The following is a 56340-nucleotide window of genomic DNA, read 5'->3' as shown; positions in this document are numbered from 1 at the left end:
AGCGCTTCCACGGCGCCGCCGAGTTTCTGCCCGTGCTGCAAGGTGCAGGGGCAATGGAAGGCCAGGCGCTGCGAGGCGTGGATCCCGAGTTTTTCCAGCGGCTCGTCGCGCAACACTTCCACCAGGTCCCGGGCCAGTTCGCTGACCTTTTTCGCCTTGTCGGCATAGGCCCGGTCGCTGGCGAGCAGATGGCCGTAATCCTTGATGAAGGCGCCGCAACCGCTGGCGGTCTGCACAATCGCCTCGGCGCCTTTTTCGATGCCCGGCCACCACGCGTCGATGTTGCGCCGGGCGCGATCGAGGCCGGCGGCCTGGGCGTCCAGGTGGTAGTCCACGGCACCGCAGCAACCGGCTTCGCGGGTCGCGATGACGCTGATCCCCAACCGGTCCAGCACCCGCGCCGCCGCGGCATTGGTGTTAGGGGACAGGGCGGGCTGCACGCAGCCTTCGAGCATCAGCACCTGACGCTCGCGCAGGGTCATGGGGCGCGGCTTGGCCGGTGGTGCATGGCGCGGCAATTTGCTTTGCAGCGTGCCCGGCAGCAGTGCGCGGAACACCTGGCCGCCATTGACCAGACTCTTGAACAGGTCCGGATGCGGCACGGTCTGGCGCAACCCTTCGCGCAACAGGCGCTGGCCGAGCGGACGCGGCACCGCCGCATCGACCACCGCGCGACCGATGTCCAGCAGGTTGTGGTAGTCGACGCCCGACGGGCAGGTGGTTTCGCAGTTGCGGCACGACAGGCAGCGATCCAGGTGTTGCTGGGTCTTTTGCGTGACGTCGTTGCCCTCCAGCACCTGCTTGATCAGGTAGATGCGACCCCGCGGTCCGTCCAGTTCATCGCCGAGCAATTGATAGGTCGGACAGGTCGCATTGCAGAAGCCGCAGTGCACGCAGGTGCGCAGGATGCTTTCGGCTTCTGCGGCGCGGGGCAGATGGCGGGCGCTTTCACTCAGGGTCGTCTGCATGGTTCAAAGCTCCGCGTACAGGCGTCCGGGGTTGAAGATGCCCCGTGGGTCGAGTTGTTGTTTGAGGTTGCGGTGATAGCGCATCAGGGCCGGGGGCAGGGGCTGGAACGGGGTGTCGGTGAGGCCGTGGCTGAAGCAGGTGACATGGCCGCCGACTTCGTCGACGACCTGGCGGATGAACGCCGCCTCGGCATCGGATTTCAACCAGCGCTGGGCGCCGCCCCAGTCGATCAACTGGCGCCCCGGCAGCGACAGGCGCGGTGTGTTGTGCGGCAGTGACAGGCGCCAAAGCGGCTGGTCTTCATCGAAGAAGCTCAAGCGCTGTTCGTTGAGATCTTCCCAGTACGAAGCGTCCAGCCGTTCGCCACCGAGGCGCTCGTGGGCCGCCGCCACCGAGCCTTCGCCGCCCTCGAGCCGCAGGTGCAGGTGTGTGCCGTCGTGACAGGCCGCACTGATCGGCAACGGTTGCTGGCCCCATTCCGCCAGGCGCAGCAAGGCGCGTTCAGGGTCAATTTTCAGGCTGATGCTCAGGACTTTTCGGGGTTTTGGCAGCACTTTGAGCGAGACTTCGGTGATCAGCCCGAGGCAGCCGTAACTGCCGGTCATCAGGCGTGACAGGTCGTAGCCGGCGACGTTTTTCATCACCTCACCACCGAAGCGCAACAGCTTGCCTTGCCCGGTGATGACCCGCGTGCCGAGGACGAAATCGCGCACCGAGCCGGACCACGGGCGCCGTGGTCCGGACAGTCCGCAGGCGATCATGCCGCCGACCGTGGCGCCCTCGCCAAAGGACGGCGGCTCGCAGGGCAGCATCTGTTGCGCGGCATCCAGTGCCTGGGCCAGCTCCGACAGCGGCGTGCCGCAACGGGCGGTGATCACCAGTTCGGTCGGGTCGTAACTGACGATCCCCCGGTGCGCACGGGTATCGAGAATTTCCCCGGCCGTGGTGCGGCCGAGAAAACCTTTGCTGTTGGAACCCTGGATGCGCAACGGCGTAGCGTTTTCCAGTGCCTGATTGACCTGTTCCAGGAGCAGTTGGCTGTCATCGAAATCTGCAGGGCCGTGCATCAGAAACGCTCCAGCTCGGGGAAGGGCAATTGACCGCGATGTATGTGCATGGCACCGAATTCGGCGCAGCGGTGCAGGGTCGGAATGTTCTTGCCGGGGTTGAGCAGGCCGCTCGGGTCGAAGGCGGCTTTGATGGCATGGAACAGGGTCAGTTCATCGCTGTTGAATTGCGCGCACATCTGGTTGATTTTCTCGCGACCCACGCCGTGCTCACCGGTAATGCTGCCGCCGACCTTCACGCACAGCTCCAGAATCTTGCCGCCCAGGTTTTCCGCGCGCTCCAGTTCCCCGGGTTGATTGGCGTCGAACAGGATCAACGGATGCATGTTGCCGTCGCCGGCGTGGAATACGTTGGCCACCCGCAGGCCGTATTCGTTTGAGAGTTCGGCGATGGCGTGCAGCACGCCGGGCAGTTCGCGACGGGGGATGGTGCCGTCCATGCAGTAATAATCCGGCGAGAGGCGACCCACCGCCGGGAAGGCGTTCTTGCGCCCGGCCCAGAAACGTACGCGCTCGGCTTCGTCTTTGGCCTGGCGCACCTCGGTCGCACCGGCCTGTTGCAGGACCTGGCGCACCCGGTCGCAGTCATCCGAGACATCGGCTTCAACACCATCGAGCTCGCACAGCAGAATGGCCTGGGCCTCCACCGGATAACCGGCGTGGATAAAGTCCTCGGCGGCGCGGATGGCCAGGTTGTCCATCATTTCCAGGCCTCCGGGGATGATCCCGGCGGCAATGATGTCGCCGACGGCGCGCCCGGCTTTTTCCACGGAGTCGAACGCCGCCAGCAATACCTTGGCTGTCTGCGGTTTGGGTAGCAGCTTGACCGTGACCTCGGTGATCACCCCGAGCAGGCCTTCGGAGCCGGTGAACAGAGCCAGCAGATCGAAACCGGGGGCGTCTAGGGCGTTTGAGCCCAGGCTCAAATGCTCGCCGTCGACCGTGAGGATGTCGACCTTGAGCACGTTGTGCACGGTCAGGCCGTACTTCAGGCAATGCACGCCACCGGCATTTTCCGCGACGTTGCCGCCGATCGAACAGGCAATTTGCGAGGACGGATCCGGCGCGTAATACAGGCCGAACGGTGCCGCCGCCTGGGAAATCGCCAGGTTGCGCACACCCGGCTGGACCCGTGCGGTACGGGCGGCGGGGTCGATACCCAGGATGTTGTTGAAACGCGCCATCACCAGCAGCACGCCTTTCTCAAGGGGCAGCGCACCGCCGGACAAACCGGTGCCGGCGCCACGGGCGACGACCGGGACGTGCAGCTCATGACAGACGCGCAGCACCCCTTGCACTTCGTCGATGTGCCGGGGCAGCACCACCAGCATCGGCGTGGTGCGATAGGCCGACAGTCCGTCGCATTCGTAGGGCTTGAGTTCCTCCTGCTGATGCAGGATTTCCAGGCCCGGCAAGCGGCTCTGCAGGGCCTGCAACAGTGCCTGTCTGTCGACGTCGGGCAAGGCGCCGTCAACGCGTTCATCGTAGAGAATGTTCATGGGATCACGATTCTCGCTGGAGACCACTGACCTTCATCATTGGCCTGAGACGGCCGGCTGTCCATGGGATGTTTGTCCGCACGACGGACCATTCATTCAAAAAAAACACCGTCCCCTGTGGGAGCGAGCAAGCCCGCTCCCACAGGGATGAGGCTTAAGCAGAACTGCCTGGTATTGGATTCAATGCCCGCCCACCACCATATGGCTGAACGGCGCGACGTAGGCCTGCAAGGTCACCAGCCCGCCGACCAGAATCGCCAGCACAATCGAGTGGAAGAACACGTAGCGCAGGATTTCCCCTTCATGGCCGTACCAGCGGGTGGCGGTGGAGGCGACCACGATCGACTGGGCGTCAACCATCTTGCCCATCACCCCGCCGGAACTGTTGGCGGCGGCCATCAACACCGGGCTGATGCCCAGTTGCTCGGACGTCACCCGTTGCAGGCCGCCGAACAGCACGTTGGACGCGGTGTCCGAGCCGGTCAGCGCCACGCCGAGCCAGCCGAGCAGGGTGCCGAACATCGGGTAGAAAATGCCCGTCGCGGCGAAGGCCAGGCCCATGGTCGCATCCAGGCCGGAGTAGCGTGTGAGAAAGCCCAGCGCGAGCATCGCGGCAATGGTGATCAGCGAGTAACGCACCACCCACAGGGTGCGCAGGTACTGGCGAATCAATTGCGGGATCGAATAACCCATCAGCAAACCGCCGACAATCGCCGCCAGCAGAATGCCGCTGCCGGTGGCGGTGAACCAGGTGAACTTGTACACCGCCTCTTCGGTTTTCGGCGCCGGCACCACGGGCGGGACTTTTTCGACTTGCAAGTGCAGGGTGGTGAAGGTCACGACCGGCGCGAACACCGGGTTCGCCTCGCGCATCGGCTTGCCCTGCGGATCGAGCTTGGCCGAGCTGGTTTGCGGGTCGATGGCAGGGCGGGTGTCGAAGGTGTTCTTGAAGCCTTGCGTACCCCAGATGAACACGAAGATGGTCAGGATGATCCACGGCATCCACGCCCGCATCACCGCCGGTTTCGCCTCGTTGGCGAAGGTGGCGGTCGGTACGGGTTTTTCGTCGTGCTCGGCGTCGATCTTCGAGTTGTCGACCCGGCCGGACAGGGCGGCAGAGGTGTGCACGGTGGCCGGTTTCCAGACCTTGAGGAAACCGGTCAGGCAGGCCATGGAAATCAGCGCGGCGATCACATCCACCAGCATGGGCCCGTGATAGTTCGACACGAGGAACTGCGGAACGGCAAAACTGACCCCGGCCACCAGGATCGCCGGCCAGATCTCCAGCATCTTGCGCCAGCCGGCGAAGGCCCAGATCAGCCAGAACGGCACCAGCACCGAAAAGAAGGGCAACTGCCGGCCGACCATCATCGACAGCTCCATCTCATCCAGCCCGGTGACCTTGGCCAGGGTGATGATCGGCGTGCCAAGGGCGCCGAATGCCACCGGCGCGGTGTTGGCGATCAGCGCCAGCCCCGAGGCGGCAAGCGGCGAAAAGCCGAGCCCGATGAGAATCGCCCCGGTCACTGCCACCGGCGTACCGAAACCGGCCGCGCCTTCGAAAAACGCACCGAAGCAGAAGGCGATCAGGAGCAATTGCAGGCGCCGGTCATCGGTGATGCGCGCCAGGGAATCTTGCAGCACCTTGAACGAACCGTTCTCGGTGGTCAGGCGGTGCAGGAAGATGATGTTCAACACGATCCAGCCAATCGGCAGCAAACCGTTGGCTGCACCGAACAGCGCTGCGGAACCGGCCATGTTCGCCGGCATGCCGAAGGCGAAGATCGCGATCAGCAAGGCCGAGGCCAGGGCAAGCAGCGCCGCCAGGTGCGCCTTGACATGGAAAAACGCGAGGGACGCCAGCATCACCACCACCGGCACAGCCGCCATGAGCGTTGAAAGCACCGGGTTACCGAACGGATCGTAGACTTGCTGCCAGACCATGTTCCACCTCTGCTTTTTATTGTTGGACGTGCAGATCCCCTGGGGGGAGGTGGCCTTGAGTATAGGTGGCATTGCGCCGCTGTCAGGCCAGGCCCTCCGGTCCAGCGGGGCGGCGCAGTTCCGGGGCCTGAGCTAGCATGGCCAGTAGGGTTTGAATCCAGTCAGGGGAGCAATGCAGTCATGACCGAGCGCCACATTGAGCACAAAGAGACGCTATCGAACGGATGCAAAATCAAAGTCACCGCCGAGATATTGAAAGACGGTTCGTTGGGCATGTTTATCGGTGTCTACAAGCCGGACGGCTCGGTCATCGACGAAAACCACGACCCACGGCCGCACATGCTGGACATGGAGGCGGCGATGGATTGGGGAATCGATATTGCGAGGGGCACTGGCAATAGTCAGCGTACATTGTGAGCGGTTCGCGTCCGTGCCCGGTTGACCGGTGGTCGCCGTCAGAATCCGAAGGCGCGGGCCGAGCTTTTTGCCAGCTCGACATCCAATAGATGCTCGGCCAGCACGTCATTCAAAAAGCGGAACTGATCATTGAGCCCGACCACTTCGTTACTGAAGTGATGATCGGCTGAAGGGATCAGCAATGCTTCGAACTTCTCGTCGAACAGCAGAGTCAACTCTTTACGTGATTCGAATTTCTGCGCGTAGAAATTGCTGCCGAACAGCGGAAAACGCACGGCGAGGGAGACGGTGTGCATCATGATGTTTGCTCCTCGCTCAGGACGTACCAGGCAAACACACTCAATGTGAACGCCGTCAGGGCCAGGCAGGTCAGCAGATGGATCAGCATGAGGTTTCCCTCCGATTCGGGATTTCGTGTTGGCTTGGGATCGATCCTACGCTGACGGTGTGCAAGCGGAAGGCAATCGCGGCGATGGTGAATATCGACGCCAGTGATGGTGGTTTTTGTGCCGTCTGCTCTGGCCCCTTCGCGGGCAAGCCCGCTCCCACACTGTTTTGTGCTTGCCACATGATCCGGGCACGACACGCAACCTGTGGGAGCGGGCTTGCCCGCGAAGAGGGCACTCAAAAGTGCCGCCGACCGTCGGCCAGGCACATGCCGCGACCTATACTTGAATCATGGTTTTCGAGTGCTGGACATCCCGCCCGGTGCACACTTCTGGAAGCCGCCATCTTGAACCTGCGTTCGCTGATCATTGCCGTGCTGGTGGTGTTGGCAGGGTGCGCCACGCCGCCCCGTGCGCCGGTGGAAGTGGCCCCGGTCATCGTTCCCGCCAGTACCTGGCAACAGGTGGACCGGGAGATCGTCGCCGCGTCGCAGTCGGCCACCGAACAGACCCGAATCTACGCCCGTGGCGCCATGGAATACTGGCGCACGCGGGTCTATGAACTGACCGAAGAAAATTTCATTCCGTGGTTCAGCAGCTACTGGACCCAGGAATGGCTGTCGATGAAGGTCAGCTGGTACACCATCAGTGCCAAGGGTGAGCAGGATGCCTCGGCCAAACGCCTGGCGGCGTACCTGCTCGAGGCCTATCAGGAGAAGGTCCTGGCCCCGGTGGCGGCGGAAATCGATCCCGATGCGATTCTTGGCCTGGCAGCGGCATTCTACGTCGACATCCTCAAGGAAGAACTACAGAAAATCTCCACCCGCCACGGCGTGCCGATGGCCCAGCTCAACGGGCGCATCCAGAAAATCCCGGCCATTGCCCTCGGGCCACCGCCGGCGCGGGACGCCTCGTTGTACCAGGTCGTGCACACTGAATCATTGACCACATTGCCGGCCTACGCCGCGTTGCTCGACAAAATCCACAAGGCCGGCGGTGACCGGGGCGTGGGGTCGACCGACACCGCGATGGCGCCGGTGGCCAAGCGTGCCAGCCAGCGCATGGAAGCCGAGATGGCCCCGCGCGGGGCCGCCAGTGCCGTGGCCGCCGCTGCCGGGAAACTCGCTGGCGGATTGATCACCGTCGGTGTGGCGGGCATTCGCGCGATCATTCAGGCCAATGACAGGCCCGACAGCGAGGCACTGATCCGCAGCAGCCTGGGCAACACCTTCGACAAGGCCTGGATCAAGCTGGTGCAGAATCCGACCACCGGTGTCATGGCCGGCACGCTTTACATGGCGGGGCAGATCGAAGGGAGTCTGGGCGGCGGCGCACAACCGCCGGTCGGTTTGAGTGCCGGCACTGTCGATTTGACGCCGGTGCAACCGACTACCCAGCAGAACACCCCATGACCCAAGGAGAATCACTCATGTCTTATGTCGATGGTTTTATCGCTGCCGTACCCACCGCCCACCGTGGGCAATACCTTAAACACGCGGAAATCGCCGCCTCGGTCTTCAAGGAAAACGGTGCCTTGAGCGTGGTCGAATGCTGGGGCGAGGACGTGCCGGAAGGCAAGGTCACCTCGTTCCCGATGTCGGTGAAGCTCAAGGAGGGCGAAACCGTTGCCTTCGGCTGGATCATCTGGCCGGACAAGGCCACCCGCAATGCCGGGATGGACAAGATGATGCAGGATCCGCGCATGAAGCCGGACGTCAATCCGATGCCCTTCGATGGCCAACGCATGGTGTACGGCGGGTTTGAAGTACTTCTCACGGCTTGATGCCGGACGCGGGATCACTCCGGCGTCGGGGTGGTCCTGCAACTCTTGCGCTGGCGGATCTCGTCATCCGTCGGCCGCTCGTGGATGAATTCGAAGCGCGGCTCACCTTCGCTGTAATGCACCAGCCAGCCCCACTCCAGCTGGAGTTCATCCTGACCTGGCGCGGGCGGTCTGGCCCACCATGGCTCTTTGCTGATGATCTGTCGCATGGTCCCCCTCCGGTCTGCAGGTTGCCAAAACTATAACGCGCCTGGCGGACGTTGCCAGAAATCCGCTGGCCGGCAGGCGGCTGTTGAGTACACTCAGACAGTCTTCCCACAAGGAGTGCGGCATGAACGACGAAACCCGCGAGCCGATCAAGCGACTGTTCTTTGCGCTGGACTGCGCCCCGGCCCAGCGTCGGGAGATCGCCCAGTGGCGCAGCGCGCTGCAGCTGCGCAACGGACGACCGGTGCCGGCGGACAACTTTCACCTGACGCTGAAATTTTTGGGCGCGGTGGGTGTGGCGCAGATCGCCGAGCTCTGCACCGCTGCGGCGTCCATCCGCATGCCGGGCGAGCGCTTGACGGTGGTGCTTGACCGGCTGGACGTATGGCGCAGGGCAGGGGCGTTGGTGCTCGCGCCGCAGCAGGCGCCCCCGGCATTGCTGCGTCTGGTGTATGCCCTGGAACAGGCGATGTTGCCGTTCGGGCTGGAGGAGGCCCCAAAGGAATATCGACCGCACCTGACCCTGGCGCGGGACTATCGGGCGCCGGTGCCGGAGTCGCCGACCGCGCCGCAATTCTTCCTGCGTGCCGCGCGCTTCACCCTGTTCGAATCCCACAAGGGCCGCTATCGGGCGCTGGCCGAATGGCCGTTGCTTGATCCCCCATAAAAAAAGGCGCCCGAGGGCGCCAAATTCACCTGAACCGAGGGAGCCAGGTGAGGCCGTTCTACTTGCAGGAGAGGCAGCGGTGGTAAGGCGCTGCGTGAACGGAAAAGGTTTGAACATCCAACACATCAATCGGTGTAGGAGCTGCCGCAGGCTGCGATCTTTTGATCTTGCTCTTCAAAATCAAGATCAAAAGATCGCAGCCTGCGGCAGCTCCTACAAAAGCGGGTGGATTACTGGCCGAGTTTCACCTTGGTCCAGCCACGGGTCATGATTCGCTGGATGGCGATCGGCTGGTCCGGTACGGCATAGAGCGTGGCCATCACCGCTTCCGACGGGTAGGAACCCGGATCGTTGCGGATCGCTTCATCGACCAGTGGCGTGGCCGCCGCGTTGGCGTTGCTGTAGCCGATGTTGTTGGTGATGTCGGCGATCACGTCGGGGCGCATCAGGAAGTTCATGAACAGGTACGCGTTCTCGACGTTGGCGGCATCGCGCGGGATCGCGAGCATGTCGTAGAAACTGGCGGCGCCTTCTTTCGGGATGCTGTAGTCGATCTTCACCTTGTCCCCGGCTTCCTGGGCGCGGGCCTTGGCCTGCAGCACGTCGCCGGAGTAACCGACGGCCACGCAGATGTTGCCGTTGGCCAGGTCCGAGATGTATTTCGACGAATGGAAGTACGCCACGTTCGGGCGAATCTTCATGAACAGCGCCTCGGCTTGGGCGATGTGCTGTTTGTCCTGATCGTTCACCGGGTAGCCCAGGTAGTGCAGGGCGGTCGGGATCATTTCGGTCGGCGAGTCGAGGAAGCTGATGCCGCAGGCCTTGAGCTTCTCGGCGTTTTCCGGTTTGAACAGCAGGTCCCAGGAGTTGGTCGGGGCGTTGGCGCCGAGCACTTCCTTGACCTTGGCCGGGTTGAAACCGATGCCGATCGAGCCCCACATGTACGGGATGGCGTGAGCGTTGTCGGGATCGCTCGCGGAGGCGTTTTTCAGCAGCACCGCATTGAGGTTGTTCCAGTTCGGCAGCTTCGACTTGTCCAGCGTCTGGTAGACGCCGGCCTTGATCTGCTTGGCCAGGAAACTGTTGGACGGCACGACGATGTCGTAGCCGGATTTGCCCGCCAGCAGGCGCGCCTCGAGGGTTTCGTTGCTGTCGAACACATCGTAGGTCACCTGGATGCCGGTCTCGTCTTCGAACTTCTTGACGGTGTCCGGGCCAATGTAATCCGACCAGTTGTAGACGCGCAGAACCTTGTCATTGGCCTGGGCGCCAGTGGCGATCGCGCCCAATAAGGACAGTGTCAGCAGAGTCCTGCCAAACATTTTCATCGGTACAACTCCATTTCTTTTTTATTCAAAAACACAAAACAAAATCACAGTGAATCTGTGGCGAGGGGGCTTGCCCCCGTTCGGCTGCGCAGCAGTCGTAAAACCAGCGAGTGCGGTGAAACTGAAACACCGCGGTTTCCGGTTTTGGGGCCGCTTCGCGACCCAACGGGGGCAAGCCCCCTCGCCACAGTTAATTCAGCAGCGGCTTAGGCGGTGGCCGCCGCCATCTGCTTTTTCGGTTGTTGCCAGGATTCGCTGGCGGTCTGGTCCATGGCTTCCTGGATCGCGCGTTTGCGGGTGGCTTCGGCACGGCGGCTGAAGTACCAGACCATGAAGGTCACGATCGACACCGCCAACAGGATCAGGCTGGCCACGGCGTTGATCTCGGGCTTGACCCCCAGACGTACCGCCGAGAACACTTCCATCGGCAGGGTCGTGGAACCCGGGCCGGAGACGAAGCTCGCCAGCACCAGGTCATCCAGCGACAGGGCGAACGACATCATGCCGCCGGCCGCCAGTGATGGCGCGATCATCGGGATGGTGATCAGGAAAAACACCTTGAACGGTTTCGCCCCCAGGTCCATGGCCGCTTCCTCGATGGACAGGTCCAGCTCGCGAAGGCGGGCGGAGACTACCACCGCAACATAAGCGGCACAAAACGTGGTGTGGGCGATCCAGATGGTGACGATGCCGCGTTCCTGCGGCCAGCCGATCAACTGCGCCATGGCCACGAACAGCAGCAACAGCGACAGACCGGTGATCACCTCAGGCATCACCAACGGCGCGGTGACCAGGCCACCGAACAGGGTGCGACCCTTGAAGCGGGTGACGCGGGTCAGCACGAACGCTGCCAGGGTACCCAGCGCCACCGCCGCGATGGCGGTGTAGCAGGCGATTTCCAGCGAGCGCACCACCGAGCCCATCAGTTGCGAGTTGTCGAGCAGGCCGGCGTACCACTTGAACGACCAGCCACCCCACACCGTCACCAGCTTGGAGGCGTTGAACGAGTAGATCACCAGGATCAGCATCGGCAGGTAGATAAACGACAGGCCGAAAATCAGCATGAACTTTGAAAATCCGAAGCGTTTCATCCCCGTGCCTCCATCTCTTTGGCCTGACTGCGGTTGAACAGCAGAATCGGCACAATCAGGATCAACAGCATCACCACCGCCAGGGCAGACGCCACCGGCCAGTCGCGGTTGTTGAAGAACTCTTGCCACAACACACGGCCGATCATCAGGGTTTCCGGACCGCCCAGCAGTTCCGGAATCACGAACTCACCGACCACCGGAATGAACACCAGCATGCAGCCGGCGATGATGCCGTTCTTGGCCAGCGGCACGGTGATTTTCCAGAAGCTGTTGAAGGTGCTCGAACCCAGGTCCGACGCCGCTTCCAGCAGGCTCTGGTCATGCTTGACCAGGTTGGCGTACAGCGGCAGCACCATGAACGGCAGGTACGCATACACCACGCCGATATAAACAGCGGTGTTGGTGTTGAGGATCTCGATCGGTGCCGACGTCAATCCGGTCCACATCAGGAACGCGTTGAGCAGGCCGTTGTTGCTGAGGATGCCCATCCACGCATACACACGGATCAGGATCGCGGTCCAGGTCGGCATCATGATCAGCAGCATCAGCACGTTCTGCGCTTCCTTGCTGGCCTTGGTGATGGCGTAGGCCATCGGAAAACCGATCACCAGGCACATCAGGGTGCTGAACAGCGCGACCTTCAACGAACCGAGATAAGCCGAGAGGTACAGCTCGTCCTGGCCCAGCAAGGTGTAGTTGCCGATGTTGAGCAACAGCTGGAATTTCTGCTCGGCGTAGGTGTAGATCTCCGAGTAGGGCGGAATGGCCAGGGCTGCTTCCGAGAAGCTGATCTTCATCACCAGGAAGAACGGCAGCATGAAGAACAGAAACAGCCAGATGAATGGAATCCCGATGACGAACTTGCGCCCGCTGGGGACCAGTCTCAGAAATTGCTGATTGAAGGTTTTCATGCGCGCAGTACCACGCCGCTGTCGTCTTCCCACCACACGTAGACCTGATCGTCCCAGGTCGGACGTGCACCACGGCGTTCGGCGTTGGCCATGAACGACTGGACGATCTTGCCGCCAGGCAACTCGACGTAGAACACCGAGTGGCCGCCGAGGTAGGCAATGTCATGCACCTTGCCGCTGGACCAGTTGTAGCGGTTGTCCGGCTTGACGGTGCTGACCAGCAGTTTTTCCGGGCGGATCGCGTAGGTGATCGACTTGTCCTGCACCGAGGTGCTGACGCCGTGACCGACGTAGATCTTCTGCTCCAGGTCCGGGCTGTGGATGATCGCGTGACCTTCCAGGTCTTCTACCACGGTGCCTTCGAAAGCGTTCACGTTGCCGATGAATTCGCACACCATGCGGCTGACCGGTGCTTCATAGATGTCGACCGGGCTGCCGATCTGGGCGATCCAGCCCAGGTGCATGATCGCGATGCGCTGGGCCATGGTCATGGCCTCTTCCTGGTCGTGGGTCACCATCACGCAGGTCACGCCCACGCGCTCGATGATTTCCACCAGCTCCAACTGCATTTGCGAGCGCAGCTTTTTATCCAGGGCGCCCATCGGTTCGTCGAGCAGCAGCAGCTTCGGACGCTTGGCCAGGGAACGGGCCAGGGCCACGCGCTGACGCTGGCCGCCGGACAGTTGGTGCGGCTTGCGCTTGGCGTACTGGGTCATGTGCACCAGGCGCAGCATCTCCTGCACCCGGGCTTCGATCTCGGCCGCTGGCAAACGGTCCTGCTTGAGGCCGAAGGCGATGTTCTGCGCCACCGTCATGTGCGGGAACAAGGCGTAGGACTGGAACATCATGTTGATCGGTCGTTCGTACGGCGGCATGTCGGTGATATCGACACCGTCGAGCAGAATCCGGCCTTCGGTCGGGCGCTCGAAACCGGCGAGCATGCGCAGCAGGGTCGATTTGCCGGAGCCGGAACCACCGAGCAGGGCGAAGATTTCACCCTGGTGGATTTCCAGGGACACATCGTCCACTGCGGTGGTTTCGTCGAATTTCTTGGTGACGCGATCGACTTTCACCAGGACCTTCTTCGGTGCCTGGTGACCTTCAATAGCCTTCCTGTAAATGCTGGAGGCGTTTGCCATGTGAAACTCCCAACAGGTTTCAGTCGCCCGGCCAACACGGCCCGGCTTAATAGTGGATTGCAAACCCGTACCGGGGACTTCGGTCAGAACGCAGACCCTGTGGGAGCGAGCTTGCTCGCGATGAGGCAGCCACATTCAACATTGATGGTGACTGTTCTACCGCTATCGCGAGCAAGCTCGCTCCCACAGGGATTTGCGTTTGCTGATCGAACTCACCCATACCGTTCGGGTTTATTCGGCGCCGCCATCCTGGCTGCCTGGTCGTACTTGTTGTTATTGCAGTGTGTTGTTATCGCGAACGGGACGCGCAAAAGCGCCCGCCCGCTCGCGTTGGGCAGTCAATCGTTGAATGTGGGTGCCGGGTCGTCAGCTCGAGTGACGCAGCGCCGCCCGTTGCCGGCAGGCTTCGCCGAACGCCTGGAAAATACTCAAGTAAGGCGGGTTGTTCAGAACCTGCCATTCCGGGTGCCATTGCACGCCGAGGGCGAAGGCCTGGCTGTGCTCGACCGAGATCGCCTCGATCAGGCCATCGGGTGCGACGGCTTCGGCGCGCAGGCCGGGCGCGAGGCGGTCGATGCCCTGGCTGTGGATCGAGTTGACCTGGAACACCGGTGGCAGGTCCAGGGCTTCGAACACACCACCGGGCTGCACATTCACCGCATGGGCGGGAGCGTATTGCACGGCCAGGTCCGGGTGGTTGGCCTCGCGGTGGTCGAGGAAGCCGGGAAGTTCATGGACTTTCTGATGCAGGCTGCCACCGAACGCCACGTTCATTTCCTGGAAGCCGCGGCAGATGCCGAGCACCGGAACGCCGGCAGCGATGGCTGCGCGGATCAGTGGCAGGGTGGTGCGGTCCCGTTGCGGATCGTGTTCCGTGCCGGGGGCGCTGTCGGGGCCTTGATAGTGGAAAGGTTCCACGTTCGACGGCGAGCCGGTCAGCAACAGACCGTCGAGCTGCGGCAGCAGGTCATCGATTTCGGTCAGGTCGCCTAAGGAAGGAATAACGACAGGCAGCCCCAGCGCCGCAACGCTGACAGCACGCAAGTACTTGTCGCCGCTGATGTGGTAGGGGTGCAGGCCAATCTGTTTGACGCATGCAGTAACGCCGATCAATGGCTTGAATGCCATTTTTATCACCTCGAAGTTTCACACTTGAACGAGCTTTTCCGGAGCTTAGCCTTGTTGATTTTAATTAACAACTCTCATGTAAAAAATTCTAAACGCCGCACGTCCGATCTTCAGGATTTACGCGTGTTTGAGGGCGTATCTGGCACTCTCGTCCTTCTGAGAGGCCCGAAAATAAACGTTGAAAGGCCAGGTGTTCGCTATTGACTTCACTTTGCCTTTCGGATTGACTGGGCTCGTGAAAGGGCGGTGAACATAATAATTAACAGTAAAAAATAGGTGCATCATGTCGGTCCCTCTGCGTACCGTTCAACTCAACGAAGCAAACGCATTCCTTAAGAAATATCCTGAGGTTTTGTACGTCGACCTTCTGATTGCGGATATGAACGGTGTGGTGCGCGGCAAGCGCATCGAGCGCACCAGTCTTCATAAGGTTTACGAGAAAGGCATCAACCTGCCGGCGTCTCTGTTTGCTCTGGACATCAATGGCTCCACGGTGGAAAGCACCGGCCTGGGTCTGGACATCGGCGACTCCGACCGGATCTGCTACCCCATCCCGGGCACCCTGAGCATCGAACCCTGGCAGAAGCGCCCGACTGCGCAACTGCTGATGACCATGCACGAACTCGAAGGCGAGCCCTTCTTCGCCGACCCGCGTGAAGTGCTGGCCAATGTCGTGCGCAAGTTCGACGACTTGGGCCTGACCATCTGCGCCGCGTTCGAACTGGAGTTCTACCTGATCGACCAGGACAACGTGAACGGTCGTCCGCAATCGCCGCGTTCGCCGGTATCGGGCAAGCGTCCGATGTCGACCCAGGTGTACCTGATCGACGACCTCGACGAATACGTCGACTGCCTGCAAGACATCCTCGAAGGCGCGAAAGAGCAGGGCATCCCGGCTGACGCCATCGTCAAGGAAAGCGCCCCGGCGCAATTCGAAGTCAACCTGCATCACGTGGCTGACCCGATCAAGGCCTGCGACTACGCGGTCCTGCTCAAGCGTCTGGTGAAGAACATCGCCTACGACCACGAGATGGACACCACCTTCATGGCCAAGCCGTATCCGGGCCAGGCGGGCAACGGTCTGCACGTGCACATTTCGATTCTCGACAAAGAAGGCAACAACATCTTTGCCAGCGAGGATCCCGAGCAGAACGCCGCGCTGCGACACGCGATCGGCGGTGTGCTCGAGACCCTGCCGGCGCAGATGGCGTTCCTCTGCCCGAACGTCAACTCGTACCGTCGTTTCGGCGCACAGTTCTATGTACCGAACTCGCCGAGCTGGGGCATCGACAACCGCACCGTGGCCGTGCGCGTACCGACCGGATCAAAGGACGCCGTGCGCATCGAACACCGCGTGGCCGGTGCCGACGCCAACCCGTACCTGTTGATGGCTTCGGTATTGGCCGGCGTGCACCACGGCCTGACCAACCAGATCGAGCCGGGCGCCCCGGTGGAAGGCAACAGCTACGAGCAGAACGAGCAAAGCCTGCCGAACAACCTGCGCGATGCCCTGCGCGAGCTGGACGACAGCGAAGTCATGGCGCGCTACATCGACCCGATGTACATCGACGTGTTCGTGGCGTGCAAGGAAAGCGAGCTGGCCGAGTTCGAGAACTCCATCTCCGACCTTGAGTACAACTGGTACTTGCACACCGTCTGACAAACAGCCACCCGCACGGGTGGCTAACCCTGTAGGAGCTGCCGAAGGCTGCGATCTTTTGACTTTTGTTTTCAAGATCAAAAGATCGCAGCCTTCGGCAGCTCCTACAGGGATCGGGTTTCAAGTTTTTGATTGAGGGCATTCAGCCCGACGGTCACCTAATTCCCCTGCGTCGAGTCACAACCATGACAAACACTCGCAGCGATTGGGAGCAACGCTTCCAGTCCCTCTCCATTGAAGGTCGCGCATTCATTGACGGCCAATACTGCGCGGCCGCCAGTGGCGCCACGTTCGAATGCATCAGCCCCGTGGACGGCCGCTTCCTGGCGAACGTCGCGAGCACCGACGAAGCCGACGCCAATGTGGCGGTCGCCGTGGCGCGCCGCACCTTCGAATCCGGTGTGTGGGCCAACCTGGCCCCGGCCGAGCGCAAGCGCATCCTGATCCGTTTCGCCGACCTGATCCTGGCGAACCAGGAAGAGCTGGCCCTGCTCGAAACCCTCGACATGGGCAAGCCGATCAGCGATTCCATGAGCATCGACATTCCGGCGACCGCCAACGCGATCCGCTGGACCGCCGAAGCCATCGACAAGATCTACGACGAAGTCGCCGCCACGCCCCACGATCAACTGGGCCTGGTGACGCGCGAAGCGGCCGGCGTGGTCGCGGCCATCGTGCCGTGGAACTTCCCGCTGATCATGGCCAGCTGGAAATTCGCCCCGGCCCTGGCGATGGGCAACTCGTTCATCCTCAAGCCTTCGGAAAAGTCGCCGCTGACCGCGATCCGCATCGCGCAGCTGGCACTCGATGCCGGCATCCCGAAAGGCGTGTTCAACGTCCTGCCGGGTTACGGCCACACCGTGGGCAAGGCGCTGGCCTTGCACATGGATGTCGACGTGCTGGCCTTCACCGGCTCCACGGCGATTGCCAAGCAGCTGATGATCTACGCCGGGCAAAGCAACATGAAACGCGTCTGGGCCGAAGCCGGGGGCAAGAGCGCGAACGTGGTGTTCGCCGATGCGCCGGATCTGCGCGCGGCAGCACAGGCAGCGGCCAGCGGCATCGCCTTCAACCAGGGCGAAGTCTGCACCGCCGGTTCGCGCCTGCTGGTGGAGCGTTCGATTCGCGAGCAGTTCATGCCATTGCTGGTAGAAGCCTTGCAAGCCTGGAAGCCGGGCCACGCGCTCGATCCTGCGACCACCGTTGGCGCGGTCGTCGACCAGCGTCAACTGGACAACGTGCTGCGCTACATCGGCATCGGCAAGGAGCAGGGCGCCAAACTGATCGCCGGCGGCAGCCGCACCCTCGAAGACACCGGTGGCCAGTACGTGGAACCGACGATTTTCGACGGCGTGACCAACGCCATGACCATCGCCCGGGAAGAAATCTTCGGCCCGGTGCTGTCGGTCATCACCTTCGACACTGCCGAAGAAGCCCTGGCGATTGCCAACGACAGCATCTTCGGCCTGGCCGCCGGCGTCTGGACCCGCAACCTGAGCAAGGCCCACACCTTCGCCCGTGGCCTGCGTGCCGGCAGCGTCTGGGTCAACCAGTACGACGGCGGCGACATGACCGCGCCGTTCGGCGGGTACAAGCAGTCGGGTAACGGTCGGGACAAATCGCTGCATGCGTTCGACAAGTACACCGAACTCAAAGCGACCTGGATCAAGCTCTAACAACAATAAAGCGGCGGTCGCCGGCAACCTGCGGCGGCCATCGGAGAAACTTATGAAACACAGCTCCAGCAATCAACAGCATGTAAACAGCTACTACGCCGCCACCCGCAACTTCACCGGCGATTTCCCGGTGCTGGAAGGGGCGGTGGACTGTGATGTCTGCGTGATCGGCGCCGGCTACACCGGCCTGTCCTCGGCGCTGTTCCTCGCCGAAGCGGGCTACAGCGTGACCGTGCTCGAAGCGGCCAAAGTCGGCTTCGGCGCCAGCGGTCGCAACGGCGGCCAACTGGTCAACTCCTACAGCCGCGACGTCGATGTCATCGAAGAGCGCTACGGCGACAAGACCGCCGAAGTGCTCGGCAGCATGATTTTCGAAGGCGCCGACATCATTCGTCAGCGCATACAGCACTACGACATCCAGTGCGATTACCGTCCCGGCGGCATCTTCGCGGCGATGAACAAGAAGCAACTCAAGGGCCTGGCCGAACAGAAGAAAAGCTGGGAGCGCTACGGCAACAAGAACCTGACACTGCTCGGCGAAGCCGACATCAAGCGCGAAGTGGGTTCCGATGCGTACGTCGGCGGCCTGCTGGACATGCAGGGCGGTCACATTCACCCGCTGAACCTGGCCCTCGGCGAAGCCTCGGCGATCATCGGCCTGGGCGGCAAGATCTACGAGCAATCGGCGGCGGTGGAAATCACCTACGGCGAGCCGATCACCGTGCGCACTGCCAAAGGCGTGGTGAAGGCCAAGTACCTGCTGATCGCGGGTAACGCCTACCTGCCGCAGGGTCTGGATAACCGCGTGACCAGCAAGAGCATGCCGTGCGGTTCGCAGATCGTCGTCACCGAGCCGTTGTCGGAAAAGCAGGCCCGCAGCCTGATCAAGAACAACTACTGCGTCGAAGACTGCAACTACCTGCTCGACTACTACCGCCTGACGGCGGACAACCGCCTGCTGTACGGCGGTGGCGTAGTCTACGGTGCGCGTGAACCGAACGACATCGAGCAACTGATCCGCCCGAAAATCCTCAAGACCTTCCCGCAATTGAAGGATGTGAAGATCGACTACCGCTGGACCGGCAACTTCCTGCTGACCATGTCGCGCATGCCGCAATTCGGCCGTATCGAGAAAAACGCCTACTACATGCAGGGCTACAGCGGCCACGGCGTTACCTGCTCGCACCTGGCCGGCAAACTGATCTCGGAAATGATCCGTGGCGACGCCGAGCGTTTCGACGCGTTTGCCTCCTTGCCGCACATGCCGATGATCGGCGGGCGCACCTTCTCGGCACCGCTGACCGCCATGGGCGCGGTGTACTACTCGCTGCGCGACCGTTTCGGCATCTAAGCTTTACCTCGCCGGCGGCCATCCCCAGGGATGCCGCCGGATTTTTCAAGCACTGCAACCTTTGTAGGAGCTGCCGAAGGCTGCGATCATTTGATATTGCTTTTAAAGATCAAAAGATAGAAGCCTTCGGGAGCTCCGACAGCAACACCCACAAACGTGATTTAATAGCCGCCTTTCACGGTTCAGGGACAGGAGAACGGCAAGATCAGCGCCTGTTTTCCACCCCCATTACCCTTAAGTCGTTCTCACATAAGGCTGTCATGGACACGGGCTCACGACTCAAATTAGTACGCGAAAGCTACAAACTGTCCCAGCGCGAGCTGGCCCGGCGTAGCGGCGTCACCAATGCAACCATCTCCCTGATCGAACAGAATCGGGTCAGTCCTTCCGTCAGCTCCCTGAAGAAACTGCTGGAGGGCATCCCCATGTCCCTGGCCGACTTCTTCACCTTCGATCAGCCACCCCGTGAACACCAGTACGTCTTCCGCGCCAACGAACAGCCCGACCTCGGCCGCCACGGCCTGCGCCTGCTGCTGATCGGCGCGTCCGTACCGAGCCGGCAGATGCGCCTGCTGCGCGAGCAATACGCACCGGGCGCCAGCTCCGGCGAAGAGCCGATCGTGCATTCCGAAGGCGAGGAGTGCGGGCTGGTGACACGGGGTACGGTTGAGTTGACCGTGGATGGCCAGGTGAGTGTGCTGAACGCCGGGGATGGTTATTACTTCCCGACGACCTTGCCGCATCGGTTTCGCAATATCGGGGCGGATGAGGCGGAGATCATCAGCGCGAATACGCCGGCGAACTTCTGATCAGGGTCAGAAACGCTTCATTGGTCGTGGCCAAAGAAATCCGATGCCTGCTCAGGCATCGGATTTTTTATGCCATCAGGCAGCCTTGGTCAAAAGCGCAGCGAATTTACGCTTGGCATCCTCGACTGCGTCGGCAATGTCACGGGCGGCATTGCTCGATTCGGTGCGATAGGTTTCGGTCAGTTCGTTCATGTCGGTCTGGAAGCTCAGGGTCGCATCGGCCAGCGCGCGAACCGAGTCGACCTTGATAGTCGAACCGTAGCTGGCCTTGACTGCCGCTTCAAGTTGCTGATTACCGGTTGCTCCCAGGGCTTCCAGGGCCTTGCCAATACCGTCGGTAGTGGCGTTCAGCGTGTGGGTGGCCTCAGCCAGGCCGCTGTTGCTGGTGAAGGAAACGGCAAGGCCGGTCAGCACGACTTCGTTGGTGGAGAAGAACGAGACCATGCGCTGATACTGGCGCTCCTTGATGACATGCACCTGGTTGATCCGGGCGAAGACCATTTCGGCGGTGTTGTAGCCAACCTTGAGGTCATCGGCGATGTCCTTGACGATCTGGTAGCGCTTGTCTTCGTCTTGCAAGGCGCGAACGGCTTCGTCACGGCGCAGCTCCAGGGCGGCGCGCCGGGCGGGCTCCTGAGCCTCGGCAGCGGTCACTTGAGTATTGGCCTCGTTCAACGCCAGAGTCCGTTGCTCCAGGGCCTTGCCGGCCAAGGCGAGAACCTGCTGGGCATCGACCTCGGCGGCTTTCATGGCCATCCGGAAGTCCATGTAAGCCTCCAGGATCACGGTTTCACGGGCGATCTGGTCGTTGGCCGACTCGCACACCTGAAGGTAGTTCGTGCGGATGTCATTGAAGCGGTCGGGGATGGAGCCACGGCGCAGATTCATCCAGCTCAACTTGAGCTTTTCCGTGGTGTCCAGGCGCCCGTCGTCCATCCACCCGGCCATCGCGGCCGCGTCTTCACGAATCGAGGTGAAACTCTGGGTGATGTCCATGAACCGCGTGGAGATGTCCATGCCCTCGATCTGTTCCCGGACCATGCTATTGAAGGCCGTTGACTGCTGCAGGACCGAAGCGATGGACGTGACTTTAGTGGTGTCGTACTCGGCCACACGGTCCAGAAGCACCAGCACCGGCGCATTCTGCACGGGTTGAAAGAGATTGATGCCGATGGTGCGCAGGCCAGTGAGCGCTCGTTCCAGGTAATTGCTCATCGAATGTCCTTTCGTGATGTTTTCAGTACAAATCAAAATGAGGGACGGCATGCAGGCGCATCCAGCCAGGCGCTGCAAATCCTAACGGGGGCGTTTGCGCCGCAGTTCCTCGTTGCGTTCCTGCATCGCCAGCAGCATCAGTTCGTTCTGGCGGTTGGCCGCATAGTTGATGCGCTTGGCCAGCATGCCGTCCAGCCAGCGCTGGTAGAAGTTGTAAGGGTACTGCTCGGTGCCAAAACCCCGCTCGCGCAGGAATACATAAGCTTCGTTGGCGTTGTAGGCGCTCAGTTTTTCCCGGCATTCCTGGCGTATGTCTTCATAATCTTTTTTTGTTTGCTGCGCAGGTTCTTTCGAGGCCGGAACATCCTGGCGCGATGCCTGATCGTGGCTGGTAAATGTCATTGCATGACCCTTTGAGTATCATTTGAAGTTGGCTGGCAACCCGCATTGGGTGTGACCATCAATACCGCGACCAATAACCTGCCACCTTGAGTCGCTTGATCAGCAGACTGATTTTTTTCTCGGCGGCGTCCGAGTCGCCACGCTTTAAATCCGCCTCGATATCGTGGATGTTCCCCTGCAATTCAGTGCGTACTTCATTGGGAATCGATGGGTCTTCCACGCGCCTTTTCACGGTGTAGTAACGCGAGGTCTGGAGCTTGAGCAGATCGGTGGTAGCGAACAGTTCGCTACCGAGGTCCATTTTGCTGGCGAACGCGGCCTGGAAGCTGTCATAGTCGTCAACGCGTGCCAGTTGCTGGTCGAGTTCAGCCAGGCGGTCATCCAGGCCGCTCGATTGTGCAATCGCGGCTGCCCGACCCGGATCCTGGAGCATTGCCTTGATCCCCTGGCGTATGTTGAGAACCCCGCTTGCGTATCCCATGTCTCTCTCTGCTGCGTACAGTGCGCGGTTGATCCTGAGTTTTTCCTGCTCCAGCGCCTCGACTTGTGGTGCGAGAGTGTCCACGTTGTCGCGGGTAATCGGTTCGGCTTGACCGATGTCCGTGCGTATATCGCCTACCGGCAGTGTTTGTTCGGCGCGATGAAGCAGCCGGCTGGCGTTTGCGTCCGGCTCTGCTGCATTCCTTCTCAGCAAATCCACCAGCTTTTTGCGCTGAACGTCCAGTTGTTTGGATGTTTCGTTTAGATCCTGCCGCAGGATGTAGGCAGCGTTGGTGACTTCGCGCACTTTTGTATTGGAATCAATAGTGGAATTGCAACTCTGAACCAGCGTGGTGATCCCTGCCGCCAGCGCCACCGCGATCACCCATCGCCGCGAGAATAATTTTTTTCCATGCAGGGACAACAGAGGGCGATTGGCAAGCGTGCGGACCAGCCAGGTGTCGAAGCTGTTGAGCTGCGGGAGTTCAAACATCAGGCGATGGGCGAAGAATTGATGAACACCTTGCTCGATCAGCTCATCATCGAATTCAAGATTGTTGCTTTGATAGTAAGCGCGGATGTGTCCGGCGATGTCCGCACGACGCCGTGGAAGGTCGAGGTGTTCCTGAACCTGTTTCTGTTGATGGCGCAACTCATCGACCAGTGCCATCGCCCCCATTTGATCGGTGAGTGAAATGTTGCTCATCGAGTCTCCTTTCGTGATGTATTCAGTACCGGTCGAAACCAGGTGTTTGGACTGCAGCGGTACTTTTTGCGGATCTAGCTGCGTGCCTGCGTCGACACGACTGCCCGCTCTGTGATGTGGTTGCGTTCAGTTTGACCGAAGCGAGTGCGGTAGCCGGCGCTTTTCGTGGTTTCAATCAACGCATTGATCTTCTTCTCCGCGGCATCTGCGTCGCTTCTTTCGAGGTCGGCCTCGATCTGGCTGCTGATCCTGTCCAGTTCCCGGCGGATATCACTCGGGATGGACTGGGACGCAAGGAGGCTTTTCAGTTCCTTGTAGCGACGGGTCTGGAGCTGTAGCAAGTCTGTGCCGGACAGGTCACGCCCCAACTCACTGTAGGTCGAATAGGCATCATCGTAAGTGGTCTGATTGTCGACGCGTTCGAGCAACTGATCGAGTTCAGCCAAGCGTTGATCCAGGTTGCTGGATTGCTTGATGGCTGCTGCCCGATTCGGGTCCTGCAGCATCTGCGTGATCCCAAGGCGAATCCACAGGACTCCCCGGGCCAGCTTCAGGTTTTCCTGTACAGCGGGGAGGGCGCCCCAGATCGCGTCCCGTTTCACATGGAGTGAATCGAGCTCTGACAAGAGGGCATCCACGTTGTCGCGAGTCACCGGTCCGGCGATATTGATGTTTGTCCGGATATCGCCCGCAGGGAGAGCGTTTTGTGCGCGCTGAAGAAGGCGACTGACGGTTTCGTCCGGTTTTTCGGCGTTGCTTTTCTGCAATTGCTGCAGTTCAGCGCGCACCTTCTCTACTTGCCTGTAAAGCTCGTCGTAACTTTGGTCGATACCGATGGAGTCAAGGGTAACGTTTTTAAGTTTCTCCTGATAATCAATAAAGCTGCTGCAGCGCTGGATCAGCAGGGCGACCGCTGCCAGTACAGCCAGCTTGATCAGCCGTCGCCGAGGGAGCAGCGCCTTGATGCGACTGCGCTTGAGGTCACGGTTGGTCAGGTTTTTGACCAGCCAGGCATCGAAGCCTGTGAGTTGCGGCTCATCGAAAGCCAGGCGCCAGGAGAAGAATTGGTGAACGCCTTGCTCGACCAGGTCATCATCGAAGGCGATGTTATTGCTCTGGTAATAGGCGCGAATACGCTTCTGGATTTCCGCACGGCGTCGCGGCAGATCGAGATGATCCTGGACATGCCTTTGCTGACGACGCAGTTCATCGACAAAGGCCATGGCTGCCATGTGCTCTGAGAGTGGAATGCTGCTCATCAGGCGCAGGCCTTGTGCGGGTGACCCTGGCCATGGTGTCTGATGTTGTTGCAGCCGGTATGGGTGTGCCCGTCAGGTGCCCGCAAAACAGCAACGATCAGTCTCATTACACACGTCCTTGATAAGCCAGGAAACAGCCAGGCATTGATTGATTTCGGTTGTTGGTTGGGGGTGATGTCATGTCGACATCAAATTATACGGAAGTTCCAAGGCAGCGTATTGAATTTAGCGCCGGAACTTTTCGCGAGATTGATGTCAATTTGATGGCGTGTGATGCGCCGAAATACTCAGGGGTCAATCAGTGTCAGGCTGTTTCCTGACAAATCATGGATGTGTGCGATGAAAAGCCTGGTTGCGGTGTTTTTGATGTTCGTCCTTGGTGGGCAGGCTTATGCGGGGTGCTCCGGTATCAGCAACAATGACCAGCGCAAGTTGTGTGAAGCCAGGACAAACGGTGGCAGTTGCGGGAGCATCGACGACCGGGATCTGCGCTACACCTGCAATGCCGAAACGGGGCACGGCAGTTGTGGCAGCATCGATGACAGCGACCAACGCAAATTGTGCGAAGCCAGGACAAACGGTGGCAGTTGCGGGAGCATCGACGACCGGGATCTGCGCTACCTGTGCAATGCGGAAACGGGTCATGGCGGTTGCGGCAGCATCGATGACAGCGACCAGCGCAAACTGTGTGAAGCCAAAACAAACGGCGGCAGTTGCGGCAGTATCGATAACAACGACCTGCGCAATCAGTGTGACGCGCTCAAGCGCTGATTGAATGGTTCATCAGTCAAGGAATCCAGCCCCGATGCCTGAGAATGGACATCGGGGTTCTTACGCCTCAGAGGGGATCACTGCTCTTTGGGCAACTCAAACCCCCGCTGCTCGATTACCCCAAACACATCCCGTACATCCTGCAGCAGAATCCGCGAAATGTTGGTCACGGTATTGATGTCGTTTTCGGCGTAGTCGGGGAGGCTGGTGCAGGCCATGAGGTTGAGGTATTGCAGGACGGCGTTGAGGCGTTCGGCGACGCAGTTGTGGAGTTCGCGCAGCGGGGCGTCGTTGTCGATGAGGAGGACGGGGTAGCTGGTGGCGATTTGTTTCATGGGGGTGAAGCGGCGATCCGGACTGTTGGTCGTCATAAGTAAAACTTCCTCGTATCTGTAAGAAGAGCTACTCCCGGTCGCTGCGAATCGAATGGGGTGGTAGCCATGTGCGGGTTCGCAGACCGAGGATACGAGGAACCCGGCAGACCCGAAGATCTCCCACACACAGCCACCATAAAGCGACACGCGGGCGCAGATGCGACCGTCATCGGATTGATGGACTGCAAGGTTACTACACGTATCTACAGGGCTGCGAAACCCTGTCGCCAATTCAAGTCAGCGACGGGCGCACATTAGGCGTCGATTTCCAGCGCTGCAACCGGCCTGTAGGACGCCCAATACCCCCTGTGGCGAGGGAGCTCGCTCCCGTTCGGCGGCTCCGCCGCCGTAAAACCGGGCACTGCAATGCGTCTGAGGAAATGAGTTGCAAGGGATGAGGGCCGCTTCGCAGCCCGGCGGGAGCAAGCTCCCTCGCCACAAAGGGGCAAGTCCTACAAATTAATCAGACGTCAACATTGAACGTTCGTCGGATGGCGGGTTGCTACCATCGCAATTGCCAGCCGATATCAACACGGCTGCTAAGCTTGGTCGTTGCAGTGCCCGAGCCCCGTTCCTGCTCGCGCTGCAAGGGTAATCACGGAGTACGACATCCATTCCTGTCGGCAACCTGCACGGAGGCAGGCGATGGTGATCATGAGCATGGCCGATTCGACGGCGGCGGGGGTTCCCGAGCCGCTCGATCGGGAAGAAATCGAGCGGGTGCTGGCGCTGTTGCTGGTCAGCCCGTTGTTTGCCAAGTCCAGGCGCATGGGCAGTCTGTTGCGCTTTCTGGTCGAGCATGACCTTCAGGCGTGCAAAACGCCGCTGACCGAACACGCCATCGGCATCGCGGTGTTTCGTCGTGACCCGGCAGTGTATTGCACGGGCGACGATCCGGTGGTGCGAGTGCAGGTGGGGCGCTTGCGGCGCAAGCTCGCAGCGCATTACGCCGGCAACGGCCAGCAGGACCCGGTGCGCTTCAGCATCCCACCCGGGTGTTATCGCTTGACCTACCAGCGGCTGCGGCCCAAGGGCGTCGGCACGCGCCATCCTGTGGTCCAGATCCAGCCGTTTACCTGCCTCACCCGCGATGGCAATGACTTTGCCCGAGGCTTGTGCGAGGAGTTGAGTTGCCGCCTGTTCGAGTCGTTCGAGCAGGCGCAGACCGGGACCAATCATGTGTTGATGCGGATGGCACGCAACAGTGAGCCGGTAGCGGACTTCAAGCGTGGCGGGCGTTACAGCTATTGCCTGGAGGGCAGCGTGCGGGTCGAGCCTTCGCGGGTGCGCGCGTCATTGCGCCTGGTGGATGTGGCGCAGGGGCGGATTCGCTGGTCGGCGCAGTTCGATCGTGATCGACCCTATGGCATCGCCACCCAGGAGGACCTCGCGCAGTCGATCTGTCGCTCGCTGACGGGCTACTTCGCCACGGCGGTTAAAGAGAAGTGAAAGGGCAACCGCAAGGTTGCCCCGGGATGACGGTTACACGGTTTTCCACTGACCGCCTTCGTAAAGGCGACCTGCGGTGTTATCGAACGTCAGGTCGATTTCGATCGCCTTGGAGCGTGAGGTACTGAACATGGTGCTGGTCTGCACGTTCTGTTCGAACCACACGAGGATGGTTTCCACCGGCGTCAGCACGGTATTGCCGGTGACGACCTGGTTTACGGCCACGTAGATTGGCGTACTGACCTGATTGCCATCAATGCCGGTGGACAACTGGTTGACCCCCGGATGAATCGGCGCGTAGTCGTTCACGAAAGTCAGGGAAATGTCCGGACCACCGGTTACCGCCTGGCTCAGCAGGCCACTTTCATCAAGTGTCGAGGTTTGCCCCAGGCCAATGTTGACGATGTTGGTCGAGACTTTGACTTGCACGTTTTCCTTGAACACGTTGGAGGCGAACAGCTGATACTGCGGCGTCCAGCTGAACTCGTTGTTGCTCAGGTAGGCGTCATAGGACTGCCAGACCACGTTGTAGTCGGCGTCACCCACTTTCTTGGCAAAGCACAGCTTGTAGCCGGACTTCTTCAGCAGCGTCAGGTCGCCGGGGGCGATTTCGATGGTGACGGTTTTTTGCGAAGCCGCCAGGGCCGACCTCAGTACCCGGCCGTAATCCGACGCCTTCAGTTGCGTTGCACCCATGATTGATTTGACGGCTTCTTGCACATCATTGTGAAGCTGCTGGCTCTGTTGGCTGACAGCGATTGATTTGCTCATGGTTTCCCTCTTCCTTGGTGGTGTGTTGGGCAAACAATGGGCTGCTGGCGCTTGGCGCTGCAGACCATTGACGGCTTCACTCTAGGAGCGAGGGGCAGGGCGGCTAAGTGTCTTGGTGTTACAAGCGGGTATCGGGGTTGTATCAGGGGCCGGGTCAGCGGGGCAGCCGATCGGCCGCCCCGCCTTGACCTCAGGCGGCCCGGGCATCGGCCCAGACGAAGTTCCAGCTGGTGCGTTTACCCTTGGCGATCTCGATCAGCGTGTTCTCGTACACCGTGTGATTGACCACGCCGGTGTAGGTCAGGGTGCGGGCGGCATTGGTCCCGGTGACCTCGCCCGGCGTGCCGCCCGACTCGACCATGGCTTTTTTCATGTCGGCATCCGACGGGGCGCTGCTCTGGTTTTTTTCCACTTTGACGAAACTCATGATTCACCTCTTCCGTGATGGGGGATCGGTGCCAGCGTGCCGACAAGTCGACGACCCTGTTCCACACCGACGGCCATACTCTATTGGCCCATTCGGCGGCGCAGAAGTGACAACTGCGGCGCTGAGGTAACAATCGCGAAACAGCGCCACGCGTTGACGTATCTGCGACGTATCAAGCGGGGTGAGCGTTTCGGGGTGGGAGGGGTGAGAACCGGCCGGGTCGCAGGGGCCGCTTCGCAGCCCGGCGGGAGCAAGCTCCCTCGCCACGATGACTCGATGGAACCAACATCGAAAATGGCGTCTAAATTTCAGGGAACATTCCCGCTACGAAGGAACGACTCATGAACAAGTCTCGATCGTTGATTGCAGCAATCACCTGCCTGGCCCTGGTCAGCGGCTCGGTGACTGCGCTGGCTGACCCAGGAAACGGCCAGGGCAACAACAAGGCCAGCCATGGCAACCAGGGCAACCAGGGCAGTCATGGCAACAAGAACAAGAATTCCGGCGGCGGGGACTGGAGTCATGGCCCCAGCATCAATCGCAGCAGCGTGCTCGAGATCGTTGGCGCCAACACGGGCTACTGGAGCCCCGGGCCTGCCTTGCCACCGGGTATTCAAAAGAACCTTGCCCGAGGCAAGCCGCTTCCACCGGGCATTGCCAAAAAACTGGATGGCCGGCTGGTCGGCAGGTTGCCCCACTATGACGGTTACGAGTGGCAGCAAGTCGGCACGGATCTGATCCTGGTCGCGTTGGCCACCGGGCTCGTTTATGAAATTCTCAATGGTGTGTTCGATTGAGGTGTGAGTGGACTTCCAGCCGCCTGTCGTCGGGCTGGAACTGTTTGAGGGATATCGCGTCATAGGTCACGCGATATCAACCACCTACGGAAGCAATCATGCTTTTCAAAAACAAGAGTCTCGTTGCTGTAATGTCATGCGCCATGATGCTTGCAGCCGCCCCATTGCTGCCTGATGGCCTGTCGATCATGGGTTCTGCCTACGCGAAAGACGGCGGTGGCGGTGGCGGTGGAAACGGTGGTGGCGGCGGTGGAAACGGCGGTGGTAATGGCGGCGGAAACGGTGGAGGCCACGGCGGCGGAAACGGCGCAGGCCACGGCGGCGGCATGGGTGGCGGACACGCCGGCACAGGCCACTCCGGCAGCAACGGCCGCGGCAACGGGCTGGACAGCGACCATGCCGGCAAATCCGTGCGCGACCATGGCCTGAGCGGCAACCACTACGGCAGTGAGCGCAACGATGACAACGGTCACGGCACCACGACCTCAGGCATCGCCCATTCCAAGGATACTCGCGGCCTCTCCAAGGCCGGGGCTATCTCGGCCTCGACGCCGGGTGAGCACAACACCAAAGGCTTGAGTAAAGCCGGGCTGTCGACCTCGAAAAAAACCCATTGAGTTCACAGCAGTAGCGAGCCGTTTCAGAAAAGCCAAAAACCCGCTGAAAGGCAGGTTTTTTGCGTCCGGCATTTGATCGCCCGACATTGCGCAGCACGTTTCCCTCCCGGCCTGTCATGGGTTTTCGGCACTGAAGCCGGCCGCACACCAGGCCATGCACGGACAGAAAACGAGCCAACCGGACACATCGCGCAGTGATTTGCGTTTGCAGGCGATTTGTCATGTTCAGCGTCAATTCAATGTAGATATTGGTCAGCCCAACGTGATTCCAATGAGGCTGCCCTGTGTTCCAACGACTTGTGTGTTCGCTGTCTGTTTTGAGCCTGTCCATCGCTGCCGCCCAGGCGGCCGAGACGGTCCCCCTCAACACCCCACGCCTGAAGAGCATCGACAACTTCCGCGATTTCGCCGGTCTCACCACGGCGTACACCACAGCCAACGACGGCACGATGCGTGGCGGGGTGTTTTACCGCTCCAACGCGTTGACCCCGTCGGCGGCGGACCTGGCGACCCTCAACGGCCTGGGCATCAAGGCGGTCTATGACCTGCGCACGCCCACCGAGATCGCCGCCACACCCGACACCATGCTCACGGGCGCGACCTACAGCAACATCGACATCATCGGCGGCTCCACGTCTGGCGCCAACGTCACCAACGTCGCGTTCCACAGTGCCGCCGAAGCCACCGCGATGATGCAGGACACCAACCGTGATTTCGTACGGAACGCGGGGATGCGCAGCGAGTTCAACCAGCTGTTCAATGAACTGGCCGCGGTCGACGGTGCCGCGCTGTTCCATTGCACCGCCGGCAAGGACCGCACGGGCTGGACCGCCGCTGTGCTGCAAAGTATCGCCGGGCTCGACGATGCCACCATCATGAGCAACTACCTGGCCACCAACGACTACACCGCCGCGCGTATCAAGGCGACCCTGGCGGCGATGCCACCGGGCATGGCGACCATCTATGGGCCGCTGATCGGTGTGGAGGCCAGTTACCTGCAAGCCGGGCTGGACCAGGTGACCGCGCAGTACGGCACGATGGATAACTACCTCAAGCAAGGCCTCGGCCTGTCCCAGGAAACCATCTATGTGCTGCGCGGCAAGATGGTGTTCTACAACAGCCTGCCGGGCGCGGCGGACCTGGCCGGCAACGCCGCGGCCGGCGGGCAGCTGTTGCAACAACTGCAGAACAGCAACCTGTCGGGCACCTACAGCGCCTACAACTACTACCTGCAATCGGCCATCGATGCGCGCAGCCTCGGCGGCGTCGAGTCCACCGTTGGCGGCCAGGTGCATGCCGACGCGGCCAGCTACCTGCTGCGCCAGGGCGCGATGATCGATCAGGCCGCTGCGCCCTTCACCAGTGGCACCGACCTCAAGACCGGGCAATATCGCCTGTGGAGCACCGCCTTGGCGGGGTATCTGGGCACCGACGGCTCCTCTCAGGCCTCCAGCAGCAATGAGCATAGCCAGGGCATGATGATTGGCCTGACCCAACGCTTTTCCGAACAGCTCAGCGCCCATGCCGGCTTCGGCTACAGCCGCGGCAATGTCGGTGGCGCCGGTGGCGAGGCCGATACCGACCTGACCTTCTTCAGCGTCGGTGCCCGCTTTGCACCGAACGGTCTGGAGCGCGGCCTGTTTGTGGATGCCGACGCCAGCGCCGGTTATCTCGATTACGAGAGCAAGCGCGAACTCGGCGGCGGCCTGGGCACGGCCAAGGGCGACAGCCATGGCAACCTCACCGGCGCGACCCTGGCCGTGGGCTACCGGGTTCCGGTGAACGGCGTGACCCTCGAGCCAAGCCTCGGTGTGCGGGTCAGCCACGTCAATCTGTCGGGCTTCCAGGAAAAAGGCAGTGAGCTGGCGCTGGACGTCGATGGCATCCACGAGACCCGCAAGAGCGCGGTGGCCAACCTCAACGCATCCTTTGCACCGGTCAGCCTGGGCGCCTGGCAACTGGTGCCGGGGGTGCAAGTGGGCTACGAGCATGTGCTGGGCGACGCTGAAGTCGACAGCGAAGGGCACCTGCTGGGGCTGGACATCGAGCAACAGGCCGCCTTCGACAACCGTGACCAGTTCACCGGTGGCGTCAACGTCATGGCCAACCTGGGGCCGTGGAGCGTGGGGGCAGAAATCGGCGCCAGCGGTGGCGGCGACAGCCATGGCTTCAATGGCGGGCTGAAGGCCAGCTATCTGTTCTGACGATCAGTCAAGGCAAGCTGTGGGAGCGGGCTCGCGATAGTGATTTGACCGGCAATATTGATATTGAGTCTTCCGGCCACTTCGCGAGCAAGCCCGCTCCCACAGGTTGTGTGTCGTGCCCGGATCATGTGGCAAGCACAAAACATTGTGGGAGCGGGCTTGCCCGCGAAGAGGCCATGTCAGTCGACAGGGATGTTGAATGTCACTCCACCTTCGCGAGCGCTCCCGTAACCCCTCAATGGGTCGCCATCGGCCGAGTTCGCACACCCTTTCTCACGTCTGCTGGACTGATGCCGTAGGCGCTCTGGAAATACTGGCAAAACCGCCCGACGTTGCTGAAGCCGTATTGCAAGGCCACGTCTGTCACCGACGGCGCCGCCCCCTGGGACAGCGCGGCAAAGGCGCGCTCCAGGCGTACCTGGCGCTGATAGGCAACGATCGAAGTGCCCATGAAGCGCTGAAAACCTTCCTGCAAGGCGCGCAGGCTGACATGGGTCAGTTGCGCCAGCTCCGTGCCGCTGGCCAGGTGGTCGGGGTGCGCCTGGATGTACTCGACCGCCAGCTTCACATGCCGTGGCGCTATCAGTGGGGAGGGGCGCCGGAGGGCTTCGGTGAAGTTGTGCGGCCAGGTTTCCAGCACTGCATCGACCAGCATTTCGCGAAGGCGCGAAGGCATCAGCGAACCGCTGTTGATCAGCAGGTCGAACTCGCTGCCCGTGGCCAGGTCGATCAATGCCCGGATGCCCTGCAAGGCCGATGCCTGCAGATCCACCACCGGTTCGAACTGCACCTTTTGCAGAATGGGTTTGCCCAGCAACGTCGACAGGCGCTCGGTGATCAGCCGACGGCTGATCGAAATCCCGTGCTGTGCGTGGTTATCGACAAAGCGCGCCGAGCGGACCTCGGCCTTGTCGATCGCCAGGCCGATCTGCGAGAACCCTACCGACTCGGTGACATGGTTGAAGATGATCTTGCCGGCGGTAGGAATGACGAAAGTGATTTCATCCATAGGCGCGGGAAAATCCACGGTGAAGTCGCCGCGATAGTGCATGCGCCGAAAACTGACACCTTCGTGCCGGCCGTAGACCCCGCCGATGATGATGTTTTTCGGCGGCGGCGCCGAGTCGGCATACAGGTTGCCGAACAGGTTCGAGAACAACGCGCCGAAGTCGTCGCAGCTCATGTCGTTGGACCTGATGATGATTTGCTTGCGCGTCGTGCTTGCGTACACCTGAAGGGTCACCTTGAGCGGATGGGCAAAGCCCTGGTACAGGGAGCTGGCGATCGGAGATCGAGCGGATGCGGTTCGGGAAAGCGTCAGGACGTTATCAGTGAGTAATGACAGGTTTGTGACCGGTTGTGGCTGCTGGCGTCGCCGGCCCCCGGTTCCGTTCACCCGACGCCACCGCTCGCACCGGACAACCGGTGGCACGAGCGGTACCGGGGCGTGGGCTGGCCTGCGCTGGCCGGGGCTATTTCACCGGCTCTGTCGCCTTGATGTCCCCGCAAAAGATATCGACGTTGCCATCGGTCGGAGCCGTTCGCACGACCACCGAATATTTGCCGTCAACCAGGGTTTGCAACGGCACGGGCGCGGTTCGGGTAAAGGACCAGCCGCGTATGGGTTGGCGTTCGGTGTTGACGGTGTCGTTCATCGCGTAGGCGACTGACCCGGGTTGCGCGCAGGTGCCGTTATTGATGAACGAGTAAAGGCGCAGGGGCAGGGTACCCCCGGTTGGAACACCGCTGATGAAGAAGCTGAGCCCGGTTTTCTTGTCCCAGTCGGTCAAGGTGACGGTGCCGATCTGACCGGCGTTTTGCCGGGTGGCGACCAGGTTGACGTTCACGCCGTGGTGCGAGGAAGTGGCGCAGCCGAAAAGGCTGGCCGCGACCATGAGTGCTGCCAGAGAGGTCTTGAGCTTCATTGCCAAACTCCTGAGTTGAAGAACTGCAATGGGGGGAATTAGCGGGTATAGCTCATTTATCGCCCTCATGACGTCGTCCATATAAGGCTTTCCATTTTTGCGCGCAGATGCTGGGGCGTCTTACTCCTTCTTCAACCAAGTGGCGGCGTGGCGGTGCAAACCGGCTACATTTGTAGTCGAGCCCGCGTGGATTGGTTGCGGGCACGCGCACTTCGATGCCGATGAAGGTTTGCAGTGGTTACGCGTGCAGTTAACGGATTGTGCGGTCAGTTGAGCCCACTCATCATCCGCACGGACGATTTGCGACTGGAGTGACTGATGAATCAACTAGGCAGCGATCCGCAAGCGCGGAACCCTGGCGCTCTACAGCGGGGTACCTTGCGCAGCCTGTTGATCCCGGAGTGGCTCGACAGCTATCGCCCGGACTGGCTGCGGGGCGATGTGGTCGCCGGGCTGACGGCAGCGGCCGTGGTCATTCCCAAGGCGCTGGCGTACGCCACGATTGCCGGCCTGCCGGTGCAGGTCGGGCTGTACACGGTACTGGTACCGATGGTGATCTATGCCGTGCTCGGCACGTCGCGTCCGCTCAGTGTCAGCACCACGACCACCCTGGCCATTCTCGCCGGTTCCGCGCTGGGCCAGATCAGCCCCGATGGCGATGCGGCAACCCTGCTGGCGGGCTCCGCCACGCTGGCCCTGATGGTCGGCGCGATCCTGATCGTCGCGGGGTTGCTGCGCCTGGGTTTCGTCGCCAATTTCATTTCCGAACCGGTGCTGGTGGGGTTCAAGGCCGGCATAGGCGTCGTCATCGTGCTCGACCAGTTACCCAAGCTGCTGGGCACCCACATCGACAAAGGCGGCTTCCTGCACAACCTGGTGGCCACGGTTCAGAGCATCCCGCATGCCTCGCTGCCGACCGTGGCGGTCGGGGTATTCATGGTCTTGCTGCTGGTCGGCATGAAGCGCTTTACACCGCGCCTGCCCGCACCCTTGATTGCGGTGGCGCTGGGCATCCTCGGCATGCGCCTGCTTGGCCTTGAGAGTCTTGGTGTGTCCGCCGTCGGCGTGGTGCCGATCGGATTGCCCGCGCCGACCCTGCCGCTATGGTCGTTGGCCGAAACCCTGTGGCCTTCGGCGATGGGTATCGCGCTGATGAGTTTCACCGAAACCATCGCCGCGGGACGCGCGTTCGCCCGCAGTGACGAGCCTGCGCCACAACCGAACCGGGAGCTGCTGGCCACTGGCGTTGCCAACATAGGCGGTGCGTTTCTCGGGGCCATGGTCGCGGGTGGCGGGACCACGCAAACGGCGGTCAACCGCCTGGCCGGCGCCCGCTCGCAACTGTCCGCACTGATTACCGCTGCACTGGCATTGGGCACTTGCCTGCTGCTGGCGCCGCTCATCGGGCTGATGCCCAATGCCACGCTCGCCGCCGTGGTGATCGTGTATTCGATAGGCTTGATCGAGCCGGCGGAGTTTCGCGAGATCCTGTCGGTTCGCCGTACCGAATTCGCCTGGGCCGTGGTGGCGATGATCGGCGTGATGCTGCTGGGCACGCTGCAAGGGATCGTCGTGGCGATCATCGTCTCGTTGCTGGCCCTGGCCTATCAGGTCTCGGACCCGCCCGTGCATGTACTGGCACGCAAGCCCGGCACCAACGTCTATCGCCCGCAGGCCACCGATAACGCAGATGACGAACAGTTTGACGGGCTGCTGTTGCTCAGGCCCGAGGGGCGGGTGTTCTTCGCCAATGCCGAGCGCATCGCCGAGAAAATCCGGCCGCTGATCGATGCGGCGACCCCCAGGGTCGTGGTCCTGGACCTGCGTAGCGTGTTCGACCTGGAATACACGGCCCTGAAAATGCTCACCAGCGCCGAGCAGCGCATGAGCGAGAAAGGCATTTCACTGTGGCTGGTGGGCATGAGCCCCAGCGTATGGGACATGATCATCAAGGCACCCCTGGGCCATACGTTGGGCGAGGCACGCCTGTTCCTGAACCTGGAACAGGCGGTTGAACATTACCAGCGCAGTCGACGCTGAATGAGCGCGGCCGGGCGCATCCCGGGCGCTGTGTGACGCATTGAAGGAGGTAACGGGCATGGCAAAGAAGAAGGCTGCAACGAAGAGCAAACCGGTTGAAAGCGGCAAGCTCAAGAACAAGGTGTATCTCGAGGAGCTGGCACGGCTGCATGTCGAGATGGTCAAGCTGCAGGAGTGGGTACAGCACTCAGGCGCCAAGGTCTGCATCGTCTTCGAGGGCCGTGATGGCGCCGGCAAGGGCGGGACCATCAAGGCACTGACCGAACGGGTCAGTCCGCGGGTGTTCCGGGTGATCGCGTTGCCAGCACCGACCGATCGGGAAAAAAGCCAGATGTATGTGCAACGCTATCTGCCGCACATGCCGGCGGCCGGTGAAGTGGTGATCTTCGATCGCAGCTGGTACAACCGCGCCGGTGTCGAGCGGGTCATGGGGTTTTGCAGCGAAGAGCAGGTGCGCTCATTTCTCACCGTGGCGCCGCGAGTCGAGCATGCACTGGTCGAGTCGGGCATCATCCTGATCAAATACTGGCTTGAAGTGAGCCCGGAGGAGCAGACCCGACGCCTCAAGGCGCGCATCACCGACGGGCGCAAGATCTGGAAGCTGTCGCCGATGGACCTCAAGTCCTATAACCGCTGGTACGACTACTCCCGTGCCCGGGACGACATGTTCGAGGCCACCGACACCGAGTTCGCCCCTTGGCGGGTCGCCAACTCGAATGACAAGCGACGGGCGCGACTGAACATCATCAGCGATGTGCTGAGCAGCATTCCTTATGAGGAAGTACCGCGGGCGAAGGTGAAACTGCCCAAGCGCCAAAGTCCCGGCAACTATCGGGATCCGAACTATCCGTTCAAGTACATTGCGGAAAAATTCTAGAACGATGCATTGAGCAGGAGCCGGCCCACGCCAGCTCCTGCCGCATGCCATCAAGCCTTGATCACATACCCATACGCCCGGGTACGACCGCCTTCCTGCTTCAGGTACACCCCTTGCAACTCCGGCGTGAAGCCGGGCAAGCGGTTGATGCCTTCCTCCAGCGCCAGGAAGTATTTCAGCACCGCGCCCCCCCAGATTTCACCCGGCACCACGCAGAGCACGCCCGGTGGATAGGGCAGCGCACCTTCAGCGGCGATACGCCCGTCGGCATCGGCCAGCGCCACCAGTTCGACGTTGCCGCGGATGTACTCGATTTGCGCTTGCTGCGGGTTCATGGCCTTTTTCGGGAAGTGTTCCTTGCGGAACATGTCCTTCTGCAGTTGCTGCACGTTGTGGTGGCGGTACAGGTCGTGCATTTCCTGGCAGAGTTGGCGAATGGTGTAGTTGCGATAGCGCTCCTGATGCTGCGCGTAGATGGCTGGTAGCACCCGGCTCATCGGTGCGTCGTCGCTGATGAAGCGTTCGAAACGGGCGATCTGGGCGGCCAGGTGGGTCATCTTCGCCCAGTCTTCGGCCGGGGTGAGCAGGAACAGGATCGAGTTGAGGTCGCATTTTTCCGGGACGATGCCGTTCTCGCGCAGGAAGTTGGCGAGGATGCCGGCGTGAATGCCGAAGTCGGTGTAGCTGCCGTCCACCGGGTCGATGCCCGGTGTGGTGAACAGCAATTTGCACGGGTCGATGAAGTACTGCTTCTCGGCGTAGCCGGCAAAAGCATGCCAGCGGTCCTTGGGATGGAACTCGAAGAAGCGGATGTCGTTGGCGATGTCTTCCGTTGGGTAGTCTTCCCAGGCGCGCCCTTCGATGGTGTCCGGCACGAACGGGCGGACCATGGTGCAGGCTTCGAGAATCAGCTTGCGCGCTTCGATGCCGAACTTCACGCAGTCTTCCCACAGGCGCAGGCCGCTGCGGCCGGAGTGGATGCGCGCATTCACATCCAGCGAGGCGAACAGCGGGTAGAACGGGCTGGTGGAGGCCTGGGCCATGAAGGCGTTGTTGAGCCGGTGGTGGTTGCAATAGCGGGCCTGGCCCTTGATGTGCCGGTCTTTCTTGTGCACCTGGGAGGCCTGGGAAAAACCGGCCTGCTGTTTGTGCACCGATTGGGTGACGAAGATGCCCGGGTCGTTTTCGTCAAGGTCGAGCAACAGCGGCGAGCAGTCTTTCATCATCGGGATGAACTGCTCGTAGCCGACCCACGCCGAGTCGAACAGGATGTAGTCACACAGCTTGCCGATGCGGTCGACCACTTGCCGGGCGTTGTACACGGTGCCGTCATAGGTGCCCAACTGGATGATCGCCAGGCGGAACGGCCGTGGCAACTGGGCCTTGTCCGGGGCGACTTCGGCAATCAGCTCGCGCAGGTAGTCTTCTTCGAAGCAGTGGGCATCGATGCCGCCGATGAAGCCGTAGGGGTTGCGCGCGGTTTCCAGATACACCGGCGTGGCCCCGGCCTGCAGCAGCGCGCCCTGGTGGTTGGACTTGTGGTTGTTGCGGTCGAACAGCACCAGGTCGCCCGGGGTCAGCAGGGCGTTGGTCACCACCTTGTTCGACGCCGAGGTGCCGTTGAGCACGAAGTAGGTCTTGTCGGCGTTGAACACTTGCGCGGCGTGCTTCTGCGCCAGCAGCGCCGGGCCTTCGTGGATCAGCAGGTCACCGAGCTTGACGTCGGCGTTGCACATGTCGGCGCGAAACAGCGTCTCGCCGAAGAAGTCGAAAAACTGTCGGCCGGCCGGGTGCTTGCGAAAGAACTGGCCGCCCTGGTGACCGGGGCAGGCAAAGGTCGCGTTGGCCGCTTCGGTGTACTTCTTCAGTGAGTCGAAGAAGGGTGGCAGCAGGCTGTCTTCATAGGCTCGGGCCGCTGTTTCCAGTTGGTTGCCATGGTACTCGGCGTTGGCGCGGGTGAGATCGAAAATGCCGTTCACCTGCAGCAGCACGTCCGTCAGGTGCTTATAGACTTCCCGGGGACGGTTGGCTGAATCCGGCGAGGCCACCAGGAATATCGGAATGTCGAAACCGGTGCGCTGAATGGCACCCAGGGCGCCGGCCATGACGTCATTCACAGACACCACCGCCACGGCGACGTTGGTGAAATCGGTCTGGCTGAGCGCTACCACTTCCCGAGCGTTCTTGAAGCTTGCGGCGGCGCCATCGCTGGCGGCTATTTTCAGGGGTTTCATCGTGGCGTCTCCAGGCGGGCACTCAATTGTCCGCAACTTTTTAAGAGATCAACTTCCGAGGGAGCCTTCCAGTTCCCCATCATCGGAAATCGTGTCACCACTGGTTATAGAGCATTTTCCTGATCTGTCAGGCTTTTACCGCGACCTTGCACATCTTGACGCCTCACGACCTGTCGGTCAGGCGTGTACCAGCGCAATGGTGAACGAGACCACGATCATGCAGGCAAAGGCAAAATTGATATTCATGAGGTTTCCATCCAGGACATGAGTGACGGCGCCATCTTGAACAGCTCACGGGAAAATAAAAAATTCGCTGTAATGATTTGAAAGATCGAAAAAAATGATATCGGGCCGGTTCGTTGTTTTTGCCGGGGGTTGCGGATACTCTCGTGCAACACGCAGTTACACGCATAAACGGGCAAAAACATGCAAGACAACCATTCGGCTGCCGAAATGCCGTCAGTGCGCCGGCAAAAAATCCTGTTGATCCTCGAACGCGACGGCAAGGTCATGGCCTCGGAATTGAGCCAGCATTTCGCGGTGTCCGAAGACACCATCCGCCGCGATCTGGCGGAACTGGCCAGTGCCGGCCTGGTGCAGCGGGTGCACGGCGGGGCGTTGCCGCGGCCCAAAGACACGGGCAAGGACTATTTCACCCGGATCAGCGAAACCGATGAGGTGAAGACCCATCTGGCGCAACTGGCTGCGCGACGGGTGCAGGACGGTCAGATCGTGGTGTTCGATTCGGGCACCACCACCTTGCAGATCGCGCGTTCGCTGCCGGCGGAGATCGCCATCACCGCGATCACCGCATCGCCGATGACGGCCATTACCCTGTCCGAATACAAAGGCATCAAGGTGATCCTGGCCGGCGGCCAGCTGAACCCGGCGACGATGTCGGCCAGCGGCCACGAAACCCTGCGGCTGCTGACGGGCATCAAGGCCGATCTGCTGTTTACCGGGGTCTGCGCGATTCACCCGCAGGTGGGCTTGAGCTCACTGCACTTTGATGAAGTGCCGGTGAAGCAGGCGATGCTCGATTGTGCGTCCCATGTGATTGCCGTCACCACCGCCGATAAGCTGGGCGCGGTGGAGCCCTTTGTCGTCGCGCCTTGCAACCGTGTGCACACGCTGATCACCGAACGGCATGTGGCGTCTGGCAATGTCGAGGATTATCGGGCGTTGGGGATTGAGGTGGTGCAGGCTTGAGCATTTTTTGCTGGCAGGTGTGTTGAATGTGCCGGCCTCTTCGCGAGCAAGCCCGCTCCCACAAGGGTTATTTGTCAGCCTCAAAATTTGTGGTCGACATAAATCCCTGTGGGAGCGGGCTTGCTCGCGAAGAGGCCGGTACAAACAACATCCATGTTGAATGTTCTGGCCAATAACCTCAGCGCAATCGCTCAAGCATCTGGTAGTACCACATCCCGGCAGCCAGCATCGGGTTGCCCAACAGGTCGCCCATGGGCACGCGGATGTGCTGGCAGGCGGCGAAGGTGTCGAACTGCTCCATTTGTCCTGTGATCGCGCGGCCCATGATTTCACCCATGATGTGGGTGGTGGCGATGCCGTGGCCGGAGTAGCCCTGGCAATACCAGACGTTGTCCGACAGCTTGCCCAGTTGCGGAATGCGGTTGATCACGATGCCCATCGCGCAGCTCCACTGATAATCGATGGCCACGCCTTTGAGCGCCGGGAAGGTCTGCTCGATGCACGGGCGCAGCTCGGCGGCGATGTCGCGTGAATCCTTGCCGCTGTAGTTGGCGCCACCACCGAACAACAGGCGACCGTCAGCGGTGAGGCGGTAGTAATCGAGCACGAAGCGGCAGTCGTAGACCGCCAGGTCTTCGGGGTTGATCTGCCTGGCCAGATCGCCCAGCGGCGCGGTGGTGACGATGCCGCCCATGGCCGGGAAAATCTTGCCCTTGAGCTTGCCCGGTTCCAGCTTGTGGTAGACGTCGCCGGCCAGCAGCACCTGGTTGGCGTCGATGTGCCCGTGGGCGGTGCGTACGCCAGGGCTCTTGTGAAGGCCATCGCCGTGGATGATCTCCAGCACTTCGCTGTTTTCGAAGATCAACGCACCCAGGCTTTCGGCGGCGCGGGCCTCGCCGATGCACAGGTTCAATGGGTGCAGGTGCATGTTGCGGGTGTTCTTGATCGCGCCGTGGTAGAGGTCGCTTTGCAGCAGGTCGCGCACCTGGCTGCGGTCGAGCAGGCTGACTTCATCACCCATGCCACGGAGCACCGCCTCGTCGTAATCCTTGCGCAAGCCGTCCATGTGCGCGGGTTTGTACGCGGCGTGCAGGTGGCCGTGCTTGAGGTCGCAGGCGATGCCGTATTTTTCCACGCGCTGCTTGATGATCTGATGCCCGCGCCAGCGCAGGTTCCAGATGAAATCGTCGACTTCATCGCCGATGGAGCGGCGCATCTGTTTGCGCATGGCTTCATCGCCCGACAGGCTGCCGGTGACCTGGCCGCCATTGCGCCCGGTGGCGCCCCAGCCGATCTTGTGGCTTTCGACGATCGCGACCTTCAGGCCTTTTTCCGCCAGCTCGACGGCGGTGGCCACGCCGGTGAATCCGCCGCCGATGATCACCACGTCAACCTTGTGCCGGCCTTGCAGCGTCGGGTAATCGGTGTCCTGGTTGAGGGTGGCGGTGTAGTAGGAATTGCAACGTTGAGTCATGTCGGTGTCCACGCAAATTTGGGAGAACCCAATGCCAGCCAGTCGAAGTGCGCAACCTGTGGGAGCTGGCTTGCCAGCGAAGGCGTAATGTCAGCCGCCATGGTTGTTGGCAGGTACACCGCTTTCGCTGGCAAGCCAGCTCCCACAGGTATTGCATACGCTGAGCAAATGTAGGGATAGCGAAGGAGGGCGCTCGCCGATCAGGCGAGCCGGGCGCTATCCGGCGGACGTGCGGAGTGACGCAACTTGGAACGGCGCAGGGCCATGGGCAGGTTGACGATGCGCTTCATGCAATGCCGTCCGCGGCCAGCAGCGAGGTGGCCTGGATCGAAATGTTCAGCAGTGACGGCAAAGTACGCATGGCGCAGGTTTCCGGCGGCGGAAATCGTCGGTGGCGAGTAGTACAAGCCATCCGGGGATGGCTGGATACTAGGGAGGATTGGGGCGCGTGTAAATGTTTGATTCAGAACATCAGGTGCACCACCAGCCCGATCAACCCGCAGCCGATCAACACCTCGATCACTCCGCGCTTGAACCGCAGCAAGGCAATGCCCGCCACGATGGCGATCAGCAGCGAAGGCCAGTCCAGTCGTCCTTCGAAGCCTTTGGGCCACAGCACGTGATAGGCAAAGAAGCACGCCAGATTGAGAATCACGCCCACCACGGCGGCCGTAATGGCCGTCAGCGGCGCGGTGAAGGTGAGTTCGTTGTGCGTCGACTCCACCAATGGCCCGCCAGCGAGGATGAACAGGAACGAAGGCAGGAAGGTGAACCAGGTCACCAGCGTGGCGGCCACGGCACCGGCGACAAAGGCTTGATCCGGGCCGAAGACCTGCTGCACATAGGCACCGATGAAGCCGACGAAGGCGACGACCATGATCAACGGGCCTGGAGTGGTTTCGCCGAGCGCCAGGCCGTCGATCATCTGCGTCGGCGTCAGCCATCCGTAGTGACCGACCGCGCCCTGGTACACATACGGCAGCACCGCATAGGCACCGCCAAAGGTCAGCAGCGCCGCCTTGGTGAAGAACCAGGCCATCTGGGTCAGCGTGCCTTCCCAGCCGAACAGGGCGGTGAGCGTGGCCATGGGCAGCGTCCACAAGATCGCACCGATCACCGCCAGGTACGCCAGCTTCAAACCACTGAAGCGGGCATGTTCAGGGGACGGGGTGTCATCGTCGATCACCGCGGGGCCGTAGGAGTGTTTCGCTGCGCTGTGGCCACCGGTCCTGAATTTTTCCGGTGCCAGTCGCCCGCCGAAGTAACCGATGACCGCCGCGCCGAGCACGATCAACGGAAACGGCAGGTTGATCACGAAGATCGCCACGAAGGATGCGGCGGCGATGCCCCATAACCAGCCATTCTTCAGCGCCCGCGAGCCGATCCGGTGAGCCGCCTGCACCACGATGGCCGTGACCGCCGGCTTGATCCCGTAAAACAGTCCGGCGACCACGGGCACCTCGCCAAAGGCGATGTACACCCAGGACAGGGCAATCAGGACGAACAACGACGGCAACACAAACAGCACGCCGGCGATCACGCCGCCCCAGGTCCGGTGCATCAACCAGCCGATGTAGGTTGCCAACTGCTGAGCCTCGGGGCCGGGCAGCAACATGCAGTAGTTGAGGGCGTGCAGAAAGCGTCGCTCGGAGATCCAGCGCCGGCGTTCGACTAGTTCCTGATGCATGATCGAGATCTGCCCGGCCGGTCCGCCGAAACTGATGAAACCAAGCTTGAGCCAGAACAGGAAGGCTTCGCGCAGGCTGATGGTCCGGGGCTGGGGCACAGCCTGTTGCGTGATCGGAGAGGGCGTGGGGCTCAAGCGCGGGTTCCTTGTGCAGGGAAACGTTGAGCCCGTGACTGTAGCTATGCCGGAACGCGTTGCATAGCCGCCACTTGTGGCGTATCTGCCCAGCGCTCGACAGCGGATCGGTCGCTGTCCCGCGCATCGACCCAGCGTGCGCCGCCCGCCACGTCTTCGCGCTTCCAGAACGGCGCGTCGGTTTTCAGGTAGTCCATGATGAACGCACAGGCCTCGAAAGCGGCCTGGCGATGCGGGCTGCTGACGCCGACAAACACGATCGGCTCGCTGATCGACAACGGGCCGATCCGATGCACGACCTCCACGGCCCGCAGGGGCCATCGGGCCCGGGCGTTGTCGATGATCTTTTGCAGCGAGCGTTCGGTCATGCCCGGGTAGTGCTCCAGAAACAACCCGGCGACCGCCTCACCCTGATTGATGTCACGCACATAGCCGACGAAGTTGACCACGGCCCCCACGCCCGGATCGTTGGCCTGCAGGCTGGCGATCAGCCGGCCGACGTCGAACACTTCACGCTGGACCCGAACCGTCATGCCTCAGCCCCCGGTGACCGGTGGAAAAAAGGCGATCTCGTCAAAGTCCTCGATCACCCGGTCCGGATGGCACAGCTCCTGGTTCAGCGCACACATCAGGTTGTTTTCACCGAGCACCTGGCGCCACAGCTCGCCGCGAGCCATCAGCAAGCGGCGCACGTCTTCGATGGTCCTGAGGCTGTCGGTCAGGGGCAGTTTTTCACCGCCCAGGTTGAGCTGCTCGCGGTAACGGGCGAAGTAATTGATCAGGATCATTGTGCGTCCTCGAACTTGAAATGACCTGAGCGGCCACCCTGTTTACTGAGCAGGCGGATGTCATCGATGACCATGCCCCGGTCCACGGCCTTGCACATGTCGTAGAGGGTCAGGGCCGCCACACTGACGGCGGTCAGGGCTTCGAGCTCGACCCCGGTCTGGCCCTCGACGCGGCAGGTGCCGAGGATTTTCACGCTGTCCGGTGTGCAGGCCTTGAGTTCGACATGGATCGAGCTGAGCAGCAGGGTGTGGCACAGCGGGATCAGCTCATGGGTCTTTTTCGCCGCCATGATTCCGGCGATCCGCGCCACGGCAAAGACGTCGCCTTTGGGGTGGCCGTCGCTTTGAATCAGCTTCAGGGTTTCCGGGCGCATCCGCACCCAGGCCTGGGCCTGTGCTTCACGTTGCGTCGGGGGTTTTTCGCTGACATCGACCATGTTGGCGCGACCCTGGTTGTCGAGGTGGGTCAGGCCGTTGGGCGATGCATTTGAAATGTCTGTCATGGGAGGTTCCTGCGCTGGCCGGCGCGGTGATCAGGTGAAGGCATCATGCCGGGCTGTAAATGCGTGGCGCGTTGCGGTGGGGGACGTGAATCAGGTTGAGGCGATGCTTGATCGCCCATTGCACGGTCAGGGCGGTGGGCGCCGACAGGCTGACGAGCGTGCCGAGCCGGGCCCTGACGGCCTTGTGGATCAGCTCCAGGCTGCAACGGCTGGTGACCACGGTGAAGCCGCTGCGGCTGTCGATGCCGGCGTGTTGCAGCGCACCGATCAACTTGTCCAGCGCGTTGTGGCGGCCAATGTCTTCGCGGCAGATCAGCGCGTTGCCTGCGCTGTCGAAGTACAGTGCCGCGTGCAGCGCGCCGCTGCTCCGGGCCATTTGCTGGGCCTGTTCGATGCGCTGGCGGATGTCGATGAAGTGCTCGGCGGGCGGCAGGGCAACCGGCTCGAGAATCTCCAGTTTCGGCAGGGCCTGTTCCAGCGCTTCCACGCCGCACAGTCCGCAGCCACTGGTACCCGTCATTTGCCGACGATGGTTCTTCAGCGCCCAGAACGCGCGGCTGGAGATCTGCACGTCGGCCTGAACGGCCTGGTTGAAGTGGGTCAGGCGCAGGTCGTAGATTTCATTCTGGTCCTCAACGATGTCGTTGCTGACGCTGAAACCGCGGATGAAATCTTCGAGATTGCCCGGCGACACCATCATCACGGCCTGGCTCAAACCGTTGTAGGTGATTGCCAATGCGATCTCTGCGGCCAGCGCCGCCTGACAGACTGATGCGCCGTTGTCGTATTCGCGAAAGTTCACACTCAAGGGTTTGGGGGCGGGTGCGTTAGTGTCGCTTCGATCATCGGCTTGTTCAACTTTGCACAACATGAAAAGAACCTCGAAGCGCTGAATTAAGTTCAGGCTACGGGTAACTTATCAAAGCGTCCAATCGCTTGTTCCGATGCACCGATTGGTGATGTCTATCACGCCGGGCAAACATGCCCGGTGCAGTTTTATATAAAACCGAAACTTGATCAGTCGCTCCGGCTGAACAGGGTTCGTGCTTCGGCGAAACACTTCTCGGCAATCGCCGAACGTGGCTCGGTCTTGCGCATCACCAGGCCCAGGGGCGCGAGCACGCTGGCATCGGGCAATTCGATGAACGACAGGTGTTCGATGGGCTCTTCCAGGCCACTGTCCAGCGGCATGATCGCGCAGCAGAAACCTTCGTGGATCGCCTGCAGCAACTGGTAGGTCGAATCGCTTTCGAGGATCGGCTGCGGATCCAGTCCGCGGCTGCGAAAGCTCAGGTCGATGGATTTGCGGTAGTGCATGCCGTTGCTGAGCATCCCCAGCGGCAGTTCGGCGGCGTCCTCCCAGCTCATTTGCGTGCCGTCGAAATGGAAGTGGCGGGTGTCGTACAGCAGGCCGACGCGGGTTTCGCCGATCTCGAAAAACTCGAAATAGTTCGGGTTGACGTGGTCGAGGTAGCACACGCCCAGGTCCAGCTGATTGTTACCCAGGCCCTCGATGATCTGGTCGGAACTCAGGGACGACAGGCTGTACTTGAGCTCGGGAAAGCTGCGGGACAGGCCCTGGATGTAGGTGACCGGGTTGAAGCTGCTGAGCGGCACCAGCCCCAGGCGCAGGTTCCCCACGAGCTGGCCCCGGCACGCGGCGGCCTCGGCGAACAGCCCGTCGTGGGCAGCCAGCAGGGTCCTGGCCCAGGCCAGTACACGCTCGCCGGCCTCGGTAAAGCCTTCGAAGCGCTGGCCCCGGGTGACCAGCACCAGGTCCAGTTCATCCTCCAGGTTGCGCAGGCGCATCGACAGCGTGGGCTGGGTGATGTGGCAGCGCGCGGCCGCCTGGCCGAAGTGGCGGGTCTGCTCCAGGGCGATCAGGAACTTGAGTTGTTTGATGTCCATGACGGCACCTGCTGGCGGGGGAGTGAGGGGGTAAGTATTGACTCAGGTGTGCAAGACACAAGGTGAGGCGCAAACGTGAGGTGCGGACGATCTCATTGTCTTTGGTATGCGTCCAATCACTGTTGTTTAAGGGGTTATCGATGGGCTCTATCACTGATGCTTTTTTCCGGTCTTTTTATATTGATAGAGCGCCTCGATAGTCTGGTTGGTTAGAGTGATTAGACACGGCTTGATTTATAGAATTAGTCTCCGGAGGTCATCTAACTTAGCTATCTAATTCATGCCTGCCGGAGAACCCCATGAGCGTCAAACCGGATGCCTTGTTTATACCTTTGAATATTGCCGTGCTGACGGTCAGCGATACCCGCGAATATGCCAATGACACCTCCGGCCAATTACTCGTCAGTCGATTGCTGGAAGCCGGCCATACCCTCAGCGAGCGCAACCTGCTCAAGGATGACCTGTACAAGATTCGCGCGCAGGTGGCGAACTGGATCGCCGACGACGGCATCCAGGTGGTGCTGATCACTGGCGGCACCGGGTTCACCGGCCGCGACAGCACCCCCGAGGCAGTGGCTTGCTTGCTGGATAAGCAGATCGACGGCTTCGGTGAGCTGTTCCGGGCGATTTCGATCCTCGACATCGGCACCTCGACGGTGCAGAGCCGGGCACTGGCCGGGCTGGCCAATGGCACACTGGTCTGCTGCCTGCCGGGCTCCACGGGCGCCTGCCGCACCGCGTGGGAAGGCATCCTCGCGGAACAACTCGACGCGCGCCACCGGCCGTGCAATTTCGTACCGCACCTCAAGCCTGTGCAAGCCTGCGGGACGCGCGGATGAGCGCTTCACCCTTGATGCCGGTAGAGGATGCCATCGACCGTTTACTGACAATGGCCGAGGCGCAGTGGATTGAAGACAGCGAAGCCGTGCCGCTCAGTGCCGCGCGGCAACGGGTATTGGCCAATGACCTGCTGGCGACCCTGGATCTGCCGCCGTGGCCCAACAGCGCCATGGACGGCTATGCCCTGAATGTCGAGGGTTGGGACGGGGCACCGCTGGCTGTGTCGCAGCAGGTGTTTGCCGGTCAGGCCCCCGAAGCCCTGGCACCGGGCACCTGCGCGCGCATTTTCACCGGCGCACCGGTTCCGCCGGGTGCCGATTGCGTGGAGATGCAGGAGAACACACAGGTACTGGATGACGGACGTATCCGCTTCAAGCAGCCCCTGAGCGCCGGCAGCAACATCCGCCCGCAAGGCCAGGAGAACCGCGTCGGCGATGTGCTGCTGCGTGCTGGCAAGCGCCTCGGTCCGTTCGAACTGGCGGTCGCGGCGGCGCAGGGCTGCACCCATGTACAGGTGGTGCGCCGACCACGGGTGGCGTTGCTGTCCACCGGCGATGAACTGGTCGAACCGGGCAATCCCCTCAAGCCCGGCAGCATCTACAACAGCAACCGTACATTGTTGAGCCATTGGTTGAGTGCGCTGGGTTGCGAGGTCATCGATGCTGGCATTCTTCCCGACGAGCCACGCCAGACGCGGCTCAAGCTCGAACAGCTGCAACACACGGCAGACCTGATGCTCAGCACGGGCGGTGTGTCTGCCGGTGACGCCGACTGCCTCGGCCAGGTGCTGCGCGAGTGCGGCAAGCCGCTGCTGTGGAAACTCTCGATCAAACCCGGCAAGCCATTGACCGTGGGCCACTTCGGCCGCGTGCCGGTGATTGGCCTGCCGGGTAATCCGACATCGGCATTGGTCACTTTCGGCCTGTTGGCCCGGGCTTATCTGTTGCGGATTCAGGGCGTGGAAGAGGTCGAGCCGTTGAGCTTCCCGGTCAGTGTCGGCTTTGCCTGGCCCAAACCCGGGAGCCGCCGCGAGTACCTGCGGGCGAAACTCGAAGACGGTCGAGCGGTGTTGTATCCGAACCAGAGCTCAGGTGTTTTGCTGGGGGCATCCTGGGCCGATGGACTGGTGGAAGTGCCGGAAGGTTGCACGCTGGGCGAGGGTGATACAGCGCGGTTTATACCCTTCAGCGAACTGTTCTGACACTGACTCTGTGGGAGCGGGTTTGCTCGCGAAGAAGCCGGCCCATTCAACAGAGATGTTGCCTGACCTGACGCCTTCGCGAGCAAGCCCGCTCCCACAGTTTTGATCTTCAGTGAACGCCAATCCCACGGCCGGCCACAATCCCTGTGGGAGCGGGCTTGCCCGCGAAGGGGTTGGCACATTCAATAGAGATGTTGCCTGACCCACCGCTATCGCGAGCAAGCTCGCTCCCACAGTTTTGATCTTCAGTGAACGCTAATCCCACGACCGACCACAATCCCTTGTGGGAGCGGGCTTGCTCGCGAAGGGGGCGGCACATTCAACAGAGATGTTGCCTGACCCACCGCTATCGCGAGCAAGCTCGCTCCCACAGGCTCTGTGTGTTTCTTTAGTTTCAGTTCAGCACGAAATCCACCGGTTCCAGCTGCGGCGGCAACTCCGTCACGCCCAGTGCCGCCAGCACATCGCGCTCGATGTTGCGCACGATGGCGTCGGTGGGCAGGTCGTTTTCGTCGCGGCCGAAGGGGTCTTCCAGTTCGTCGGCAATCGCGTCCAGGCCAAAAAAGGTGTAGCTGACAATCGCGGTGAAAATCGGTGTCAGCCAGCCCAGGGGTTCGGCCATGGCAAACGGCAGGAGGATGCAGAACAGGTAGATGGTGCGGTGCAGCAACAGGGTGTAGGGAAACGGCAGCGGGGTGTGCTTGATCCGCTCACAGACCGCCTGGGCGTGGGTCAGGCCGGCCAGGTGGTTGGCCATGAGCGTGTAGCGCCAGTCGTTGATCGCACCGGACTCGTTGAGTGTCGAGCACTGCTGACCGACCTGCATCAGGATCTGCCCGCTGATGTCCGTGGTGTCGCCCTTGGGCATCGGGTGCAGCCAGTCGCCACTGGCGGCCAGTTCGTTTTCCCGGCGCAGCCGCGCGTTGAGGGCATGGGCGAAGCCGCACAGATTGCTGAGGATCGTATGCCGCTCATTCGTGTCCTTGATCACCAGGGTTTCACGAATCATCGAGCGGACTTCGACTATCACCTCGCCCCACGCCTTGCGCGCTTCATACCAGCGGTCGTAGCAGGCGTTGTTGCGAAAGCTCATGAAGATCGACAATGACAAACCCAGCAGTGTGAAGGGCGTTGCGCTGACCTTGGAAAAGTAGCTGGGGTGCAAGGTTTCGATGAGCACGATGGCCGAGGCGAGCAATGTCACCATCAGGCTGCGCCAGGCAATGCGCTTGGCAATCGAACCCTTGAGGGACGTCAGCACGCCGATCAGGTTGGGTTTGGGTCTCACGATCATGGGGTTCAGCCGCCCGTCATGTTCATGAAGCGAATGACCTGGACATCGTCGTTCACTTCGAAGTTGTGTCGATAAGGCTTGAGTTTCATCGCCTCGATAATGGCTTTTTCCAGGCGCTCGGGCTGTCCGGGGTGGCTGCGCAAGACAGCCTTGAGATCCACCGAGTGCTCATTGCCCAGGCACAGCAGCAGGCGTCCTTCCACGGTCAGCCGCACCCGATTGCAGGTGCCGCAGAAGTTGTGGCTGTGGGGCGAGATGAACCCCAGGCGAATCTGCGGCGCCTCGGCCAGGCGCCAGTAGCGCGACGGACCCTGGGTCGATTCGGCGGAATCAATCAAAGTGTAGCGTTCGGCGATGCGTTCGCGGACCTGGGCGCTGGCGAAAAACGATTCGGCGCGGCTGTGCTCGTCTATGGTGCCCAACGGCATTTCCTCGATGAAGGAGATGTCGAGGTTACGGTCGATGGCGAAGCTCACCAGATCATTGATCTCATGGTCGTTGCGGCCCTTCATCACCACGCAGTTGAGCTTGGTGTTGCGAAAGCCCGCCTGGTTGGCCGCGTCGATGCCCTTGATGACCTGCGCCAGGTCACCGGTGCGGGTCAGTTCGCGAAAGCGTTGCGGGTCCAGGCAGTCGAGGCTGATGTTGAGGCGCTTGACCCCGGCCTCGAACAACGGCCCGGCCAGTCTGGCCAGTTGCGAACCGTTGGTGGTCATGCACAGTTCACGCAGGCCGGGCAGGGCGGCGATCTTCTCGCACAACTGCACCACGCCCGGACGAATCAGCGGCTCGCCCCCGGTCAGGCGGATCTTGCGGGTGCCCAGGGCGACGAAGCTTTGCGCCGTTTGATAGATCTCTTCCAGGGTCAGTACCCGTTGGCGCGGTAGAAACTGCATGTCCTCGGCCATGCAATACACGCAACGGAAATCGCAGCGGTCGGTGACCGACATGCGCAGATAGTCCACGCGCCGGGAGAAGCCATCGATCAAGACTCGTTCTGACATGACACCCTCGCTTGGTACTGCATGCGTTGAATGGACATTCCGTTAATCGGGTTTTGCCTTTGTAGGAGCGAGCCTGCTCGCGATGGTCGTTAACGATTACGCGTGCTTACTGGCTGAACGTGGTGCTCTTGAGTCCATCGCGAGCAAGCTCGCTCCCACAGGTATTGCGCAGATAACGGATCTGTTGAGAACAGGTGTAGGAGCGAGCCTGCTCGCGATGGTCGTTAACGATTACGCGTGCTGGCTGACTGAACGCGGTGCTCTTGAGTCCATCGCGAGCAGGCTCGCTCCTACAGGTATTGCGCTGTAAACGGATCTGTTGAGCGCAGGCTAAGAGCAACTTTAACGGGCGTCCAATCACTATTAACAACCGGGTGATCGAGCGGGTCGATGATGAACTTTATCTTGTGGTTTCAAGGGCTGTAAGTGATTTCAAGTTATTGAAAAATAAGTATTTAAATTCGTGATAGAGCGTTTCGATAATGTAGTCGTAAATAGCGATTAGACAATAATTTATCCCTGTTCATATGCTTTTCTCCGTCAAACGATCAATGGCCTGAATCAGGTCACGGAGAAGTACCATGTCTCAAGTCGACCGCTACAAACCCTACAAAGGTGCCGCCGCCGGTTGGGGTGCACTGATCGCTGTTACCCGGAACTGGCTGGGCAGTGAAAACGCGCTGAAGAACATTCGCGCCATGCTCAAGACCAACCAGAACGGCGGCTTCGACTGCCCCGGTTGCGCCTGGGGCGAGTCGCCGGAAAACGGCATGGTCAAGTTCTGCGAAAACGGCGCCAAGGCGGTTAACTGGGAAGCCACGGGCCGTCTGGTCGACCCGGCGTTCTTCAACAAATACAGTGTCTCGGCGCTGGCCGAACAGAGTGATTACTGGCTGGAGTATCAGGGCCGCCTGACCCACCCGATGCGCTATGACGCGGCCACCGATCGTTACGTGGAAACCACCTGGGACGAGGCCTTCGCGACGATCGCCCGGCACCTCAATGCGCTGGAATCGCCGGACCAGGCCGAGTTCTACACCTCGGGTCGGGCCAGCAACGAGGCTGCGTTCCTCTATCAGTTGTTTGTGCGGGCCTACGGCACCAACAACTTTCCGGACTGCTCCAACATGTGCCACGAAGCCAGCGCGGTCAGCATGATCGAAAGCCTCGGCGTGGGCAAAGGCACCGTGGTGTTCGACGACCTGGAACATGCCGACGCGATCTTCGTCATCGGCCAGAACCCCGGCACCAACCACCCGCGGATGCTCGAACCCTTGCGCGAAGCGGTCAAGCGCGGTGCCCAGGTGATCTGCATCAACCCGCTCAAGGAGCGCGGGCTGGAGCGTTTCCAGCATCCACAGCACCCGATCGAAATGCTCATGAATGGCTCCGAGCCGACCAATACCGCGTACTTCCGCCCGGCCCTGGGGGGCGACATGGCGGTGATGCGCGGCATGGTCAAGTTCCTGCTGCAGTGGGAGCGCGAAGCACAGGTGAGCGGTGGCGAGCCGGTGTTCGACCATGCGTTCATCGCCGAACACACCTCGGGAATGGGCGCCTACCTGGGCGAAGTCGACGCCACCAGCTGGGAGCACATCGAGCAGCAGTCGGGCATGTCCTTGGCTGACATCGAGCTCGCCGCCCGCATGTACGCCCGGGCCAAGCGCGTGATCATGTGCTGGGCGATGGGCCTTACCCAGCACACGCACTCGGTGCCGACCCTGCAGGAAGTCATCAATCTGATGCTGCTGCGCGGCAACGTCGGCCGTCCCGGCGCGGGGCTGTCCCCGGTTCGCGGTCACAGTAACGTGCAGGGCGACCGCACCATGGGCATCAACGAACTGGCGCCCACCGAGTTGCTCGATGCCCTGGAAAAACGCTTCTCCTTCAAGCCGCCGCGTGAGCATGGCCACAACACCGTGATGGCGATCGGCGCGATGGAGCAGGGGCGCTCGAAAGTGTTTATCGCCCTGGGCGGCAACTTCGCCCAGGCCACACCCGACACGCCGCGTACCCACGCCGCATTGCGCAAGTGCGACCTCACCGTGCACATCGCCACCAAGCTCAACCGCAGCCATCTGGTCACCGGCCGGGAAGCGCTGATCCTGCCGTGCCTGGGCCGCACCGACATCGACATGCAGGCCGAAGGGCCGCAGGGCGTGACCGTGGAAGACACTTTCAGCATGATCCACATCTCCCATGGCCAACTGAAACCGAAGTCGAAACACCTGCTGTCGGAACCGGCGATCATCGCCGGCATCGCTGCCGCGACACTGGGCAAGCACCCGATCGACTGGAACTGGGCCATCGGCGACTACGGTCGCATCCGCAACATGATTGCCGACACCATTCCCGGTTTCGAAGACTTCAACCGGCGCTTGCTGCACCCGGGCGGTTTCCACATGCCCAACGACGCAGCCAAACGCATCTGGAAAACCGCCAGCGGCAAGGCCCAGTTCACTCCGAGCGTGTTGCCGGAGCACCTGATCAGCGAGGGCGTGCGCAACCTGGCGGTCAAGCCGCACCTGATTCTGCAGACCATGCGTTCCCACGATCAGTACAACACCACGCTGTACGGCCTGGATGACCGTTATCGCGGGGTCTACGGCATGCGCGACGTGGTGTTCGCCAACGAGCAGGACATTCGCCGGCTGGGTTTCGAACCGGGGCAGAAGGTCGACCTGGTGGCGCTGTGGGACGACGAGCGCGAGCGTCGGGTCAGCGGTTTCACCCTGATTGCCTACGACATTCCGGCCGGTCAGGCGGCGGCGTACTACCCGGAGACCAATCCGCTGGTGCCGCTGGAAAGTTACGGTGACCGCACCTTCACCCCGACTTCCAAGTTCGTCGCCATCCGGCTGGAGCAGGCCAGGGCCAGCAACCTGATTTCGACCTCCGCTGCGTAGTACCGATCACTCAAGACTTTGTGGGAGCGAGCTTGCTCGCGATTGCAGGGTGCCAGGCGCCATTGATGTTGAATGTGCCGGCCTCATCGCGAGCAAGCTCGCTCCCACAGTTTTAAATCCGCAATGAGGATTTCGACATGTTTAACCTGGAGGCACTGGACCTGGCGCGGATGCAATTCGCGTTCACGGTTTCGTTCCACATCATCTTTCCCGCCATCACCATCGGGCTGGCCAGTTTCCTGGCGGTGCTCGAAGGGCTGTGGCTGAAGACCCACAACGACACCTACTGCGATCTCTACCATTTCTGGTCGAAGATCTTCGCCGTCAACTTCGGCATGGGCGTGGTCTCGGGGCTGGTCATGGCCTACGAGTTCGGCACCAACTGGAGCCGCTTCTCCGACTTCGCCGGCAGCATCACCGGGCCGTTGCTGACCTATGAAGTGCTCACGGCGTTCTTCCTCGAGGCCGGTTTCCTCGGGGTCATGCTGTTCGGCTGGAACCGGGTAGGGCGCGGCTTGCACTTCTTCTCGACGGTGATGGTGGCCATCGGCACGCTGATTTCGACCTTCTGGATTCTCGCCTCCAACAGCTGGATGCAGACGCCACAGGGTTTCGAGATCGTCGACGGTCGCGTGATGCCGCTGGACTGGCTGGCCATCGTGTTCAACCCGTCGTTCCCGTACCGCCTGGCGCACATGGCGATTGCCGCGTTCGTGGCCACTGCGTTCTTTGTCGGCTCGTCGGCGGCGTGGCACCTGCTGCGCGGCAACGACACCAAACAAGTACGCAAGATGCTGTCGATGGCGCTGTGGATGGCCTTGATCGTCGCGCCGATCCAGGCCGTGGTCGGTGACGCCCATGGCTTGAATACCCTGGAGCATCAACCGGCGAAGATCGCGGCCATCGAAGGGCACTGGGAAAACAACGGTAGCGAAGCGACGCCGCTGGTGCTGTTCGGCATCCCGGACATGCAGGCTGAGAAAACCAAGTACGCCATCGAGATTCCGTACCTGGGCAGCCTGATCCTGACCCACAGCCTCGACAAGCAGATCCCGGCGCTCAAGAGCTTCCCGAAAGAGGATCGCCCCAACGCGACGATCATTTTCTGGAGCTTCCGCGTCATGGCCGGGCTGGGCATGTTGATGGTGCTGGCCGGTGTGCTCGGCCTGGTCCTGCGTCGCAGCGGTGCCATCTACCGCAACCGCTGGTTCCTGCGCCTGATGCTGTGGATGGGCCCGAGCGGCCTGATCGCCATGCTCGCCGGCTGGATCACCACGGAAGTGGGGCGCCAGCCGTGGGTGGTGTACGGCCTGCAACGTACCGTGAATGCCGCGTCCAATCACAGCGTCACGCAGTTGAGCCTCTCGTTGGCGCTGTTCGTGGTGATCTACTTCTCGGTCTTCACGGTGGGTATCGGCTACATGATGAAACTGGTGGCCAAGGGGCCAAAACCCCATCACGAGCATGCGCCTGCGGGGCATTCCGATCAGGTCATCACACCGCGCCGGCCGCTGTCCGCCGACGCCGAAATCCTCGAAACCGACGCCCGCGTCAATTGAAGGAAGGGAGTTGAGTCATGGGTATTCAAGGTATCGATTTATCGCTGATCTGGGGCGTGATCATCGCCTTTGGCGTGATGATGTACGTGATCATGGACGGCTTCGACCTGGGGTTGGGCATTCTGTTTCCGCTGATCCCGGATGCGAAGGAGCGCGATGTGATGATGAACACCGTGGCACCGGTCTGGGACGGCAACGAGACCTGGCTGGTGCTGGGCGGCGCGGCCCTGTACGGCGCGTTCCCGCTGGCCTATTCGGTGATTCTGGAAGCGCTGTACCTGCCGTTGATCCTGATGTTGTGCGGCTTGATCTTCCGTGGCGTGGCGTTCGAGTTTCGCTTCAAGGCCAGCCCTGAAAAGCGTCATGTCTGGGACATGGCGTTCATCGGCGGCTCGCTGCTGGCGACCTTCTCCCAGGGCGTGGTGATCGGCACTTACATTGCCGGCATCCCGGTGGTCGACCGCCAGTTCGCTGGTGGTTCGCTGGACTGGCTGGCACCCTTTCCGTTGTTCTGCGGAGTCGGCCTGATCGTCGCCTATGCGCTGCTCGGCAGCACCTGGTTGCTGGTCAAGACCGAAGGCATGCTCGAATCGCGGATGCGCCTGTTCACCCGGCCCCTGGCCTGGCTGCTGTTGGCGGTGATCGGCGTGATCTGCGTGTGGACGCCGATCCTGCATCCGGACATCGCCACCCGCTGGTTTGCCCATGCGCACCTGGCAGTGTTCGCAGGCCTGGCGGTGCTGGCCTTGCTGGCGATGTTCGGCTTGCTCAAGACCCTGCGCCAACGCCACACCCATTGGCCGTTCGCCTTCACCCTGATGCTGGTGTTCCTGGGGTACATAGGTCTGGCGTTCAGCATCTGGCCGAACATCGTGCCGCCGTCGATCAGCCTGTGGGCCGCGGCGTCACCACCGACCAGCCAGTTGTTCATCCTGATCGGGGCGCTGTTCATCCTGCCGATCATCCTGATGTACACGGTCTGGAGCTACTACGTGTTCCGCGGCAAAGTGAGGATTGGCGATGGCTACCATTGATTCCCGTGAACTGGCACCGGCGCCTTGGTACAAGCGCCTTGGGTGGCTGGTGTTGATCTGGCTGGGCAGTGTGGTTGCGTTGGGGGTGGTGGCGGGGGCGTTGCGGGGGTTGATGCAGGCGCCGGGGATGAGTAGTCCCTGATGCACGATGCAAAAACACGGAAATAAAAGGAGTCATGAATTACCTGTGGCGGCGGCAGGACTCATACCCCACCAGA

At 61.3% G+C, this 56340-nt stretch carries 52 protein-coding genes (1 of these 52 only partly in view); 22 read left to right on the top strand and 30 right to left on the bottom strand.

Going from position 1 to position 56340, the window contains the following annotated elements; all coding sequences use genetic code 11:
* The 4 genes from glcF to C9422_RS29495 all read right to left on the bottom strand — a co-directional run.
* Positions 1-968, bottom strand: the 5' portion of a protein-coding gene (gene glcF, locus C9422_RS29510; protein WP_116583069.1) for a glycolate oxidase subunit GlcF. 250 nt of this gene lie to the left of the window's left edge; only the first 968 of its 1218 coding nucleotides appear in the window; the start codon lies at positions 966-968; the stop codon falls past the left edge of the window.
* 3 nt (positions 969-971) lie between these two features.
* The gene (gene glcE, locus C9422_RS29505) at positions 972-2036 is read right to left on the bottom strand and encodes a glycolate oxidase subunit GlcE (protein WP_116583068.1); all 1065 of its coding nucleotides are present in this window, start codon (positions 2034-2036) and stop codon (positions 972-974) included.
* Complete coding sequence (gene glcD, locus C9422_RS29500; protein ID WP_116583067.1) at positions 2036-3535, bottom strand: glycolate oxidase subunit GlcD; 1500 nt, start codon at positions 3533-3535, stop codon at positions 2036-2038. Before glcD ends, glcE begins: the two co-directional genes overlap by 1 nt.
* A gap of 180 nt (positions 3536-3715) precedes the next feature.
* The gene (locus C9422_RS29495) at positions 3716-5479 is read right to left on the bottom strand and encodes an L-lactate permease (protein WP_116583066.1); all 1764 of its coding nucleotides are present in this window, start codon (positions 5477-5479) and stop codon (positions 3716-3718) included.
* Between the two features lie 180 nt (positions 5480-5659).
* Here C9422_RS29495 and C9422_RS29490 point away from each other — a divergent pair, with 180 nt between their 5' ends.
* Positions 5660-5896, top strand: coding sequence for a hypothetical protein (locus tag C9422_RS29490; protein ID WP_007975246.1), 237 nt, complete (start codon positions 5660-5662; stop codon positions 5894-5896).
* A 38-nt stretch (positions 5897-5934) separates the two neighbouring features.
* Here the strand turns inward: C9422_RS29490 and C9422_RS29485 are convergent, their stop codons facing one another.
* Entirely contained in the window at positions 5935-6195 is a 261-nt protein-coding gene (locus tag C9422_RS29485; RefSeq protein ID WP_116583065.1) for a hypothetical protein, read from the bottom strand.
* Between the two features lie 434 nt (positions 6196-6629).
* Between C9422_RS29485 and C9422_RS29480 the strand changes: the two genes are divergently transcribed.
* Positions 6630-7694, top strand: coding sequence for a hypothetical protein (locus C9422_RS29480; protein ID WP_116583064.1), 1065 nt, complete (start codon positions 6630-6632; stop codon positions 7692-7694).
* A 17-nt stretch (positions 7695-7711) separates the two neighbouring features.
* Positions 7712-8065 (top strand): DUF1428 domain-containing protein, encoded by a 354-nt coding sequence (locus C9422_RS29475; protein ID WP_116583063.1) that lies wholly within the window; start codon positions 7712-7714, stop codon positions 8063-8065.
* Between the two features lie 14 nt (positions 8066-8079).
* On the opposite strand, the gene C9422_RS29470 is transcribed toward C9422_RS29475, so the two are convergent.
* Positions 8080-8274: a hypothetical protein gene (locus C9422_RS29470; protein ID WP_116583062.1), complete on the bottom strand. Its 195-nt coding sequence runs from the start codon at positions 8272-8274 to the stop codon at positions 8080-8082.
* A gap of 122 nt (positions 8275-8396) precedes the next feature.
* On the opposite strand from C9422_RS29470, the gene thpR reads away from it, so the two are divergent.
* Positions 8397-8939 carry an RNA 2',3'-cyclic phosphodiesterase gene (thpR, locus tag C9422_RS29465; RefSeq protein WP_116583061.1) on the top strand — a complete coding sequence of 181 codons (543 nt, stop codon included), beginning with the start codon at positions 8397-8399 and terminating at the stop codon, positions 8937-8939.
* Positions 8940-9169: 230 nt separating this feature from the next.
* On the opposite strand, the gene C9422_RS29455 is transcribed toward thpR, so the two are convergent.
* The 5 genes from C9422_RS29455 to C9422_RS29430 all read right to left on the bottom strand — a co-directional run bounded on the left by C9422_RS29455 (position 9170) and on the right by C9422_RS29430 (position 14536).
* Complete coding sequence (locus C9422_RS29455) at positions 9170-10267, bottom strand: polyamine ABC transporter substrate-binding protein (protein ID WP_116583060.1); 1098 nt, start codon at positions 10265-10267, stop codon at positions 9170-9172.
* 206 nt (positions 10268-10473) lie between these two features.
* The gene (locus C9422_RS29445) at positions 10474-11358 is read right to left on the bottom strand and encodes an ABC transporter permease subunit (RefSeq protein ID WP_104447517.1); all 885 of its coding nucleotides are present in this window, start codon (positions 11356-11358) and stop codon (positions 10474-10476) included.
* Positions 11355-12269: an ABC transporter permease subunit gene (locus C9422_RS29440; RefSeq protein WP_007982156.1), complete on the bottom strand. Its 915-nt coding sequence runs from the start codon at positions 12267-12269 to the stop codon at positions 11355-11357. The genes C9422_RS29445 and C9422_RS29440 overlap by 4 nt, the downstream gene beginning before the upstream one ends.
* Positions 12266-13408, bottom strand: a complete 1143-nt coding sequence (gene potA, locus C9422_RS29435) for a polyamine ABC transporter ATP-binding protein (protein WP_007975257.1) — start codon at positions 13406-13408, stop codon at positions 12266-12268. Before potA ends, C9422_RS29440 begins: the two co-directional genes overlap by 4 nt.
* Positions 13409-13774: 366 nt before the next feature.
* Positions 13775-14536, bottom strand: coding sequence for a gamma-glutamyl-gamma-aminobutyrate hydrolase family protein (locus C9422_RS29430; RefSeq protein WP_116583059.1), 762 nt, complete (start codon positions 14534-14536; stop codon positions 13775-13777).
* 283 nt (positions 14537-14819) lie between these two features.
* Between C9422_RS29430 and C9422_RS29425 the strand changes: the two genes are divergently transcribed.
* The 4 genes from C9422_RS29425 to C9422_RS29410 all read left to right on the top strand — a co-directional run bounded on the left by C9422_RS29425 (position 14820) and on the right by C9422_RS29410 (position 20032).
* Positions 14820-16196 (top strand): glutamine synthetase family protein, encoded by a 1377-nt coding sequence (locus C9422_RS29425; RefSeq protein ID WP_104447513.1) that lies wholly within the window; start codon positions 14820-14822, stop codon positions 16194-16196.
* 185 nt (positions 16197-16381) lie between these two features.
* Positions 16382-17872, top strand: coding sequence for an aldehyde dehydrogenase (locus tag C9422_RS29420; protein WP_116583058.1), 1491 nt, complete (start codon positions 16382-16384; stop codon positions 17870-17872).
* A gap of 52 nt (positions 17873-17924) precedes the next feature.
* Entirely contained in the window at positions 17925-19223 is a 1299-nt protein-coding gene (locus C9422_RS29415; protein ID WP_116583057.1) for an FAD-binding oxidoreductase, read from the top strand.
* A 260-nt stretch (positions 19224-19483) separates the two neighbouring features.
* The gene (locus C9422_RS29410; protein ID WP_007975263.1) at positions 19484-20032 is read left to right on the top strand and encodes a cupin domain-containing protein; all 549 of its coding nucleotides are present in this window, start codon (positions 19484-19486) and stop codon (positions 20030-20032) included.
* A gap of 75 nt (positions 20033-20107) precedes the next feature.
* On the opposite strand, the gene C9422_RS29405 is transcribed toward C9422_RS29410, so the two are convergent.
* The 4 genes from C9422_RS29405 to C9422_RS29390 form a co-directional block, all read right to left on the bottom strand.
* Positions 20108-21247: a merozoite surface protein 3b gene (locus C9422_RS29405; RefSeq protein ID WP_116583056.1), complete on the bottom strand. Its 1140-nt coding sequence runs from the start codon at positions 21245-21247 to the stop codon at positions 20108-20110.
* A gap of 81 nt (positions 21248-21328) precedes the next feature.
* Complete coding sequence (locus C9422_RS29400) at positions 21329-21649, bottom strand: hypothetical protein (RefSeq protein WP_116583055.1); 321 nt, start codon at positions 21647-21649, stop codon at positions 21329-21331.
* A gap of 58 nt (positions 21650-21707) precedes the next feature.
* On the bottom strand, positions 21708-22835 hold the full coding sequence (locus C9422_RS29395; RefSeq protein ID WP_116583054.1) for a DUF6384 family protein: 1128 nt from the start codon (positions 22833-22835) through the stop codon (positions 21708-21710).
* Between the two features lie 74 nt (positions 22836-22909).
* Positions 22910-24094 (bottom strand): DUF6384 family protein, encoded by a 1185-nt coding sequence (locus tag C9422_RS29390; protein ID WP_133249044.1) that lies wholly within the window; start codon positions 24092-24094, stop codon positions 22910-22912.
* A 339-nt stretch (positions 24095-24433) separates the two neighbouring features.
* Here C9422_RS29390 and C9422_RS29385 point away from each other — a divergent pair, with 339 nt between their 5' ends.
* On the top strand, positions 24434-24865 hold the full coding sequence (locus C9422_RS29385; RefSeq protein WP_116583052.1) for a hypothetical protein: 432 nt from the start codon (positions 24434-24436) through the stop codon (positions 24863-24865).
* 77 nt (positions 24866-24942) lie between these two features.
* Here the strand turns inward: C9422_RS29385 and C9422_RS29380 are convergent, their stop codons facing one another.
* A complete protein-coding gene (locus C9422_RS29380) occupies positions 24943-25236 on the bottom strand; it encodes a fructose-bisphosphate aldolase (RefSeq protein ID WP_116583051.1) in 294 nt (97 codons plus the stop codon).
* A gap of 648 nt (positions 25237-25884) precedes the next feature.
* Between C9422_RS29380 and C9422_RS29370 the strand changes: the two genes are divergently transcribed.
* A complete protein-coding gene (locus C9422_RS29370; protein WP_116583049.1) occupies positions 25885-26688 on the top strand; it encodes a hypothetical protein in 804 nt (267 codons plus the stop codon).
* A 33-nt stretch (positions 26689-26721) separates the two neighbouring features.
* Here C9422_RS29370 and C9422_RS29365 read toward each other — a convergent pair whose 3' ends face one another.
* Complete coding sequence (locus C9422_RS29365; protein ID WP_116583048.1) at positions 26722-27459, bottom strand: hypothetical protein; 738 nt, start codon at positions 27457-27459, stop codon at positions 26722-26724.
* Between the two features lie 190 nt (positions 27460-27649).
* Complete coding sequence (locus C9422_RS29360; protein WP_116583047.1) at positions 27650-27886, bottom strand: hypothetical protein; 237 nt, start codon at positions 27884-27886, stop codon at positions 27650-27652.
* Positions 27887-28227: 341 nt separating this feature from the next.
* Between C9422_RS29360 and C9422_RS29355 the strand changes: the two genes are divergently transcribed.
* The 3 genes from C9422_RS29355 to C9422_RS29340 all read left to right on the top strand — a co-directional run bounded on the left by C9422_RS29355 (position 28228) and on the right by C9422_RS29340 (position 31504).
* Positions 28228-28683 carry an anti-virulence regulator CigR family protein gene (locus C9422_RS29355; RefSeq protein ID WP_116583046.1) on the top strand — a complete coding sequence of 152 codons (456 nt, stop codon included), beginning with the start codon at positions 28228-28230 and terminating at the stop codon, positions 28681-28683.
* Positions 28684-28781: 98 nt separating this feature from the next.
* Positions 28782-29300 (top strand): hypothetical protein, encoded by a 519-nt coding sequence (locus C9422_RS32325; RefSeq protein ID WP_178082441.1) that lies wholly within the window; start codon positions 28782-28784, stop codon positions 29298-29300.
* A gap of 284 nt (positions 29301-29584) precedes the next feature.
* Positions 29585-31504 carry a tyrosine-protein phosphatase gene (locus C9422_RS29340; RefSeq protein WP_116583044.1) on the top strand — a complete coding sequence of 640 codons (1920 nt, stop codon included), beginning with the start codon at positions 29585-29587 and terminating at the stop codon, positions 31502-31504.
* 235 nt (positions 31505-31739) lie between these two features.
* Here C9422_RS29340 and C9422_RS29330 read toward each other — a convergent pair whose 3' ends face one another.
* Both C9422_RS29330 and C9422_RS29325 read right to left on the bottom strand, forming a co-directional pair.
* Entirely contained in the window at positions 31740-32687 is a 948-nt protein-coding gene (locus tag C9422_RS29330) for an AraC family transcriptional regulator (RefSeq protein WP_256590043.1), read from the bottom strand.
* 289 nt (positions 32688-32976) lie between these two features.
* Positions 32977-33429, bottom strand: coding sequence for a hypothetical protein (locus tag C9422_RS29325; protein WP_116583042.1), 453 nt, complete (start codon positions 33427-33429; stop codon positions 32977-32979).
* A 318-nt stretch (positions 33430-33747) separates the two neighbouring features.
* Between C9422_RS29325 and C9422_RS29320 the strand changes: the two genes are divergently transcribed.
* A complete protein-coding gene (locus tag C9422_RS29320) occupies positions 33748-35469 on the top strand; it encodes a SulP family inorganic anion transporter (protein WP_116583041.1) in 1722 nt (573 codons plus the stop codon).
* A gap of 58 nt (positions 35470-35527) precedes the next feature.
* Positions 35528-36346 carry a polyphosphate kinase 2 gene (gene ppk2, locus C9422_RS29315; protein WP_116583040.1) on the top strand — a complete coding sequence of 273 codons (819 nt, stop codon included), beginning with the start codon at positions 35528-35530 and terminating at the stop codon, positions 36344-36346.
* 50 nt (positions 36347-36396) lie between these two features.
* Here ppk2 and speF read toward each other — a convergent pair whose 3' ends face one another.
* Positions 36397-38580, bottom strand: coding sequence for an ornithine decarboxylase SpeF (gene speF / locus C9422_RS29310; RefSeq protein WP_116583039.1), 2184 nt, complete (start codon positions 38578-38580; stop codon positions 36397-36399).
* 426 nt (positions 38581-39006) lie between these two features.
* On the opposite strand from speF, the gene C9422_RS29305 reads away from it, so the two are divergent.
* Positions 39007-39789, top strand: coding sequence for a DeoR/GlpR family DNA-binding transcription regulator (locus C9422_RS29305; RefSeq protein WP_116583038.1), 783 nt, complete (start codon positions 39007-39009; stop codon positions 39787-39789).
* 178 nt (positions 39790-39967) lie between these two features.
* Here the strand turns inward: C9422_RS29305 and C9422_RS29300 are convergent, their stop codons facing one another.
* The 7 genes from C9422_RS29300 to C9422_RS29270 all read right to left on the bottom strand — a co-directional run bounded on the left by C9422_RS29300 (position 39968) and on the right by C9422_RS29270 (position 46284).
* Positions 39968-41263: an FAD-binding oxidoreductase gene (locus tag C9422_RS29300; protein WP_116583037.1), complete on the bottom strand. Its 1296-nt coding sequence runs from the start codon at positions 41261-41263 to the stop codon at positions 39968-39970.
* Between the two features lie 463 nt (positions 41264-41726).
* On the bottom strand, positions 41727-43085 hold the full coding sequence (gene chrA / locus C9422_RS29295; RefSeq protein ID WP_116583036.1) for a chromate efflux transporter: 1359 nt from the start codon (positions 43083-43085) through the stop codon (positions 41727-41729).
* 44 nt (positions 43086-43129) lie between these two features.
* Entirely contained in the window at positions 43130-43618 is a 489-nt protein-coding gene (moaE, locus tag C9422_RS29290) for a molybdopterin synthase catalytic subunit MoaE (RefSeq protein ID WP_116583035.1), read from the bottom strand.
* A gap of 3 nt (positions 43619-43621) precedes the next feature.
* Positions 43622-43873: a molybdopterin converting factor subunit 1 gene (gene moaD, locus C9422_RS29285; RefSeq protein ID WP_095967284.1), complete on the bottom strand. Its 252-nt coding sequence runs from the start codon at positions 43871-43873 to the stop codon at positions 43622-43624.
* Positions 43870-44376 (bottom strand): cyclic pyranopterin monophosphate synthase MoaC, encoded by a 507-nt coding sequence (gene moaC, locus C9422_RS29280; RefSeq protein ID WP_116583034.1) that lies wholly within the window; start codon positions 44374-44376, stop codon positions 43870-43872. The genes moaD and moaC overlap by 4 nt, the downstream gene beginning before the upstream one ends.
* Before the next feature lie 43 nt (positions 44377-44419).
* Positions 44420-45247: a formate dehydrogenase accessory sulfurtransferase FdhD gene (fdhD, locus tag C9422_RS29275; RefSeq protein WP_116583033.1), complete on the bottom strand. Its 828-nt coding sequence runs from the start codon at positions 45245-45247 to the stop codon at positions 44420-44422.
* A 146-nt stretch (positions 45248-45393) separates the two neighbouring features.
* Positions 45394-46284: a LysR family transcriptional regulator gene (locus C9422_RS29270; protein WP_116583032.1), complete on the bottom strand. Its 891-nt coding sequence runs from the start codon at positions 46282-46284 to the stop codon at positions 45394-45396.
* 299 nt (positions 46285-46583) lie between these two features.
* Between C9422_RS29270 and moaB the strand changes: the two genes are divergently transcribed.
* Both moaB and glp read left to right on the top strand, forming a co-directional pair.
* Complete coding sequence (moaB, locus tag C9422_RS29265; RefSeq protein WP_007976036.1) at positions 46584-47123, top strand: molybdenum cofactor biosynthesis protein B; 540 nt, start codon at positions 46584-46586, stop codon at positions 47121-47123.
* The gene (glp, locus tag C9422_RS29260; protein ID WP_116583031.1) at positions 47120-48325 is read left to right on the top strand and encodes a gephyrin-like molybdotransferase Glp; all 1206 of its coding nucleotides are present in this window, start codon (positions 47120-47122) and stop codon (positions 48323-48325) included. Before moaB ends, glp begins: the two co-directional genes overlap by 4 nt.
* Before the next feature lie 394 nt (positions 48326-48719).
* Here glp and C9422_RS29240 read toward each other — a convergent pair whose 3' ends face one another.
* Entirely contained in the window at positions 48720-49619 is a 900-nt protein-coding gene (locus tag C9422_RS29240) for a bestrophin family protein (RefSeq protein ID WP_116583030.1), read from the bottom strand.
* 5 nt (positions 49620-49624) lie between these two features.
* Positions 49625-50623, bottom strand: coding sequence for a GTP 3',8-cyclase MoaA (gene moaA, locus C9422_RS29235; protein WP_015095534.1), 999 nt, complete (start codon positions 50621-50623; stop codon positions 49625-49627).
* Between the two features lie 581 nt (positions 50624-51204).
* Between moaA and C9422_RS29225 the strand changes: the two genes are divergently transcribed.
* The 4 genes from C9422_RS29225 to C9422_RS29210 all read left to right on the top strand — a co-directional run bounded on the left by C9422_RS29225 (position 51205) and on the right by C9422_RS29210 (position 56264).
* A complete protein-coding gene (locus tag C9422_RS29225) occupies positions 51205-53529 on the top strand; it encodes an FdhF/YdeP family oxidoreductase (RefSeq protein ID WP_116583028.1) in 2325 nt (774 codons plus the stop codon).
* A gap of 137 nt (positions 53530-53666) precedes the next feature.
* On the top strand, positions 53667-55088 hold the full coding sequence (locus C9422_RS29220; protein ID WP_116583027.1) for a cytochrome ubiquinol oxidase subunit I: 1422 nt from the start codon (positions 53667-53669) through the stop codon (positions 55086-55088).
* A 17-nt stretch (positions 55089-55105) separates the two neighbouring features.
* Positions 55106-56122, top strand: coding sequence for a cytochrome d ubiquinol oxidase subunit II (gene cydB, locus C9422_RS29215; protein ID WP_116583026.1), 1017 nt, complete (start codon positions 55106-55108; stop codon positions 56120-56122).
* Positions 56109-56264, top strand: a complete 156-nt coding sequence (locus tag C9422_RS29210; RefSeq protein WP_116583025.1) for a DUF2474 domain-containing protein — start codon at positions 56109-56111, stop codon at positions 56262-56264. The genes cydB and C9422_RS29210 overlap by 14 nt, the downstream gene beginning before the upstream one ends.
* Positions 56265-56340 lie beyond the last annotated feature (76 nt).

The organism is Pseudomonas sp. B1(2018), from assembly GCF_003097365.1.
GTDB lineage: Bacteria > Pseudomonadota > Gammaproteobacteria > Pseudomonadales > Pseudomonadaceae > Aquipseudomonas > Aquipseudomonas laurylsulfatiphila.
The sequence above is the reverse complement of the archived record's forward strand: the minus strand, read 5'-3'. Positions and strand labels throughout refer to the sequence as shown.

What these genes read in the sequence shown, in the direction of transcription:
- ppk2 (WP_116583040.1), top strand. Translation starts at nt 35,528, where the DNA reads ATGGCAAAGAAGAAGGCTGCAACGAAGAGCAAACCGGTTGAAAGCGGC.
- C9422_RS29365 (WP_116583048.1), bottom strand. Translation starts at nt 27,459, where the DNA reads ATGAGCAAATCAATCGCTGTCAGCCAACAGAGCCAGCAGCTTCACAAT.
- C9422_RS29495 (WP_116583066.1), bottom strand. Translation starts at nt 5,479, where the DNA reads ATGGTCTGGCAGCAAGTCTACGATCCGTTCGGTAACCCGGTGCTTTCA.
- potA (WP_007975257.1), bottom strand. Translation starts at nt 13,408, where the DNA reads ATGGCAAACGCCTCCAGCATTTACAGGAAGGCTATTGAAGGTCACCAG.
- C9422_RS29470 (WP_116583062.1), bottom strand. Translation starts at nt 8,274, where the DNA reads ATGCGACAGATCATCAGCAAAGAGCCATGGTGGGCCAGACCGCCCGCG.
- C9422_RS29240 (WP_116583030.1), bottom strand. Translation starts at nt 49,619, where the DNA reads ATGATCGTGAGACCCAAACCCAACCTGATCGGCGTGCTGACGTCCCTC.
- C9422_RS29415 (WP_116583057.1), top strand. Translation starts at nt 17,925, where the DNA reads ATGAAACACAGCTCCAGCAATCAACAGCATGTAAACAGCTACTACGCC.
- C9422_RS29320 (WP_116583041.1), top strand. Translation starts at nt 33,748, where the DNA reads ATGAATCAACTAGGCAGCGATCCGCAAGCGCGGAACCCTGGCGCTCTA.
- C9422_RS29490 (WP_007975246.1), top strand. Translation starts at nt 5,660, where the DNA reads ATGACCGAGCGCCACATTGAGCACAAAGAGACGCTATCGAACGGATGC.
- C9422_RS29305 (WP_116583038.1), top strand. Translation starts at nt 39,007, where the DNA reads ATGCAAGACAACCATTCGGCTGCCGAAATGCCGTCAGTGCGCCGGCAA.
- C9422_RS32325 (WP_178082441.1), top strand. Translation starts at nt 28,782, where the DNA reads ATGCTTTTCAAAAACAAGAGTCTCGTTGCTGTAATGTCATGCGCCATG.
- C9422_RS29385 (WP_116583052.1), top strand. Translation starts at nt 24,434, where the DNA reads ATGAAAAGCCTGGTTGCGGTGTTTTTGATGTTCGTCCTTGGTGGGCAG.
- moaB (WP_007976036.1), top strand. Translation starts at nt 46,584, where the DNA reads ATGAGCGTCAAACCGGATGCCTTGTTTATACCTTTGAATATTGCCGTG.
- glp (WP_116583031.1), top strand. Translation starts at nt 47,120, where the DNA reads ATGAGCGCTTCACCCTTGATGCCGGTAGAGGATGCCATCGACCGTTTA.
- C9422_RS29325 (WP_116583042.1), bottom strand. Translation starts at nt 33,429, where the DNA reads ATGAAGCTCAAGACCTCTCTGGCAGCACTCATGGTCGCGGCCAGCCTT.
- glcE (WP_116583068.1), bottom strand. Translation starts at nt 2,036, where the DNA reads ATGCACGGCCCTGCAGATTTCGATGACAGCCAACTGCTCCTGGAACAG.
- C9422_RS29400 (WP_116583055.1), bottom strand. Translation starts at nt 21,649, where the DNA reads ATGACATTTACCAGCCACGATCAGGCATCGCGCCAGGATGTTCCGGCC.
- C9422_RS29410 (WP_007975263.1), top strand. Translation starts at nt 19,484, where the DNA reads ATGGACACGGGCTCACGACTCAAATTAGTACGCGAAAGCTACAAACTG.
- C9422_RS29440 (WP_007982156.1), bottom strand. Translation starts at nt 12,269, where the DNA reads ATGAAAACCTTCAATCAGCAATTTCTGAGACTGGTCCCCAGCGGGCGC.
- moaC (WP_116583034.1), bottom strand. Translation starts at nt 44,376, where the DNA reads ATGACAGACATTTCAAATGCATCGCCCAACGGCCTGACCCACCTCGAC.
- C9422_RS29420 (WP_116583058.1), top strand. Translation starts at nt 16,382, where the DNA reads ATGACAAACACTCGCAGCGATTGGGAGCAACGCTTCCAGTCCCTCTCC.
- moaA (WP_015095534.1), bottom strand. Translation starts at nt 50,623, where the DNA reads ATGTCAGAACGAGTCTTGATCGATGGCTTCTCCCGGCGCGTGGACTAT.
- cydB (WP_116583026.1), top strand. Translation starts at nt 55,106, where the DNA reads ATGGGTATTCAAGGTATCGATTTATCGCTGATCTGGGGCGTGATCATC.
- C9422_RS29355 (WP_116583046.1), top strand. Translation starts at nt 28,228, where the DNA reads ATGAACAAGTCTCGATCGTTGATTGCAGCAATCACCTGCCTGGCCCTG.
- C9422_RS29455 (WP_116583060.1), bottom strand. Translation starts at nt 10,267, where the DNA reads ATGAAAATGTTTGGCAGGACTCTGCTGACACTGTCCTTATTGGGCGCG.
- C9422_RS29270 (WP_116583032.1), bottom strand. Translation starts at nt 46,284, where the DNA reads ATGGACATCAAACAACTCAAGTTCCTGATCGCCCTGGAGCAGACCCGC.
- fdhD (WP_116583033.1), bottom strand. Translation starts at nt 45,247, where the DNA reads ATGTTGTGCAAAGTTGAACAAGCCGATGATCGAAGCGACACTAACGCA.
- C9422_RS29380 (WP_116583051.1), bottom strand. Translation starts at nt 25,236, where the DNA reads ATGACGACCAACAGTCCGGATCGCCGCTTCACCCCCATGAAACAAATC.
- C9422_RS29300 (WP_116583037.1), bottom strand. Translation starts at nt 41,263, where the DNA reads ATGACTCAACGTTGCAATTCCTACTACACCGCCACCCTCAACCAGGAC.
- C9422_RS29485 (WP_116583065.1), bottom strand. Translation starts at nt 6,195, where the DNA reads ATGATGCACACCGTCTCCCTCGCCGTGCGTTTTCCGCTGTTCGGCAGC.
- C9422_RS29475 (WP_116583063.1), top strand. Translation starts at nt 7,712, where the DNA reads ATGTCTTATGTCGATGGTTTTATCGCTGCCGTACCCACCGCCCACCGT.
- C9422_RS29370 (WP_116583049.1), top strand. Translation starts at nt 25,885, where the DNA reads ATGGTGATCATGAGCATGGCCGATTCGACGGCGGCGGGGGTTCCCGAG.
- C9422_RS29425 (WP_104447513.1), top strand. Translation starts at nt 14,820, where the DNA reads ATGTCGGTCCCTCTGCGTACCGTTCAACTCAACGAAGCAAACGCATTC.
- C9422_RS29395 (WP_116583054.1), bottom strand. Translation starts at nt 22,835, where the DNA reads ATGAGCAACATTTCACTCACCGATCAAATGGGGGCGATGGCACTGGTC.
- C9422_RS29430 (WP_116583059.1), bottom strand. Translation starts at nt 14,536, where the DNA reads ATGGCATTCAAGCCATTGATCGGCGTTACTGCATGCGTCAAACAGATT.
- thpR (WP_116583061.1), top strand. Translation starts at nt 8,397, where the DNA reads ATGAACGACGAAACCCGCGAGCCGATCAAGCGACTGTTCTTTGCGCTG.
- C9422_RS29360 (WP_116583047.1), bottom strand. Translation starts at nt 27,886, where the DNA reads ATGAGTTTCGTCAAAGTGGAAAAAAACCAGAGCAGCGCCCCGTCGGAT.
- C9422_RS29210 (WP_116583025.1), top strand. Translation starts at nt 56,109, where the DNA reads ATGGCTACCATTGATTCCCGTGAACTGGCACCGGCGCCTTGGTACAAG.
- moaE (WP_116583035.1), bottom strand. Translation starts at nt 43,618, where the DNA reads ATGACGGTTCGGGTCCAGCGTGAAGTGTTCGACGTCGGCCGGCTGATC.
- glcD (WP_116583067.1), bottom strand. Translation starts at nt 3,535, where the DNA reads ATGAACATTCTCTACGATGAACGCGTTGACGGCGCCTTGCCCGACGTC.
- C9422_RS29405 (WP_116583056.1), bottom strand. Translation starts at nt 21,247, where the DNA reads ATGAGCAATTACCTGGAACGAGCGCTCACTGGCCTGCGCACCATCGGC.
- C9422_RS29390 (WP_133249044.1), bottom strand. Translation starts at nt 24,094, where the DNA reads ATGAGCAGCATTCCACTCTCAGAGCACATGGCAGCCATGGCCTTTGTC.
- C9422_RS29225 (WP_116583028.1), top strand. Translation starts at nt 51,205, where the DNA reads ATGTCTCAAGTCGACCGCTACAAACCCTACAAAGGTGCCGCCGCCGGT.
- moaD (WP_095967284.1), bottom strand. Translation starts at nt 43,873, where the DNA reads ATGATCCTGATCAATTACTTCGCCCGTTACCGCGAGCAGCTCAACCTG.
- C9422_RS29445 (WP_104447517.1), bottom strand. Translation starts at nt 11,358, where the DNA reads ATGAAACGCTTCGGATTTTCAAAGTTCATGCTGATTTTCGGCCTGTCG.
- C9422_RS29330 (WP_256590043.1), bottom strand. Translation starts at nt 32,687, where the DNA reads ATGAGCTGCGACGACTTCGGCGCGTTGTTCTCGAACCTGTTCGGCAAC.
- C9422_RS29220 (WP_116583027.1), top strand. Translation starts at nt 53,667, where the DNA reads ATGTTTAACCTGGAGGCACTGGACCTGGCGCGGATGCAATTCGCGTTC.
- speF (WP_116583039.1), bottom strand. Translation starts at nt 38,580, where the DNA reads ATGAAACCCCTGAAAATAGCCGCCAGCGATGGCGCCGCCGCAAGCTTC.